Origin of the sequence: Lacinutrix himadriensis, from assembly GCF_001418105.1 — a bacterium.
GTDB lineage: Bacteria > Bacteroidota > Bacteroidia > Flavobacteriales > Flavobacteriaceae > Oceanihabitans > Oceanihabitans himadriense.
Genome location: NZ_LIQI01000019.1, coordinates 115,343 through 173,013, shown reverse-complemented (window position 1 = coordinate 173,013; position 57,671 = coordinate 115,343). Strand labels below are relative to the sequence as shown.

The 57,671-nt window shown below is 32.4% G+C and carries 51 protein-coding genes (2 of these 51 running past the window's edge); 30 read left to right on the top strand and 21 right to left on the bottom strand.

Features of this window, described 5'->3' with window-relative positions; all coding sequences use genetic code 11:
* The 4 genes from AMD28_RS06420 to uvrA form a co-directional block, all read right to left on the bottom strand.
* On the bottom strand, positions 1 to 723 hold the beginning of the coding sequence (locus AMD28_RS06420; RefSeq protein WP_055443331.1) for a gluzincin family metallopeptidase. Its footprint begins 2,112 nt before the window's first position; only the first 723 of its 2,835 coding nucleotides appear in the window; it begins with the start codon at positions 721 to 723; its stop codon lies off the left edge, out of view.
* On the bottom strand, positions 720 to 2,018 hold the full coding sequence (locus AMD28_RS06415) for a T9SS type A sorting domain-containing protein (protein ID WP_055443330.1): 1,299 nt from the start codon (positions 2,016 to 2,018) through the stop codon (positions 720 to 722). The genes AMD28_RS06420 and AMD28_RS06415 overlap by 4 nt, the downstream gene beginning before the upstream one ends.
* Positions 2,019 to 2,068: 50 nt before the next feature.
* Entirely contained in the window at positions 2,069 to 2,758 is a 690-nt protein-coding gene (locus tag AMD28_RS06410) for an LOG family protein (protein ID WP_055443329.1), read from the bottom strand.
* 250 nt (positions 2,759 to 3,008) lie between these two features.
* Positions 3,009 to 5,840 carry an excinuclease ABC subunit UvrA gene (gene uvrA / locus AMD28_RS06405; RefSeq protein ID WP_055443328.1) on the bottom strand — a complete coding sequence of 944 codons (2,832 nt, stop codon included), beginning with the start codon at positions 5,838 to 5,840 and terminating at the stop codon, positions 3,009 to 3,011.
* Between the two features lie 222 nt (positions 5,841 to 6,062).
* Between uvrA and AMD28_RS06400 the strand changes: the two genes are divergently transcribed.
* Positions 6,063 to 6,587, top strand: a complete 525-nt coding sequence (locus AMD28_RS06400) for a hypothetical protein (protein ID WP_055443327.1) — start codon at positions 6,063 to 6,065, stop codon at positions 6,585 to 6,587.
* Positions 6,588 to 6,660: 73 nt separating this feature from the next.
* Here AMD28_RS06400 and AMD28_RS06395 read toward each other — a convergent pair whose 3' ends face one another.
* From AMD28_RS06395 to AMD28_RS06370, 6 genes are all read right to left on the bottom strand, one after another.
* The gene (locus AMD28_RS06395; RefSeq protein ID WP_055443326.1) at positions 6,661 to 8,256 is read right to left on the bottom strand and encodes a phytoene desaturase family protein; all 1,596 of its coding nucleotides are present in this window, start codon (positions 8,254 to 8,256) and stop codon (positions 6,661 to 6,663) included.
* 40 nt (positions 8,257 to 8,296) lie between these two features.
* Positions 8,297 to 9,025 carry a hypothetical protein gene (locus tag AMD28_RS06390; RefSeq protein WP_055443325.1) on the bottom strand — a complete coding sequence of 243 codons (729 nt, stop codon included), beginning with the start codon at positions 9,023 to 9,025 and terminating at the stop codon, positions 8,297 to 8,299.
* Positions 9,026 to 9,073: 48 nt separating this feature from the next.
* Positions 9,074 to 9,967: an ATP-grasp domain-containing protein gene (locus AMD28_RS06385; RefSeq protein ID WP_055443324.1), complete on the bottom strand. Its 894-nt coding sequence runs from the start codon at positions 9,965 to 9,967 to the stop codon at positions 9,074 to 9,076.
* On the bottom strand, positions 9,968 to 10,636 hold the full coding sequence (locus AMD28_RS06380) for a DNA alkylation repair protein (RefSeq protein ID WP_055443323.1): 669 nt from the start codon (positions 10,634 to 10,636) through the stop codon (positions 9,968 to 9,970).
* Positions 10,637 to 10,795: 159 nt separating this feature from the next.
* Complete coding sequence (gene ggt, locus AMD28_RS06375; protein WP_055443322.1) at positions 10,796 to 12,484, bottom strand: gamma-glutamyltransferase; 1,689 nt, start codon at positions 12,482 to 12,484, stop codon at positions 10,796 to 10,798.
* Positions 12,485 to 12,559: 75 nt separating this feature from the next.
* On the bottom strand, positions 12,560 to 13,153 hold the full coding sequence (locus tag AMD28_RS06370) for an acyl carrier protein phosphodiesterase (RefSeq protein ID WP_055443321.1): 594 nt from the start codon (positions 13,151 to 13,153) through the stop codon (positions 12,560 to 12,562).
* A 124-nt stretch (positions 13,154 to 13,277) separates the two neighbouring features.
* Between AMD28_RS06370 and glmM the strand changes: the two genes are divergently transcribed.
* Positions 13,278 to 14,663 (top strand): phosphoglucosamine mutase, encoded by a 1,386-nt coding sequence (glmM, locus tag AMD28_RS06365; protein WP_055443320.1) that lies wholly within the window; start codon positions 13,278 to 13,280, stop codon positions 14,661 to 14,663.
* A gap of 81 nt (positions 14,664 to 14,744) precedes the next feature.
* Here glmM and AMD28_RS06360 read toward each other — a convergent pair whose 3' ends face one another.
* Positions 14,745 to 15,635, bottom strand: coding sequence for a lysophospholipid acyltransferase family protein (locus tag AMD28_RS06360; RefSeq protein WP_055443319.1), 891 nt, complete (start codon positions 15,633 to 15,635; stop codon positions 14,745 to 14,747).
* A gap of 62 nt (positions 15,636 to 15,697) precedes the next feature.
* Here AMD28_RS06360 and AMD28_RS06355 point away from each other — a divergent pair, with 62 nt between their 5' ends.
* Positions 15,698 to 16,348 (top strand): rhomboid family intramembrane serine protease, encoded by a 651-nt coding sequence (locus tag AMD28_RS06355; protein WP_055443318.1) that lies wholly within the window; start codon positions 15,698 to 15,700, stop codon positions 16,346 to 16,348.
* Positions 16,349 to 16,425: 77 nt separating this feature from the next.
* Here the strand turns inward: AMD28_RS06355 and AMD28_RS06350 are convergent, their stop codons facing one another.
* Positions 16,426 to 17,550, bottom strand: a complete 1,125-nt coding sequence (locus AMD28_RS06350) for a TlpA disulfide reductase family protein (protein WP_055443317.1) — start codon at positions 17,548 to 17,550, stop codon at positions 16,426 to 16,428.
* Between the two features lie 96 nt (positions 17,551 to 17,646).
* On the opposite strand from AMD28_RS06350, the gene mnmE reads away from it, so the two are divergent.
* Positions 17,647 to 19,035 carry a tRNA uridine-5-carboxymethylaminomethyl(34) synthesis GTPase MnmE gene (mnmE, locus tag AMD28_RS06345; protein WP_055443316.1) on the top strand — a complete coding sequence of 463 codons (1,389 nt, stop codon included), beginning with the start codon at positions 17,647 to 17,649 and terminating at the stop codon, positions 19,033 to 19,035.
* A gap of 4 nt (positions 19,036 to 19,039) precedes the next feature.
* Here the strand turns inward: mnmE and AMD28_RS06340 are convergent, their stop codons facing one another.
* Positions 19,040 to 19,849, bottom strand: coding sequence for a hypothetical protein (locus tag AMD28_RS06340; RefSeq protein WP_055443315.1), 810 nt, complete (start codon positions 19,847 to 19,849; stop codon positions 19,040 to 19,042).
* A gap of 276 nt (positions 19,850 to 20,125) precedes the next feature.
* A complete protein-coding gene (locus AMD28_RS06335) occupies positions 20,126 to 25,549 on the bottom strand; it encodes an HYR domain-containing protein (RefSeq protein WP_055443314.1) in 5,424 nt (1,807 codons plus the stop codon).
* Positions 25,550 to 25,580: 31 nt separating this feature from the next.
* Between AMD28_RS06335 and AMD28_RS18610 the strand changes: the two genes are divergently transcribed.
* Positions 25,581 to 25,745 carry a hypothetical protein gene (locus AMD28_RS18610; protein WP_161804623.1) on the top strand — a complete coding sequence of 55 codons (165 nt, stop codon included), beginning with the start codon at positions 25,581 to 25,583 and terminating at the stop codon, positions 25,743 to 25,745.
* A gap of 468 nt (positions 25,746 to 26,213) precedes the next feature.
* Here the strand turns inward: AMD28_RS18610 and AMD28_RS06330 are convergent, their stop codons facing one another.
* On the bottom strand, positions 26,214 to 27,023 hold the full coding sequence (locus tag AMD28_RS06330) for an HYR domain-containing protein (RefSeq protein WP_055443313.1): 810 nt from the start codon (positions 27,021 to 27,023) through the stop codon (positions 26,214 to 26,216).
* Between the two features lie 572 nt (positions 27,024 to 27,595).
* Between AMD28_RS06330 and AMD28_RS06325 the strand changes: the two genes are divergently transcribed.
* A complete protein-coding gene (locus tag AMD28_RS06325; RefSeq protein WP_055443312.1) occupies positions 27,596 to 29,569 on the top strand; it encodes a T9SS type A sorting domain-containing protein in 1,974 nt (657 codons plus the stop codon).
* Positions 29,570 to 29,571: 2 nt separating this feature from the next.
* The gene (locus tag AMD28_RS06320) at positions 29,572 to 31,029 is read left to right on the top strand and encodes a hypothetical protein (protein ID WP_055443311.1); all 1,458 of its coding nucleotides are present in this window, start codon (positions 29,572 to 29,574) and stop codon (positions 31,027 to 31,029) included.
* Between the two features lie 125 nt (positions 31,030 to 31,154).
* Here the strand turns inward: AMD28_RS06320 and AMD28_RS06315 are convergent, their stop codons facing one another.
* Positions 31,155 to 31,811, bottom strand: a complete 657-nt coding sequence (locus tag AMD28_RS06315) for an HAD family hydrolase (protein WP_055443310.1) — start codon at positions 31,809 to 31,811, stop codon at positions 31,155 to 31,157.
* Positions 31,812 to 31,955: 144 nt separating this feature from the next.
* Between AMD28_RS06315 and AMD28_RS06310 the strand changes: the two genes are divergently transcribed.
* Positions 31,956 to 32,666 (top strand): M90 family metallopeptidase, encoded by a 711-nt coding sequence (locus AMD28_RS06310; protein ID WP_338035229.1) that lies wholly within the window; start codon positions 31,956 to 31,958, stop codon positions 32,664 to 32,666.
* A gap of 8 nt (positions 32,667 to 32,674) precedes the next feature.
* Here the strand turns inward: AMD28_RS06310 and AMD28_RS06305 are convergent, their stop codons facing one another.
* From AMD28_RS06305 to AMD28_RS06295, 3 genes are all read right to left on the bottom strand, one after another.
* Positions 32,675 to 34,492, bottom strand: a complete 1,818-nt coding sequence (locus AMD28_RS06305) for a YfiR/HmsC family protein (protein WP_055443308.1) — start codon at positions 34,490 to 34,492, stop codon at positions 32,675 to 32,677.
* The gene (locus tag AMD28_RS06300) at positions 34,489 to 37,218 is read right to left on the bottom strand and encodes a TonB-dependent receptor (RefSeq protein ID WP_055443307.1); all 2,730 of its coding nucleotides are present in this window, start codon (positions 37,216 to 37,218) and stop codon (positions 34,489 to 34,491) included. The genes AMD28_RS06305 and AMD28_RS06300 overlap by 4 nt, the downstream gene beginning before the upstream one ends.
* A gap of 83 nt (positions 37,219 to 37,301) precedes the next feature.
* Positions 37,302 to 37,736, bottom strand: coding sequence for a response regulator (locus AMD28_RS06295; protein WP_055443306.1), 435 nt, complete (start codon positions 37,734 to 37,736; stop codon positions 37,302 to 37,304).
* A 192-nt stretch (positions 37,737 to 37,928) separates the two neighbouring features.
* On the opposite strand from AMD28_RS06295, the gene AMD28_RS06290 reads away from it, so the two are divergent.
* The 10 genes from AMD28_RS06290 to AMD28_RS18705 all read left to right on the top strand — a co-directional run bounded on the left by AMD28_RS06290 (position 37,929) and on the right by AMD28_RS18705 (position 44,478).
* Positions 37,929 to 38,561, top strand: a complete 633-nt coding sequence (locus AMD28_RS06290) for a Crp/Fnr family transcriptional regulator (RefSeq protein WP_055443305.1) — start codon at positions 37,929 to 37,931, stop codon at positions 38,559 to 38,561.
* A gap of 46 nt (positions 38,562 to 38,607) precedes the next feature.
* Positions 38,608 to 39,402: a sulfite exporter TauE/SafE family protein gene (locus AMD28_RS06285; protein ID WP_055443304.1), complete on the top strand. Its 795-nt coding sequence runs from the start codon at positions 38,608 to 38,610 to the stop codon at positions 39,400 to 39,402.
* Positions 39,403 to 39,513: 111 nt separating this feature from the next.
* Positions 39,514 to 40,929: an MBL fold metallo-hydrolase gene (locus tag AMD28_RS06280; protein ID WP_055443576.1), complete on the top strand. Its 1,416-nt coding sequence runs from the start codon at positions 39,514 to 39,516 to the stop codon at positions 40,927 to 40,929.
* Between the two features lie 124 nt (positions 40,930 to 41,053).
* The gene (locus AMD28_RS06275) at positions 41,054 to 41,413 is read left to right on the top strand and encodes a rhodanese-like domain-containing protein (protein ID WP_055443303.1); all 360 of its coding nucleotides are present in this window, start codon (positions 41,054 to 41,056) and stop codon (positions 41,411 to 41,413) included.
* Positions 41,414 to 41,534: 121 nt separating this feature from the next.
* Positions 41,535 to 41,804, top strand: a complete 270-nt coding sequence (locus tag AMD28_RS06270) for a heavy-metal-associated domain-containing protein (protein ID WP_055443575.1) — start codon at positions 41,535 to 41,537, stop codon at positions 41,802 to 41,804.
* An 11-nt stretch (positions 41,805 to 41,815) separates the two neighbouring features.
* Positions 41,816 to 42,841: a c-type heme family protein gene (locus tag AMD28_RS06265; protein ID WP_055443302.1), complete on the top strand. Its 1,026-nt coding sequence runs from the start codon at positions 41,816 to 41,818 to the stop codon at positions 42,839 to 42,841.
* 12 nt (positions 42,842 to 42,853) lie between these two features.
* Positions 42,854 to 43,150: a thioredoxin gene (gene trxA, locus AMD28_RS06260; protein WP_055443301.1), complete on the top strand. Its 297-nt coding sequence runs from the start codon at positions 42,854 to 42,856 to the stop codon at positions 43,148 to 43,150.
* Positions 43,150 to 43,752: a methyltransferase domain-containing protein gene (locus AMD28_RS06255; RefSeq protein ID WP_055443300.1), complete on the top strand. Its 603-nt coding sequence runs from the start codon at positions 43,150 to 43,152 to the stop codon at positions 43,750 to 43,752. Before trxA ends, AMD28_RS06255 begins: the two co-directional genes overlap by 1 nt.
* 140 nt (positions 43,753 to 43,892) lie before the next feature.
* On the top strand, positions 43,893 to 44,099 hold the full coding sequence (locus tag AMD28_RS18360) for a YgaP family membrane protein (RefSeq protein WP_083478251.1): 207 nt from the start codon (positions 43,893 to 43,895) through the stop codon (positions 44,097 to 44,099).
* 229 nt (positions 44,100 to 44,328) lie between these two features.
* Positions 44,329 to 44,478, top strand: coding sequence for a hypothetical protein (locus AMD28_RS18705; protein WP_162838500.1), 150 nt, complete (start codon positions 44,329 to 44,331; stop codon positions 44,476 to 44,478).
* A 78-nt stretch (positions 44,479 to 44,556) separates the two neighbouring features.
* Here AMD28_RS18705 and AMD28_RS06250 read toward each other — a convergent pair whose 3' ends face one another.
* Positions 44,557 to 46,659, bottom strand: coding sequence for a TonB-dependent receptor domain-containing protein (locus tag AMD28_RS06250; protein WP_055443299.1), 2,103 nt, complete (start codon positions 46,657 to 46,659; stop codon positions 44,557 to 44,559).
* 64 nt (positions 46,660 to 46,723) lie between these two features.
* Positions 46,724 to 47,101 (bottom strand): hypothetical protein, encoded by a 378-nt coding sequence (locus tag AMD28_RS06245; protein WP_055443298.1) that lies wholly within the window; start codon positions 47,099 to 47,101, stop codon positions 46,724 to 46,726.
* A 201-nt stretch (positions 47,102 to 47,302) separates the two neighbouring features.
* Between AMD28_RS06245 and AMD28_RS06240 the strand changes: the two genes are divergently transcribed.
* The 12 genes from AMD28_RS06240 to AMD28_RS06185 form a co-directional block, all read left to right on the top strand.
* On the top strand, positions 47,303 to 48,031 hold the full coding sequence (locus AMD28_RS06240) for a peroxiredoxin (RefSeq protein WP_055443297.1): 729 nt from the start codon (positions 47,303 to 47,305) through the stop codon (positions 48,029 to 48,031).
* Positions 48,032 to 48,142: 111 nt separating this feature from the next.
* Positions 48,143 to 49,474 carry a cytochrome ubiquinol oxidase subunit I gene (locus tag AMD28_RS06235; protein ID WP_055443296.1) on the top strand — a complete coding sequence of 444 codons (1,332 nt, stop codon included), beginning with the start codon at positions 48,143 to 48,145 and terminating at the stop codon, positions 49,472 to 49,474.
* A gap of 2 nt (positions 49,475 to 49,476) precedes the next feature.
* The gene (cydB, locus tag AMD28_RS06230; protein ID WP_055443295.1) at positions 49,477 to 50,550 is read left to right on the top strand and encodes a cytochrome d ubiquinol oxidase subunit II; all 1,074 of its coding nucleotides are present in this window, start codon (positions 49,477 to 49,479) and stop codon (positions 50,548 to 50,550) included.
* Between the two features lie 15 nt (positions 50,551 to 50,565).
* Positions 50,566 to 50,862: a hypothetical protein gene (locus tag AMD28_RS06225; RefSeq protein ID WP_055443294.1), complete on the top strand. Its 297-nt coding sequence runs from the start codon at positions 50,566 to 50,568 to the stop codon at positions 50,860 to 50,862.
* Between the two features lie 91 nt (positions 50,863 to 50,953).
* Entirely contained in the window at positions 50,954 to 51,568 is a 615-nt protein-coding gene (locus tag AMD28_RS06220) for a TetR/AcrR family transcriptional regulator (RefSeq protein ID WP_055443574.1), read from the top strand.
* 90 nt (positions 51,569 to 51,658) lie between these two features.
* Positions 51,659 to 52,909 (top strand): TolC family protein, encoded by a 1,251-nt coding sequence (locus tag AMD28_RS06215; protein WP_055443293.1) that lies wholly within the window; start codon positions 51,659 to 51,661, stop codon positions 52,907 to 52,909.
* 10 nt (positions 52,910 to 52,919) lie between these two features.
* On the top strand, positions 52,920 to 53,822 hold the full coding sequence (locus tag AMD28_RS06210; protein ID WP_055443573.1) for an HlyD family secretion protein: 903 nt from the start codon (positions 52,920 to 52,922) through the stop codon (positions 53,820 to 53,822).
* 37 nt (positions 53,823 to 53,859) lie between these two features.
* Entirely contained in the window at positions 53,860 to 54,318 is a 459-nt protein-coding gene (locus AMD28_RS06205; RefSeq protein ID WP_055443292.1) for an OsmC family protein, read from the top strand.
* 6 nt (positions 54,319 to 54,324) lie between these two features.
* Positions 54,325 to 55,227 (top strand): ABC transporter ATP-binding protein, encoded by a 903-nt coding sequence (locus AMD28_RS06200; protein ID WP_055443291.1) that lies wholly within the window; start codon positions 54,325 to 54,327, stop codon positions 55,225 to 55,227.
* A gap of 41 nt (positions 55,228 to 55,268) precedes the next feature.
* Positions 55,269 to 55,997 carry an ABC transporter ATP-binding protein gene (locus tag AMD28_RS06195; protein WP_055443290.1) on the top strand — a complete coding sequence of 243 codons (729 nt, stop codon included), beginning with the start codon at positions 55,269 to 55,271 and terminating at the stop codon, positions 55,995 to 55,997.
* Positions 55,994 to 57,100, top strand: a complete 1,107-nt coding sequence (locus AMD28_RS06190) for an ABC transporter permease (protein WP_055443289.1) — start codon at positions 55,994 to 55,996, stop codon at positions 57,098 to 57,100. Before AMD28_RS06195 ends, AMD28_RS06190 begins: the two co-directional genes overlap by 4 nt.
* A 193-nt stretch (positions 57,101 to 57,293) precedes the next feature.
* A protein-coding gene (locus AMD28_RS06185; RefSeq protein ID WP_055443288.1) for an ABC transporter permease crosses the window boundary here: on the top strand, positions 57,294 to 57,671 show its start. The gene runs 744 nt beyond the window's last position; 378 of the gene's 1,122 nt are visible here — the first part of the coding sequence; it begins with the start codon at positions 57,294 to 57,296; the stop codon falls past the right edge of the window.

Sequence of the window (57,671 nt, the reverse complement as noted above, 5' to 3'; positions counted from 1 at the left end):
CGGTTCTTGTAGTAAAAATATCTTGGTGTTAACTCTATTCTTTCCTTGTAAGGTGGTTACAATAGTGTTGTTCTCTTTTGTGCTTTTTATTTCATTAAGCTCTGATGTTAAAATATAACGCTCTGGATAAGTGATTTCAAAAGTATGGTCTGCCTTAGGAATATACGCATCTTCTAAATCTTTATTACTAAAGTAATGCCATGTGCCATCATAAACAGCAGGCGTAATGTACCAATATTTTAATGTGATGTTTTGGTCTTTGTAAATACCATGACGTGTAAATTTTGCATTCGGTATTTGTACTAAATAGTTTAAATGAAGGGTATATGTTTCGTTTGGAGCTAATGCTTTATTCAGTTTAACTTTAATAATATCTAGTTGGCCTTTTAATCTTTCGTGAGTAACCTCTTGGTTGTCCTGTAGCAAAGAAGTAATTACGGTATAACCTCTATCTTCATTTTTGGCAAAGTGAAAATCGTTTTTATATTCTTCCGCAAAGCGTTGTGCTAAAGGAGTTGTTTTAGTGGAATAACTATTGCTCCAATCGTTTAGATAAATATATTCTAGAGTGTTGTTTGTTGTGTTTTGATATTGAATAGTTTGTGCTATTTGTATCTTTTTATTTTCCACATCAAAAGTAGCTTTAAGGTCAATGGTATTCTGACTAAAACTATAAAAATTCACTAGGGTGAATAGGGCTATAAGTAGGTAACGATTTCTCAATGTACTTTCACAAACTTTAAAGGTTTTACATTAAAATTAGGTGTTGTAATGTAATATAAACCATTAGATAAATAGGAAACGTCTATATGATGTGTTTCTGTATTATTTAAAGGAATACTTTTTACTAATTGACCTAAAGTGTTAAAAATGTTTAGTTTTTTGTTGGTGAATAATTGGTTGTTGGTTTGTAAATCTAACGTATTAGAAATAATATTAGTGCCAATTATTTCATAATAATTAAAAGTAGTGTATTCTGGAACACTTAAAAATTGCTGATTAGCTTGTATTTGTAAGGTAACCGGAAGATGATCGCTAAAATTATATAGCGCTTCTCTAATGGCAAAAGAAAAATCTGCAGTATTTGGGTCATTATCTGCTGCACAATTATTAGATGTAATGTCTTGATTATAGCAATTAACGTTGGCGTTATTACCAATAACTTGATAGGAGTCTTCTACAAAAAACAGATCTTCATTTGTGCCAGAAGCGTTATCCATACTTTCTGAGGTTAATATAAAATCAAACCTATCATCAAATCCGCCAGTTGCTCCTCCCATTCCTGTAGTCGTTCTGGTAGACTGAGTAAAAACATCTATGTAATCTGTATTGTTATGCCAAGCACCAATTTTATTAGCAGGATCTATAAAAGTGATGTGGTTTTCTGGTGTAATTAATTTTTGAAAAGCAGGTTCTGCGCTTGTGTATAAATTGAAATCTCCTGCAAGCAGTAAGTGTGTGTTTATAGGTAACGTATTTAAATAGAGGTCTAAATCGTTCACCATTTGTAAACGTAATTCTCGATTGTCAACACCATTTGAAGCTTTTAAATGTCCTACAATTACATCTAAATATAAAGGAGTGGTTTCTTGGTTTGTTGTGTTTAATTTTAATTTATAGTGATTGAAATCTCTATAAAGTGTAGGGATAATTATTTGACTTTCTAAGCTGAATTTCTCGCTATTAAAGAAGATAAGATTTTGTAAATCGTTTTGATTTCCAATAGCATCATCTGAAGTGTTTAACTTAAAACTTGCCATGGCATAGTTTGGGTTAATATCATCTTGCATCATATTAATAATGCTGTTTGCGCCAGCTTCATTATTTAACTCACAAACCATAAAAATATCTGGTTGGTAATCGGTTAAAATAATGCTTAAATGATCTATTCTATTTGCAGGAACTGTTTGCGAAGGAAAATTCAATAAATTATAAAACATAGTATTAAAAGTGTCTTGTGCTAAAACACTTTTAATACTAATTAAACTTATAAAAAGGAATAATACTTTTTTGTTCATGCTTCTTTTCCACGAAAGTGGAAATCATTTATTATTTAAGAGATGTTCTCTTAGAAGTTAGGACTAAAGCCATATTCTTTATAGAAAGCATCTAAAATATCTATTACTTCATCTTCTGTATCTACAAGGTGAATTAAATCTAAATCTTTTTCACTTATATTATTAAACTGATCTAATAAGGTCGTTTTTACCCATTCAAATAAACCTTCCCAGAACTCCGTTCCAACAAGAATTATAGGGAATTTTTCAATTTTATGCGTTTGAATTAAAGTAATCGCTTCAAATAATTCGTCTAAAGTTCCAAAACCTCCAGGCATTACAACAAAACCTTGTGAGTATTTTACAAACATTACTTTACGAACAAAGAAATAATCGAAATCTAAACTTTTATCGTGGTCGATATATGGATTGTCATGTTGTTCGAAAGGTAATTCAATATTTAAACCAACAGAGGTACCACCACCAAGATGTGCACCTTTGTTACCAGCTTCCATAATACCTGGTCCACCACCAGTAATTACACCATAACCATGATTTACAATTTTATGCGCAACTTTTTCTGTTAACTTGTAATATTTATCTTCTGGTTTTGTTCTTGCAGATCCAAAAATAGAAACGCAAGGTCCAATTTTACTTAATTTTTCATAACCATTAACAAACTCTCCCATTATTTTAAAAATGGCCCAAGAATCGTTTGTCTTTTTTTCATTCCAACCTTTTGGATGTTGTTCTTCTCTCATATTTTTTATTCCATTTGCGACGAATACACGAATGTTTATTTAAGAATGTCATTTCATAGCGCTTTGCGCTGTAGCTTCCAATAAAAATGTTTTATTTTGGCTAATATTTTGAAATGACAATTTTATTCTAGTGTAATCGTATTATTAATATTTTTATTTTTTTCTTCAGTCTTCAGTCTTCAGTCATTTTTTTGCAACTTGCTAATTTACTTCTTTTTTTAGCACATCTACAAAAGTAGGTACTGTTATTTTAATTCAATTCTTTCTTTAAAAACTTAGCTGTATAACTCGTTTTATGTTTTGCTACTTTTTCTGGCGTGCCTTCAACAATTATTTCACCACCATTTTTTCCGCCTTCATAACCAATATCTATGACGTGGTCTACGGTTTTAATAACATCTAAATTGTGCTCAATAATTAAAACGGTGTTTCCTTTGTCTGCCAATTTATTTAGTACAATCATTAATACTCTAATGTCTTCAAAATGTAACCCTGTTGTTGGTTCATCCAGAATATAAAAAGTATTTCCGGTATCGCGTTTGCTAAGTTCTGTAGCTAATTTAATACGTTGTGCTTCTCCTCCAGAAAGCGTCGTGCTTTGTTGTCCTAAAGTAATATAACCCAAACCAACATCTTTAATGGTTTTTAGTTTTCTATTAATTTTCGGAATATGCTCAAAGAAATCAACAGCTTCGTTAATGGTCATGTTTAAAACATCACTAATGCTTTTTCCTTTGTAACGAATCTCTAATGTTTCGCGATTGAATCGTTTACCTTGACAAGTCTCACATTCGACATAAACATCTGGAAGGAAATTCATTTCAATAACACGTAAACCTCCACCTTGACAGGTTTCACAACGTCCGCCTTTTACATTAAAACTAAATCTTCCCGGTTTATAACCACGAATCATAGCCTCTGGTATTTTGGCGAATAAACTACGCACTTCGCTAAAAGTACCGGTGTATGTTGCAGGATTACTTCTTGGCGTTCTACCAATTGGCGATTGGTTAATATCGATCACTTTATCAATATGTTCTAAACCTTTTATGCTTTTGTATGGCATTGGTTTTTTAACGCCATTAAAGTAGTATGCATTTAGAATAGGATAGAGGGTTTCGTTTATTAAAGTCGATTTCCCACTACCAGAAACTCCGGTGACACCAATCATTTTTCCTAAAGGGAATTTTACCGAAACATTTTTCAAGTTATTTCCTGTACAGCCTTTAAGCTCTAAAAATTTCCCGTTACCTTCTCTTCGCGTTTTTGGGACTTCAATTTGCTTGGTTCCATTAAGGTAATCTGCAGTAAGTGTGTGGTGTTTTAAAACTTCTTCAGGTGTACCTTGGCTAATAATTTCGCCTCCGTGTTTTCCTGCATGCGGACCAATATCAATCACGTGATCTGCACGTAAAATCATGTCTTTATCGTGTTCTACAACAATTACAGAATTACCAACATCTCTTAAAGAAACTAAGGAATTGATTAGTTTTTCATTATCGCGTTGGTGTAAACCAATACTAGGTTCATCTAAAATATATAATACACCAACCAGTTGCGATCCAATTTGTGTCGCCAATCGAATACGTTGTGCTTCACCACCAGAAAGCGTTTTAGAACTACGGTTTACAGAAAGGTAATCTAAACCAACATCTAACAAAAATTGTAGTCTGTTTGTTATCTCTTTAATAATTTCTTCTGCAATTTTAAATTGCTTTTTAGAAAGGCTTTTTGGTAATTCTTTAAACCATTCCGCTAAATCGACAATATCTTTGTTTGCTAATTCTGCTATATTTTGATCGTTAATTTTAAAGTAAAGGGATTCTTGACGCAGTCGTGCTCCATGGCAATCGCTACAATCTACTTTATCCATGTATTCTTTTGCCCAACGTTTTAACGAAGTCGAATCTGCATTTACATACTGACTTTCAATAAAATTGGCAACACCTTCAAAATCTATTTTATAATCTCTTTTTATGCCAAGCGTTTTACTATCTACCGTGAATTTTTCGTTTCCACCATATAAAATCATTTGTTTTGCTTCTTCAGGAATACTTTTAAATGCATCGCTAATTTTAAAATTATAACGCTGTGCAATAAGTTCTAACTGCTTAAAAATCCAAGAATTCTTTTCTGGTCCGTGCGGCGCAAGAGCACCATTTTTTATAGAAATAGCATCGTCTGGAACGATCTTACTTTCGTTTACTTGATATAAAGTTCCGATACCATTGCATTTCGGACAAGCACCTTTTGGGGAATTGAATGAAAAGTTATTAGGCTCCGGGTTTGGGTAAGAAATCCCAGAACTAGGACACATTAAACTTCTACTAAAGAAACGTGTTTCATTCGTATCTTGATCTAAAACCATTAATACATCGTTACCATGATACATGGCAGTGTTTATGGTTTCGGTTAAGCGTTTGTCATTATCTACAGAAGCATCAATCTTCAATCTATCGATTACAATTTCAATATCATGATTCTTGTACCTGTCCAATTTCATTCCTTTTACAAGGTCTTTGATTTCGCCATCGGCTCTAACTTTTACAAAACCTTGCTTTGCAATTTGCTCAAACAATTCTCTGTAATGTCCTTTACGCGAACGCACCACAGGAGCAAGAATATTAATCCGCTTACCAGAAAAACTCTCTATAATTAAAGCTTTAATTTGGTCATCGTTATAGCTCACCATTTTTTCGCCAGTATTATAACTGTACGCATCACTAGCTCTTGCAAAAAGCAAACGCATGAAATCGTAAATTTCGGTAATGGTACCAACGGTAGAACGTGGCGATTTACTTGTAGTTTTTTGTTCGATAGCAATTACAGGGGAAAGTCCGTCGATCTTATCCACATCCGGACGCTCTAAACCGCCAAGAAATTGTCTTGCGTAGGCAGAGAACGTTTCAATATATCTTCGTTGTCCTTCGGCATAAATAGTGTCGAAAGCCAATGAGGATTTTCCACTACCAGACAAACCGGTAATAACTACTAGTTTTTCTCTGGGAATGGTAACGTCAATGTTCTTTAAATTGTGAACACGAGCACCTTGAACTTCTATATTTTCTTCGAATTTAGACATAAATTAAGCGACCTGACTGTTTGGTAAACAAAGTGGCAAAGATACAGTTTTTAGTTGTCTTTTTAGAAGGTATTTCGTTAGGATTTTATTAATTGTTTAGCAACCAACAATCTATAAAAAGGGGTTGTTGTTTTGTGTTTTTTAGAATATATTTGAAATAAGAATGAAGTATCACTTTAATACGATTTTCGCTTTCGCGGAATCATAAATCAAGTTTTTTATATGCAATTATTAGGAATAGGATCCAGAATAAACCACAGTGAATTTGGAAAAGGAGTAGTAACCAATATAACCTCTAAACAGTATTGGGTTACTTTTATGGAAAACGGATTGGAAACCATAGATTTAGATGCTGCTTTTGAAGTTATTGAAGCGGCAGAAAATGAAGTGGATACCATCAGTTTATTTGATGTGGAAAGTAGTTTGGTTCAGATTTTAAAAAAGTGGAGCGATGTATCGGAAATTGTACCCATTGGCGATAAGTGGAAAGGTGGAAAACTTATTCTGCAACCAGAAGACACTAATCTTAAACCGAAAGAAATTAAAGTGGAAGACTTTTTTCATAAAATAACGATGGTTAGAGACCGACTTCGTGTTATGGAACAAAAGGTAAATTCTAGTAATCTAGAAGCGCAAGAAAAAACAGACTTACAACAATATATTACACGTATCTACGGAAGCTTAACCACTTTTAATGTGCTTTTTAAATCTAAAGAGCAACAGTTTGTTGGACAGAAGAGTAAGTAGTCGCAGCCGCAGTTGAAGTTGCAGTTTGCAGTTGGGATTGGTGTTATTTAAATAACATAGATTACTTTAGAAATCAGCTTTTATAAGCCTGTACTTTTTTTAAGATATTTTTTTTGGTTAAAGCTGTGGCTGTTAAAACACCAGAAAATAATGCCGATCCTATTCCTGCAGTCATAATATCTTGACCGGTTAGATAGAAGTTTTTAATTGGTGTTCTAGGTTTCAGAAATTTTTGTCTAAAGCGTTTCGGACTATGATCCAATCCGTAAATTTCCCCTTCTTCATAATTCACAAAATGTTGCGTTGTTAAAGGTGTAGATAATTCATAACAATCTACTTTTTCTCTAAGATGTGGTAGTTTTTTAAATAGTGCTTCTAGTAATCGTTGGGCTATTTTTTCTTTTAACTGTTCGTAATCTTCGCCTCTTTTTTTCCAATTGGTACCTTTCCATTCGTTAAAAGTATCACTAGGCATAAGTGTTATAATATCGATGGCACTTTTTCCTGGATATCTATTTGGCCAATCTGGATCTTTAGCAGAAGGAAATGAAATATAAACCACAGGAAAAGGTTGGTCTGGGTCTTCTAAATAACGGGCAATACTTGCGTCATGATCTAAGTCTTCTGGATAGATCCAATAATTTGTTTTTGGTAATTTAAGTTCCTCGGGAGATCCTTCTAAACCAATATATAAACACGTAGAAGCAACCGATCGCTTCACTTTTTGTAATTGTTCTTTTAAATGGTGTTTAGCAACGGTGTCTTCCGGAAGTAATTTGTTATACGTGGTCATAATACCAGCACCACTGATAATGTTTTTAGCATAAAAAGATTTTCCATCTTTCATTTTTACGCCTTTGGCAGTATTATTTTCAATAATAACTTCGTCTACTTCTGCACTTATTAAAAGTGTTCCTCCAGCTTTGGCTATTACAGGAACTATCGTTTTTACAATCTGAGAAGATCCTCCAACAGGAAAGCTACCACCAGCAAAATAATGTTTTGCAACTGCAGTATGCATGACAAAACTACTTTCTTTTGGTGCTAAACCATAATCGCCATATTGTCCGGTTAAAACTTTAATTAGTTCTTCGTTATCGGTAAGATTTCTTAAAACGTCATAAGTAGTTTGATCGGAATATTTATTGTAAGGTTTTCGCATAAATCCGCCAATTAACTTACTTAATAATGGCGGAAGGGATTTGTCTAAATAGAATTTCTTACTGGTTTTACTCGCTTTAAAAATAGTATTGATGTATTCGGTGATTGCTTTTTCTTCTTCCGGAAAATAAGAAATCATTTTATTTTTGAAGTTAGTAACTCCTTTTACAAAATCATATTCTTTATCGCCAATGATGATTTTATCATACACATCTCCCATATCTGCCCATTGCAAATTATCATCAGAAATATAACTAAATAGTTTTCTTAAAATGCTTTTTGGGTGTTGCATATCACCTATATAATGAATACCAACGTCCCATTCATAACCTCTACGTTTAAAAGTATGTGTAAATCCGCCAGGTTCATAATGACGTTCAAGAAGTAATACTTTTTGTCCTTGTTTCGCTAATAAAGCACCCGTTGCAAGACTACCAATTCCAGAGCCAATAATAATAGCATCATAGTTTTCTTGAAGTTCTGGTTTCTTTTTATAGGATTGAATCATAGTACTTTTATTAGTAAAGTGTGATTTTAAATATACGTTTTTATTTAGTTTTTATACCTTCCATCTCCAATCCTAAAACTAGCAATTTATGAAAGGTTGGAAGCATTGCTCCAGTTTCGGTAGTTGTCCAATCGCTCCAAGAAGCTTCTAGTCCGTCAATGGGCAGAATGGAAGTCCACATTTTAAAACTTTTAGGTTTCCCAGAATCGTCTAATAACCATAAATACGAATCTCCAGGAGTGGAACCACCAGAAGTATAGGTAATTAAAAGTGCATGTTGACCATTATCTAGAGTCACTAAACTTCGTGTGGTTCCAGCATCAAAAACTTTGTAAGGAGCTACGAGCCAAAAGGTGTCATTGTTAAAATAGTCGGTTGCTTTTTGTATTAATTCTTCCGCTAGAATAGCTTCAGTTTTTAAATCTCCTTGATACGCCTCGTTCTTAGAATTATCTTTAAAATCTAAATAGACTTTGTAGTTTTTCCAATAGACTTCACAGGTGTTTTCTGTTTTATTCCACTTAAAATGATGGCGTTTTTTAAAAGTAAACTCTATATAATCTGTAGCTTCATATTTTTTATAATCTAGTGCATCTAACATTTTATATGCGAATGCATCTGCTTGTTTTCCGGTAATCCCTAATGGTAATTCTTCATTATATTTAAAATATAAAAAACCAAAAAGGAGGAAGGTTGGTAAGGTTAGGAATATGATGGCTCCTGAAATTATTTTTAATACTTTTTTTACGCTTGTTTTTTTCTTTCTCATGAAAGTGTGTTTAATTTTTATAAGATTGCTTTATGTTTCACAATGCCTTTACATTATGTTTTTTATCGCTTTTGCCAAAACTTTTGCAGCTTCTGGATATTCTCTAAACCAAAGTTCAGGTTCTATAAGTTCTAATTCTGAAAGTGCAATGTTACCATTATTATCTTCAAAAATATCGACTCTAGCATACATTGGAATTTCTGCACATGCTTTGGTGCAATTTTCAGCAAATGCTATTTCTGCCTTAGTAGGTTCGTGGATTTGAATGGTTCCGCCAAAATCATCTTGCACTCTAAATTCTCCTGGTTTGGCTGTTTTTAAAATAGCGTGTGTAAATTTTCCGTTAAAAACCATCATCGATATTTCCCCTTTTTTAACAATGTTATATTGAAAGGGTTGTAGCATCATGGCTTCGGTTTTAATTAGTTCAGCAAAGATGCTTTCATGTGCAGCAAGATTGCTTTTATTTAATTTATAGGTATGTCTTGCAGCTCCTGAAATACAAGGTTTTAAAACGGTTTCTTGTAAATTGAATTTGCTATGTAATTCTTGTAAAGTTTCGGTAGCACCTTGTTCAATAAAATGCGTTTCTGCGATGTGGACGCCATTTTTCTGTAAATCTAAAAGATAATGCTTGTCAATATTCCAACGGATAATGGCTTCCGAATTTAATAAAGTAGTCTGTTTGGATACTTTTTCTAACCAAATAGAAAAGGCTTCAAAACGATGAAAATAATCCCAAGTTGCTCTAAAAACGGCATATTTTGTAGTGGTCCAATCAAAAGTAGGATCATCCCAAGAAACACGTTTCACCTTTAAACCTTGCACTTCTAATGCCTTTTGAACGATTACATCTTCGTTTAAAACATTTTGAACATAGGCATCCAATTTCTCGGGGTTTATATATTCTTTTTGGGTTAGTATTACGATATCTATATGCATCTAAATAATATTTCTAATCGCTTCTCTATGACTTAAAGGAGCTAATGTATGTTTTTTTACAAATTTTAAAACGGCTTCGGGATTGCTTTTTCCATATTCACGTAAAGTCCAACCAATGGCTTTTTGAATAAAAAACTCCTTAGATTCTTTATGTTCTAAGCATAATTGAAACAGTAATGCTTCATCTGTTTTTTCTTTATATCCCAGTTGAAATAATAATGCGCTTCTATTTAACCACATATTTTCATGTTTTGAAAAGGAATATATTACTTCTGGTATTTGCTCTGGAAATTGTTTTAAATAATTACCTAAAATCCATTTTGAAATATAGTCTACCGTGTCCCACCAACTATTGGTTATTATTAGTTTTTCTATGTAATTAATATCTTCTTTTTGGTAGTTGTTTTTAAAATGTTTTTCAAAAAGTTCCATGCCGCAATGGTGTAGTTCTCGTTGTGATTCTGCATACAATTCGAAGGTAATAGAAATAATATTTGCTTTTACTTCCGGACTATGTTCTTTCACCGAAGCTTTTAAAATCTCACGACGCGGTTTCGATTTAACACCATAAAACTCGAATTTATTTTTTAAATACGCTTTCATTTGCAGTGCGTATTCTGCATTGGAATTCGTTTGGAAACCTTCGTTTAAATGTGTAATAAAATCCATGATTATTTATTAAAAATAATAATAAATATAAGAGTATAGGCAGAAATAAAAAGGAATTCTGTTATTTTGAGTTTGGCGGAAGGTCTTGTTATTTAATAATATAGATTTCTCCACTTTGGTCGAAATGACAATAGTTTTACTTTTCAGACAGCCTTATTATTAAAACCCTACTGCTGTATCATCGCCACGCGGGTCTGCACCACCTTCTAATTTTCCGTTATCTAAAACCAAAATAGCATCTACTTTTCCAATAACAGGAGCGTCTTCTTCATTGATATGATATCCTTTTTGTTTTAAATTGTTTATTGTTTCTGAAGGAAAAGAATTGGGTTCCATCATAATTTTATCTGGTAACCATTGGTGATGAAAACGAGGCACATTTACTGCTTCTTGCATATTCATTTTATATTCATGCACATTTAAAATGGTTTGCATTACCGAAGTAATAATGGTAGAACCGCCAGGAGTTCCAACCACCATATGAAGTTTTCCATTTTTCTCTACTATGGTTGGTGTCATAGAACTTAGCATGCGTTTTTCTGGCAGAATACTATTTGCTTCAGCGCCAACTAAATCGTACACATTTGGTACTCCTGGTTTGCTAGAGAAATCGTCCATTTCATTATTTAAAAAGAAACCCAATTCGCTACAAAATAGTTTAGAACCAAAACCACTATTTAGGGTTGTTGTTACAGAAATCGCATTCCCAAATGGATCAACAATAGAGTAGTGGGTGGTTTCATCGCTTTCTATAATTTGTACTTTTCCGTGGGATACATCTTCGGATTTCGTTGCTTTTTCAAAAGAGAAATCTTGCATTCTGTTTTCTAAATACGTTTTACTTATTAATTGTTCTTGCGGTACATTAACAAAATCTGGATCGCCTAGATAAAAACTTCTATCTGCGTAGGCACGACGTTCTGCTTCTGTGATTACCTGAATGGCTTTTTCTGAGTTGTGCCCCAATTTTTCTAGTTCATATGGTTCTATCATTTTCATGATTTGCGCTAAACAAATTCCGCCACTAGAAGGAGGCGACATGGAAATAATATTTAAATCATCATACGAAAACGTAACTGGTTTACGCCATTTTGGTTCGTAGTTTGCTAGGTCTTCTTCGGTTACAATTCCGCCATTATTTTGAATGTGTTTTGCTAGTATTTTTGCGGTTTCCCCTTTGTAAAATTCATCCGGACCATTGTGCATGATTCTGGTAAGTGTTTCGGCAAGGTTATTATATTTAATAGTGTCGTTTTCTTTCCAAGCTTTCGTAAATAGAAAATCTTCGGTATTGGTTGTTTTAAAATCTTCTTGTTTTTCAGCAATTCGTAATTCTTGATTTTTGGTAACAATTACTCCTCTTTTAGCAAGTGCAATTACAGGTTTTAAAATGGTCTCAATAGGTAGTTTTCCAAAGCGTTTATGTGCAGCAAACGTTCCAGCAACGGTTCCAGGAATACCAACAGCAAGTGCGCCACGAGTACTTAAATTAGGAATGACATTACCAAGCGAATCTAAATACATGTTTTTTGTCGCTGCAGCAGGTGCTTTTTCTCTGTAGTCTAAGGCGCCAATTTCACCATTCTCTAAACGATACACCATAAAACCACCACCACCAAGATTTCCGGCGTATGGATATGCAACGGCTAAAGCTAAGTCTGTAGCAAGCATGGCGTCAAAAGCATTTCCGCCTTGTTGCATGATTTTGCTTCCTATTTTAGAAGCTTCTTCACGAGCAGAAACCACCATTGCTTTTTCGGTGATTAATCCGGTAGCTTGTTTTTTAGTTTCCGTTTTACAGGAGAATAAAACAATACTAATCAGTAAGATTAAAACGTAGTTTTTCATAATTGTTATATTTGGTCTTCGACTGCGCTCAGACTGACATTTTTATTCGATTGTCACACGGAGGCAGTCGAAGTGCTATTTATTTTGAATTTCTATTAATTTCTCCTTAGAAAACTGAATTAATTCTTCAAAAAAGCGTGTAAATTCATCTTCAAATTCATCATAAAATTCTTGTAGTTCGTTTACTGCTAAATTCATTTTAGAACGGTTTTCTGTTCGTTTATTCATTCCGACTAAAACTTTAGAAATCCCTTCAATGGTTGCATAGCTTAGCAACCAATTATCTGCAATCATATACGGCATCATTTTTTGAATACGACTAGGAAGCATTTCAAAATTATCTTGTAAAGAATCGTAAAAAGTATCTACATATGTATCTAGTGGAATATCGGAATAGTTGCTCCAGTTTTTGGCAAGAAAATGATCGTACAAAATATCTACAATAACACCAGAATAATGTCCGTAATTTTTATGCAATCGTTTGGTGCTTTCTCTTACTGTTTTATGCGCATCCGTGAATGTATCTATTTGTCGGTGTAATAATATTCCGGTTTGTATTTCTTTTGGAAACTTCTGATATTTCTTACCACGAATACCATCCGCAATAAAATTACCAATCGTTACCGCTTCGTTATTTCCAGAAAGATAAATGTGTGCTAGAAAATTCATAGTATTTCCCACGAAAACGGGAATCTTTTAGTTAGACTTTGTTCTGACAGTGAATTTACAAATTCATACTATATAAATACAACTTTGAAATACTATATTTGTATTTAAATATAAAATATAATTTATGACCTTAATAAAATCAATTTCCGGAATTAGAGGAACTATTGGCGGGCAAGTAGGAGAAAATCTTACACCTATTGATGCTGTAAAGTTTGCAGCAGCGTATGGTACTTGGCTAAAACAACAACGCGATAAAGAAAATTATAAAGTGGTGGTTGGTAGAGATGCTAGAATTTCAGGAGAGATGATTCAGAATTTGGTTATGAATACCTTAGTAGGTCTTGGAATTCACGTGGTGGATGTAGGTTTATCTACAACGCCAACGGTGGAAATTGCTGTACCAATGGAACATGCAGATGGTGGAATTATTTTAACAGCAAGTCATAACCCGAAGCAATGGAATGCATTAAAGCTTTTAAATGCGAAAGGGGAATTTTTAAATGGAGAAGAAGGCGAGAAAATTTTAAAAATTGCGGAAGCAGATACCATGCAATTTGCAGAAGTAGATCATTTAGGGAAAATTACAAAGAACCAAGCATATATCGATTTGCATATTGATGCTGTTTTAGCTTTAGACTTGGTGAATGTAAAAGCGATAAAAGATGCTAAATTAAAAGTAGTTGTAGATGGTGTGAATTCTACAGGAGGAATTGCAATTCCGGAGTTATTAGAACGCTTAGGAGTACATCCTGTAAAGTTATACTGTGAGCCAAACGGACATTTTCCGCACAATCCAGAACCGCTTAAAGAGCATTTAACAGACCTATCGGAAATGGTAGTTAAAGAACGTGCAGATTTTGGACTTGTAGTAGATCCAGATGTGGATAGATTAGCATTTATGGATGAAAATGGAGAAATGTTTGGCGAAGAATATACGCTAGTTGCTTGTGCAGATTATGTGCTAAGTAAAACACCCGGAAATACCGTAAGTAATATGAGTTCTTCTAGAGCGCTACGTGATGTTACCGAAAAACATGGCGGAACTTATGAAGCAAGTGCAGTAGGAGAAGTGAATGTTGTAGCATTGATGAAGAAAAATAACGCTGTAATTGGCGGTGAAGGTAATGGAGGGATTATTTATCCTGCAAGCCATTATGGTAGAGATTCTCTAGTTGGTGTTGCTTTGTTTTTAAGTCTTGTAGCGGAAAAGGATATGCAAGTAAGTGCATTACGTAAAACGTATACTAGCTATTTTATGAGTAAAAAGAAAATACAACTGACACCTCAAATTGATGTCGATGCTATTTTAAATACGATGGAAGCTCGTTATGCAAACGAAAACATCACTACTGTAGATGGTGTAAAAATTGACTTTGCTGAAAACTGGGTGCACTTACGAAAAAGTAATACCGAACCAATTATTAGAATTTATACCGAAGCAAAATCGCAAGAAATAGCAGATGCTTTAGCAGATCGGTTTATTGGTGAAATTGAAGCGGTTTCTAAATAACCAGATTTTACATTATAAAATAAAACAGCGTACAAATCTTAGATTTGTACGCTGTTTTATTTTAGGAGTTACACGAAAAAATTACTGAAATTTAGCAGGAACTTTATCTTTATGTTTCCAGCGTTTGTGTGTCCATAAATAATATTCTGGAGCACTGTAAATTTGTTCTTCTACCAATTTTAAAAACATATCTGTAATTTGATAGTTTTCAAAATCATTGGCATTAACAGCTAAAGTTTTAAATGTAGTTTCATAGTAGCCTCGTTTTATTTTCTTTACACCAAAGAAAACTACAGAAGAGTCTAAGCGTTTTGCAAGCATTTCTGCTCCTGTGTGGACAGGAACTTTAATTCCCATAAAATCATTCCAATGGTAGGCTTTATTTACTTTTGGGGATTGGTCAGATACAAAACCACTAATAGATAATTCTCCTTTTTTTATTGACTCCATTAAAACGGGAATGGTTTCTTTTGTAGTGATAAGTTGCGTATTGTATTTGGCTCTTTTTCGTTTAATTAAACGATCAAAATATTTATTAGCCAAACGTTTGTATACGCCATATCCTTTATGTTTCACAAATTTCTGAGTAATAAAAATCCACTCAAAATTGGCGTAATGTGCACACATTAATACAATGTTTCTATTTTCTTTTTCTAGTTTATGTATTTCTTCAATGTTTGTAAGCTTAAAACGTTTAATCATTTCTGCTTCAGAAACAGTTAAAGATTTTACAGATTCTAAGATCATATCACATAAATGATGATAGAATTTTTTAGTCAGTGTAGTGATTTCTTTTTCCGATTTATCAGGAAATACAAGGGTTAAGTTATACTTCACTGTTTTCTTTCGGTACCCAATGATGTAGTATACTAAAACAAATAAAATATCGGAAACAACGTATAGAATTCTAAACGGAAGAATAGAAATAATCCACAAAAGTGGATAAATTAAAATGTAAGCAAGGAATTGCATGAAATAATTTTAGATTTGCAAGAACAAATATATGTTATATTTGATTTAAACGTTTCAAATTTATGGGCAATTTAAGTATTGTAACAATAGTAATTATAGTGGCAAATGTATTAATATCTTACAAAGGGTTTAGTGATTTTAGCTTTTTTGAAAAATATAAGTTTCAAGTTGGTGGTATAAAACGCGGTGAAAAATTTAGAATGTTTAGCTCCGGATTTTTACATGTAGACACCCAACATTTATTGTTTAATATGCTTACGTTATACTTTTTTGCAGATATTGTTGTGCAAGATTTAGGGACCTTAAGTTTTGTACTTGTGTATATTGGTAGCTTGATGCTTGGTAGTTTATTGTCTTTGTATTTTCATAAAGACGAATACCACTACAGTGCTGTTGGTGCAAGTGGAGCAGTAACAGGTATATTGTATTCGGCAATTTTATTGCGTCCAGAAATGAGCTTGTATATGTTTTTTATACCAATACCAATTCCTGCGTATGTTTTTGGAATAGGGTATCTTTTGTATTCTATTTACGGAATGAAAAGTAAAACAGACAATATTGGTCATGATGCCCATTTTGGAGGAGCGATTGGAGGATATGTAATAACACTACTTTTAGCGAATTGGCTTTTTGAAACCAATTTATTAATGATAGGTTTATTAGCCATACCAATTGTATTGTTGTTTGTGCTAAAACGAATGGGTAAGATTTAAAAATAAGAATAAAAAAAATGCTGAATATAGATTCAGCATTTTTTTTATTCTTAAAATATGAGGATAATAACTATTGCTTAGTTTAGCAATTCTGCTATTTTTTCTTCTAGTGCTGGACCTCTAAGGTTTTTAGCGATAATCTTTCCATCTGCATCAATAATAAATGTAGCAGGAATAGAATTAATATTAAACTGCTTTGCAATAGGATCATTAAAATATTGCAAGTTAGAAACGTGATGCCAAGTTAGTTTATCTTTTTCAATCGCATCCTTCCAAGCTTGCTTCGCATCTTTTTGTTGTGGTGTACCATCTAAAGATACGCCAATAATTTCTAAACCTTTACTGTGGTATTTTTCATAAACGTTTACAACGTTCGGATTTTCTTTTCTACAAGGTCCGCACCAAGCAGCCCAAAAATCGATAATTGTAACTTTTCCTTTAATATCATTTAAAGCAATTGTTTCTCCTTCAGGATTTGGTCCAGAAAAGTTTGGAACAGCACTACCAATTACAGTATTTGCATTTGCTGTAATATACTCTGCAATTACTTTTCCTGCTCGCGTATTTTTTACCTCATCACTAAAATTAGTGTATATCTCTTTGATTTTTTTAAACTCTAATTTGTTAGCCGACAAAGCACGTTCTAAAATAAGACCAGATAAAACGGCGTCATTATTTTTGGTAATAAAGTTTAAATCGTTTTCATCATTTTCTTCCATCATCGTTCCGTATTCTTTACGTAAACTAGAAATTCTAGATGTATCTTGTTTTTGTTGCGCTATTTTAAATTCTTCTGTTAGCTTATTACTCTTAGTACGTATTTTTTTAATAAATTCTTGGTAGTCATTAAAATAGTTGTTTTCTTTTCCTCCTTTAATCTTTGAAGCAAAAATACTATCTGTATAGACTGTTAAATTTATGGTTTCGTTTTCAACAATAAAAGGAAGATTTCCTTTAAGACCTTCAATAGTTAAAAAGTACATATCCGGATTTTCTATTTTTCCTTTTAATGTAAATGCTTTTTCACTTATTCTGGTAGAATCTATAACAATGGTTTGTCTTCCTTCTGCTCTAAGTAATTGCACTAAACTATTATTCTTACTATTGTCTAAATTTCCATTAATTACAAATCCATCTGTTTTTTCTTTGTTACAAGAAATAAGAAAGATAGAAATACATAAAATAGATATAATACGTTGCATAAATTGTTTTTTTGTGCAAATATAACAGTTATTACTTATTTATTTTCAAAATGTAAATATGTTAGTTTTATTTTAACAATTGCTTACTTTTGCGGTATGATATTAAACGACACTATAATTGCATTAGCAACACCTTCAGGAGCTGGAGCTATAGCTGTAATAAGACTTTCTGGTCCAGAAGCTATTACTATTTGTTCTGCTTTTTTTAAATCTATTCATAATAAAGATTTAAGCAAACAAAAGACGCATACTATTCATTTAGGGCATATTATAGAAAAAACGAAAACGCTAGATGAAGTTTTGGTATCTGTTTTTAAAAACCCAAAATCGTATACAGGTGAAAATGTAGTCGAAATTTCTTGTCACGGATCTATATTTATTCAGCAAGAAATTATACAATTGTTTTTACGTAATGGTTGCAGAATGGCAAATGCTGGAGAGTTTACTTTACGTGCTTTTTTAAATGCAAAATTAGATTTAAGTCAGGCAGAAGCAGTTGCAGATTTAATTGCGAGTGATAATGAAGCTTCACATCAAATTGCCATGCAACAAATGCGTGGTGGTTTTTCTTCGGAAATTGCTAAACTACGTGAAGAGCTTTTAAACTTTGCATCTTTAATAGAATTAGAATTAGATTTTGCTGAGGAAGATGTAGAATTCGCAGATAGAGCACAATTTAAATCTTTAGTAGAAAGAATTGTGTTTGTACTAAAACGATTAATAGATAGTTTTGCCGTTGGTAATGTCATTAAAAACGGAATTCCTGTTGCTATTGTTGGAGAACCAAATGTTGGTAAATCTACATTGCTTAATGCCCTTTTAAATGAAGAAAGAGCTATTGTAAGTGAAATTGCAGGAACTACAAGAGATACTATTGAAGACGAAATTGTTATTGGCGGCATTGGTTTCCGATTTATAGATACTGCAGGGATTAGAGAAACAAAAGACGTTGTTGAAAGTATTGGTATCAAGAAAACTTTTGAAAAAATAGAGCAAGCACAAGTGGTTGTCTATTTATTTGATGCCGAAAAATTTAAAACCAATAGCGAAAAGTTTATTGTTGAAATTGAAAAAATAAAAAACAAATATCCTTTAAAACCATTATTAGTGATTGCTAATAAATTAGATATTCTTTCTGATAGTGAAGTGGAAGCTTTAAAAGCTTCTATTGAAAATCTACATTTACTATCTGCAAAAACAGGAATTGGAGTAGAAGAACTAAAGGATAAACTTTTAGGTTTTGTAAATACAGGAGCTTTGCGTAATAACGAAACTATTGTTACCAATTCTAGACATTATGATGCATTACTTAAGGCTTTTGAAGAAGTAACTAAAGTAAAATATGGTTTAGAATCTGATTTATCAGGCGATTTACTAGCAATAGATATTAGACAAGCTCTTTACCATTTTGGTGAAATTACAGGCGAAATTACAAGTGATGATTTACTAGGTAATATATTTGCTAATTTCTGTATTGGGAAGTAACTGTTTACTTAAACACCAGTTTTTTAACAGTGACACCATAATCGTTATACACTCGAACAATACCAAAATTTTGCTTGATGAAAGGTGTAGATAATCTGTATTCTTTTGCTTGTATCTTTTCTTGATTAAAAATGCGTTTTCCTAATAGATCGTATATTTCTAATTTTGAAATATTCTGATTAGACGTTATATAAATTTCTTTGGATTGTCTTAAAAAAGAAACAGAAGTTTTTTGTGTGTCGTTCTCATTTATAGAAAGTTGCGCATTACTAGTGCTATTGTAAATAGAACCTTCAGTATTGTTTTTGAAAGCAATGAAATAACGGTCTAAATGTATTCCTTGATTAACGTTTTCCTGAAAATCCATTTCATTTAGTAAGGTGTAAGTATTGTATAGCGCATCAAATAAAAAGACATCAATATCGGAGTCAAAATTTTCTAAAGTATCTAAAGCTATAGATATATCACCAGCATTAGAAATAAACATACCTAATGGATATTGTTTGTTGTCCTCAAAAGCACCAACAGCTTGTATTACGTATTGTTCGTCTTCAATCATCCAGTTAAGGCTATCTGGATAAGTGCCTGCTTCTATTGCATCATATCCATAATCAACACCATCTGTAGCAGCATTGTTAGGTGTAAATCCTAAAAGTAAATGTTTTACATAACCGGTAGGCATTGTAAAATCTATTCTAACACGCTGTATTTCATTATAAGCTAAAGCTTCTTTTGTGTTTTTTGTAAAAGCGTTTATGTTGGTAAATGTAGCAGCGCACAACACCATAGCGCATAAGTAGGTTAGTTTATTCATTTTAATAGGTTTTCAATGAATTGATATGATTTGGGACTGCGAAGATATGTGGTTTTAATATTAAAATCTATTAAAAGCATAAATAATCGACGAAATACACGTTTGTAAAGTGCTGATTTGGAGTGTAATGTTGGATGTAATTTTTTTAAATTTCTTCTGTTTAATTAAATGAAAGCGCTTAATCGATTGGTATAGTTGACATCTGTGAAAATGTATAACGCAAAAAAGCGACCCAAAAAGGATCGCTATTTTAAAATATAATTAAGAATGTCATATTTACTGTTTCACCACCACTTTTTTGTTAATGAGCGTATTATCTGACGTAATTACTTTAATAATGTAAGTTCCTTCAGATATTTTTTTAACAGGAAGTCTACATTCACGAGATAATGGCGCATTAGTTCCGTTCCAAGATTTAACAGTTTGGCCTAATAAGTTAACCAAATATACTTGTTTGATTTCTGTTCCATTTGGCACATTAATATAGATTTCACTGGAAGCCGTTAAGTAGTTAATCACAACGTTAGAGAATTGCTCTTCTTCGATATTCAGTTCGGTTTCATCTTGAAAACTGATAAAGTACCTATCACTATGGCTTCCTGGATCTAGTTCTACTTGATAATTAGCAGTATTGATTTGTGTATAGGTTCCTAATAATGCATCATATATATAAACAGCAATCTCTTCGTTAAAATTTTCAAGTTCGGTTAGTGCAATTTGTATGTTTCCAGAAATGCCTAAATCAATAGTAACAGGATACATATTCTCTGTGTTGAATGCTCCAACAGCTTGAATAACATATTTTTCACCTTCAATAATAAAGGACATATCACTTGGGTAATAATCTGTATTTAAGGCATCATAGCCATAGTCAACACCATCACTAGCTTCATTGTTAGGAGTGAAGCCTAACAGTAACGGCCTTACCGCTCCTTCTGGTGAAGTAAAATTTAAACGAATACGCTTTATTAAACCACTAGTGTCGTTATTATTGTCTTCATCCGTTTTTAAGAAAACAGACATACCTAAAGTTTCTTTAACAAAAGCACGTTGGCTGTTATTAAAAGTGATGTTTCCACCATCTGCATCACCAGTAACATAAAAACCTTGTCCAACGGTAATGTGTTTTCTAGGTAATAAACCAACCGATCCAATACCTCCTAAACCAATAGGAGGTGTGGTTGCAGCGACTGCACCAGTTAATGAGTATGTAGCGTATCCACCTTCATAATCTGCAGTAATATGAGATGCATTTGTTTTAGAATGTTCCCAGAAATATAGCGGACCTGTAATGCTTCCTACATTTTCCAAAATAAATAGATCTGCATCTATTGCTGAAGGGTATGGATTACCAACTAAGGCTTCATTTCCACCAGTTACAGGAGTTATAATAGTACCATTATTTGGTTGCCCTACAAAGGTGTAATTTTGAAAGTCCGTAATAGGATCTCCAACACCACTACCTTTCATGGTAAATCCAAGACCGACAGGAACATTGTAAGTTTGGTTTATTCTATTCCATGCGGCATAATTTCCTGCGGTATGATTTTCATATAAATATAACCAACGGTTACTTAATGTTATAGGGTTTGAGGTAGCAGTAGCATCATCTGCACCAGTCCAATTTACTGGATTTGCACCATCATGAAGTGCGCTAATTTGGTAGGTGCTTCCGTTTGTACTTACAGGAGATCCCCAGTAATTATAATTGTATAAGTTGGTTGTTCCTTGTTGATCACGATGAAGGGTTCCTGTTCCTGAATAATCCACTTCACTTCCCATTGGTTGTAATAATTGGGATTCATCCTCTAGGTTTAACACGCCATCAATATTTAAATAGTTGTTAACGGTTAATACTTGATCATTATTAATCGTGAACGTATTGGTATCCACTAATAAACCAAGAACTGTAGTGGCTCTATTACCAGAAAATACATTATGCTGGGTTCTAACAATGTTCCAGTTTACAGGAGTTCCATTAACTCCGTTTGAGTTAGGGATTTGCTGTACGTTTCCATTAAGCCAAGTTCCTGCAGTAGTCCAATTACCGTTATTATTGCTAATATATGGTAACGGAGCAGTTTCGGCTTGAAGCGTATTCATATTAATTAGATTACCAGTAACGCCTAAAGTGGAATTAGTATCCAGTGTTCCATTTGAAATATCAGAACTCTGATTCATTTTATAATACGCCATTAAATCTGTATTCCAATTTAAAGGTCCAGTTATGTCTTTTGGAATAACAGCTCCTCTAATTAAGCCTCCATTAGGTTCGATTTCTTGGTTCATCATTTCTCTAATTTGAGTTGCACTTAATGCCGTATTCCAAATTTTAAGTTCATCTAACCAACCGTTATAATAGTTTGTTGGAGCTTGATTTGTTCTACTCATTGCGCCAGCTAAGAAATCAAAATTATTAACTGCAGGTAATACGCCTGGTGTGAAGTTAATAAGAACACCATCTATATACAGTCTGTAAAATCCGGAATTATAGGTTACTGCAATGTGGTACCATCTATTTGTGGTTATACCATTACCTACAATAGCTCCTGTTGCATTCCATCTAAAAGAAATACTATTATTAATCAATCTTAAGTCATATCCAGAATTTAGATTAGTAGCGTTTCGTTTCGAAATAATGGTTTGAATATTACCATTAATAGCATTTGGTTTTACCCAAACCTCTAGGCTGAAACTTCCGGATAGCGTGTAAGAATTATTAAAATTAATATGATCATTTGTACCATCAAAATCAATTAGGATACCACAATTGTCAGGCATAGTAAATGATATAGTATCGCTTAATGTACCACATATATTACTATTGGTAGCTAGCCATTCTAGCGTATAAGTTCCATTGCTTTCTCCTGTAAAAATAGCATTGGGATCATTTATGTCAGAAAAATTATAACCAACAGGACCTGAAGTTACAGACCATTCTCCAGTTATTCCTGTTGCAAATGCGGAAGCAGTTAAGGCTATAGAGGTGGAACCACAATTTGCTGGGTCGATAGTTACGGAACCAGCATTTGCTGTTACAGATTCTTGAATCGTAATATTTGTAGTAGTTGTTATAGAACCGCAACCAGTTGTAATAGGTGTGGTGTAAGTAATTGTATAATTTCCAGGAGTACTAGAACTTGGTGTGAAGCTACCGTTAGTTGTATTTAATGTAAGACCGGCAGGAGAACTACTATAGGTTCCGCCCGAATAGTTATTCGTTCCAGATAAACTTGCAGGTATACTAGTGCTATTTTGGCAATATGAAGAGGAACCATAACTTAATGTGGCTGTTGCTGGTTGATTGACAGTTATTGTAATGCTTTCTGCTCCCCAAGGATAAAAAGTTTGACATTGGTTTCCTAAACCTAAAGTTGGATCTAATCTTACACGTCTTATATGATATACTGTTGATTGTGTTAGAGCTGGAGTTGTATAAGTATATGTTCCATCTGCTCCAATTATAGCAGTTGTAAACAGAAATCCAGGTATATTGTTATTCGTTATAGTGCGTGCTCTAAATCCAACTTGTTGTCCAGGTACTCCTTCAAAGACTATATTAGTGGATTCTCCTGAACAAATTGTAGTATCTGGAGAAGTGATTTCAGCTTCGGTTTCTTCTAAGATGTGAATTTGCATCTCATCGAATACAGGTGCTCCACATTCCGTAATTGTTTCTTCACCATAAGTTTCTAATGTTATGGTTATAACGTCTCCTGGTTGAGCATTGTTAATATTATAAGTGTCAGTTTCTGAATTGTCAGGTATTATGCAACCGAACCAAGTATTCCAAAGACATTCATTCTCTGAAAAAGAACCACCTGCACCATTGTCATTCCATCCCCAGAATAAAAGAGGTACCCAATCGGCATCTCCATTCATTGTTATTGAGCCATTTCCGTTACTATCTAAATCACTTGCACATAAATAAATGTCTGTACCAGCGTTAATACTTGCGCTATTACCGTTTATTGCAATTTCAAAGGTCGCTGAGGAGCTTCCACATGGGTTATCTAAAGTTAGGTTTACCGTGTAAGTATTTTGTGTTAACACGGTATTGTCAATGTAAACGCCTATTTCATTTCCATTATTGTTTGTTATTTGCAATTCGCTAGGCACACTCCAATTATAAGATTCAACATTCGAATCAGCAGGAATAGTAAGTGTTACCGTTGTTGTTGGACATACTAAACCAGAAGGGCCAGTAATAATAGGTGTGCTTGGTGGAGAATCATAAACATTTATAAGAATGTTGTTACTTTCTAATTTTGGAGTACATGGACCTATGGCAGCTTGAATATTATATGTTCCAAAAGTCAACCCGCTTGGTGTGTAAACGTTAGAGGTTGTGGATTGTACTAATAGACCATCCACATACCAATAATAAATTGGTGTTGCTGTACCAAAATTAGTTGCAGTAGCTGTAAAAGTTTCAAAACTAGTACTACAAACCGAAGTGTCAGGTGTTGAGATGGTTATGTCTGCATTTGAAGGTAAATTAATAATTGTAACTGTTGCATTACAAGAATATGTATTACTAGCATTATCTGTAGCTGTTAGAATTACTGTATTAATGCCTATATCACTACAATCAAAACTAGTTTGTGATGCACTTAATGTGAAGGATGCACATGAGTTGCTATTATTTATATCTTCAGGCAAAATAGTGGCATGCCCAGTGTTGTCGAGTTGTACTGTTATATTTTGGCAAACTAAAATTGGCTCAACAGTAACAATTTGTGTGCAAGTGTCCGTTAATCCTGCGCCATCAGTAGCCGTCCAGGTTACAATAGTTTCTCCAATTGGAAATAAAACAGGAGCATTATTAGTATATCCTGCACCACAATTATCCATTACTGTTGGCATACCTAAATTAACACCAGATGCTGTACAAGATCCAGAATCTACATTTACTGTAATGTCTCCCGGACAAGTAATTATTGGAGCTGTTACATCTTGAACAGTTACGGTTTGTGTACAAGTTGCAGTTAATCCTGCTGTGTCTGTAACTGTCCAAGTTACCGTATGTATACCAACGGGTAGTGGTAAAGTTAGATCATTTGTTACTGTTGCAACACTGCAATTATCAGTTGTAGTTGGCGTTCCTAAAGTAACGGTTGCTGCTTCACAATTAGCATCTGCATTTACTGTAATATTTGTTGGACAAGTAATCGTTGGTGTTTCTACATCTGTTACAATTATGGTAAAAGAACAAATTGTATTATTTCCATGACCGTCTGTTGCCGTATATTCTATAGTTGTTGTTCCTATTGGGAACAAGCTGCCAGATGTTAAACCAGTTGCATCTGTTTGAGTTACAGACGCCGTTCCACAGGTATCTGTAGCTGTTGGGATGTTGTAATTAACAATAGCTCCACATGCCCCAGTATCATTATTTCTAGAAAGGTTAGAAGGACAAGAATCAAAAGTTGGAGGAATAGTATCCTCAATAATCACATTCTGATTTGCAGTAATCACGTTTCCGTTTCCATCATCAAAAGTCCAAGTTACAATGGTTGTTCCTTGTGTTGTAATAGGAAAAGTCGTTGAGGTTGTTCCGGTAATTGTTCCGCTACAAACATCTGTAGTTGTTGGAGGCGTTAAAGTGGTTACTTCACATTGATCCATTATATCTGAAAGCGAAGGAATCACAGGATCTGTAGTATCCTCAATAATCACATTCTGATTTGCAGTAATCACGTTTCCGTTTCCATCATCAAAAGTCCAAGTTATGATGGTTGTTCCTTGCGTTGTAATAGGAAGAGTCGTTGCAGTTGTTCCAGTAATTGTTCCGCTACAAGCGTCAGTAGTCGTTGGAGGCGTTAAAGAAGTTACTTCACATTGTTCCGTTATATCAGTAAGAATAGGAATAACAGGATCTGTAGTATCTCAATAATCACATTCTGATTGCAGTAATCACGTTTCCGTTGCCATCATCAAAAGTCCAAGTTAATGGTTGTTCCTTGGTTGTAATAGGAAAAATCGTTGCAGTAGTTCCGTAATTGTTCCCTACAAGCTCAGTAGTCGTTGGAGGGTTAAAGTGTTACTTCACATTGATCGGTTATATCTGAAAGTGTAGGAATACAGGATCTGTAGTGTCGTTAATAATCACATTCTGATTTGCGTAATCACGTTTCCGTTGCCATCATCAAAAGTCCAAGTTAATGGTTGTTCCTTGTGTTGTAATAGGAAAGTGTTGGTGTTCCAGTAATTGTTCCGCTACAATCGTAGTCGTTGGAGGCGTTAATGTTACTTCACATTGATCGGTTAATCGAAGTAGGAATCACAGGATCTGTAGTATCCTCAATAATCACATTCTGATTTGCAGTAATCACGTTTCCGTTTCCATCATCAAAAGTCCAAGTTATGATGGTTGTTCCTTGGTTGTAATAGGAAATCGTTGCAGTGTTCCAGTAATTGTTCCACTACAAGCATCAGTAGTCGTTGGAGGTGTTATAGTTGTTAGTTCACATTGTTCCGTTATATCTGAAAGTGTAGGAATAATGGGATCTGTAGTATCGTTATAATTATAGGTTTGTGGTACAGAAATAGAATTTCCATTACCATCATCAAAGGTCCAATTTATTATAGAGCTTCCACCTTCAGAAAACGCTAAAGTATCTGTAGTTGTACCAATAATGGTTCCTGCACAAGTATCTGTTGTGGTAGGAGTAATAAGTGTTCCTGTGCAACCTACTGTTAAAGGTGTAAGCGTTGGTGTAATTGGCGCCTCATTATCTAAAACGGTTACATCAAAAGTACAAGTATTTCCAGTTGAGGTATTAGTAGCATCATGTTCTTCATAAGTCACAAGGGTTGTTCCAACAGGGAAAGTATCGCCATCACCTAAAGGAGTTATTAAAACCATAGAACCTCCAACAATATTGGTCATTGGAAGAATAGAAGTTACTACCGCGCCACAAGTTCCTGGATCTACATTTACCGTATTGGAAGAACTAGGGCAGAAAGTAATATTCCTAAAAATAGAATGACTTTGATCAGTATGTTCAAAATCAGATACAAAAGAAATATACGTGCTTAGAGACAGACCGTATGTGTTAGTTGTCGTTATGCTAAGCGAGTGATTTGGGGTCTTAGCATTTTTCGAAAATCCATTAAAACTACTTATAAAAATAGTTAAAATAAGCGTGTGAAAAACGAGTTTTTTATTCATAATAGCGATTATTTGTATATATAGGTCAAGCCATTGGTTTAACACCATGACGAAATCTTGTTCATTAAATAATTTGCTATTAATCTTAATGAGAGAAGCAAAAATATACGGAGTTCGGCTTCCAAAAGAATTTAATCGTTAAACGACTTAATTACTCTTTGAAGCTGTTTTAGTGGTGTTTATGTTGATAATTAGTTAATTAAAAGACAATTTCGATTGTATTCTTAACGAATTAAAAAGCTCTGGTTTTATGCTATTGTTCTTAGTCCATTGAAAGTGATTAATGGTTGTAAAATCAGGGTGTGAAAATATGATATTCAGACTGTTATATCGTGATTTTAAAATGACGCTATTCCGTGAGTCTGTATTTCAACCGAAAAAATGCACGATATACCGATGTTTTTTTTGGAGGTTAAAAAACGTTAAAAAATTATAAATAACTGATTATTAGTGTTTTGTATTTTGTTTTCTGTTTTAAGTAAAAGTTGGCACTCCTTTTGGCATTAGCTTTAAGGAAGAAATTAGCAGAATAATAAATAACCCAAATCTACCACTAACTTTAAACCTTAATTATGAAAAGAAAATACTTTATATGTAATAGCCTTATACTCTTTAATTTTTTGTGCTGTTATTCACAAATTGTAAATGAAGGCATCTTAAATATTTCAGCAGCAACAGATGTGTATTTTGAAAATGAATATACGAATTCAAGTACTGGTATTCATAAGAGTAGCGGAAACCTATATTTAAACAATAACTTTATTAATGATGGGACTACGGAATCTTTATTAGGGACTACGTATTTTAAAAGTTCTGAAAATGCATTATTAAGTATCTCAGGAACTTCCAATGCTATTCATTTTAATAATTTAGAAATTGATATTACAGCAGTAAATAAAAAAGGAATAACTGTAGCGGATGGATTTGCGTTAAATGTTTCTAATTCCATTAACCTATTAAGTGGTGATGTTAGGTTAATTGATGAGGCGCAGCTAATTCAAACACATGCAGGTGTAGACGCTAATACTATTAGTACGGGTAAAATCTTAATAGATCAACAAGGTTATGCATCTGCTTACAAATTTAATTATTGGGCATCACCAGTAAATAATAGTGGTACATTTTCTTTTTCTGGAGGTTTGTTTGATGGTACAGATTCTAGTCTTAATTTATTTGATCCACAACAAGCATTGTTTAATACTGGTTCACCTCATAACGGTACACCTTCTGTTCTTGATGGATTAAATAATGTTACTACTGCATTATCCATTAATAGAAGATGGTTGTATACCTATTTACAAGGGACAGGTTCCTATTATGATTGGGTTGGTTTAAATGAAAACAGCTCTATAAACCCAGGAGAAGGTTACACCATGAAAGGAACTAATACTCTTTTATCTAATCAAAATTATGTGTTTTATGGTGCTCCAAACAACGGAGACTATTTTACGCCAATAAATGCTGGAGAAGAATCATTATTGGGTAATCCTTATCCTTCTGCTTTAAATGCAAATAAATTTATCCTAGATAATTTAACTATTCTAGATACACTATATTTTTGGGTAGATGGAGGTTCAACTTCGCATTTAACTACAGATTATTTAGGAGGTTATGCTATTAGAAATTTATCGGGTGGTATTCCTGCGTCAGTCAATTCTCCTTCCGTTGCAGGTGTTGGTAGTATATGGAGTGTTACTCCTAAACAATACGTGTCTGTTGGTCAAGGGTTTTTTGTTACTGCTTACGGAAACGGACCTATCGTTTTTAATAATTCGCAAAGAGAATTTAAAACGGAATCTTCAGGGAATACTATTTTTCTTAAAGCATCTGATACTTCAGATAATGATACCGAATTGGATAGTAATAATCAATACCTAAGAATAGGTTATGAAGATCCTGAAGGTTTTCATAGACAACTCCTTTTAGCTTTTTTACCAGATACAGATGCAGATATAAATTATAATCTTGGCTATGATGCTTTAATAATGGAACATAGAGAGGATGATTTGTTTTATGTGATTGATGATGAGTTAGATAAAAAATATGCAATTCAAGGTTTAGGCAGTTTTGAGGAAACATTAGAGTTTCCATTAGGTATCTTAATTTCAGAAAATGGTTCGCATCAAATAATGATAGATGCGGTTGAAAATTTTGAAAACACGGTTTATTTAAAAGATAATGTTTTAAATACTACGCATGATTTAAGTGCATCTAATTTTAATATCAATCTACCAATAGGAGAGCATTTAGATAGATACTCTATTGTTTTTTCACCTGAAGAAACATTATCTACCAACAATCAAACAATTTCTAATATAGATGTTTTTTATGATGGAAATGAAAATGTTGTTGTGAATAACCAGAATAGAACTCAAATAAAAAGCATAAAAATATTTAATGTTTTAGGGCAGGAAGTTTTAACACTGACTTCAAACCTAAATGCAAATGATAAAATACAAATTCCTTTTAATCAAAGTCACGGAATTTATTTTGTAAAAGTAGAAGCTATTAATAGCGAATTAACCAAGAAGATCTCAAACTATTAATTATGAAAAATTTAAACCAACGATTACTAACATTAGCATTAATAGCTTTTGTTAGTTTTAATTACAGCGCCTTTTCTCAAGTAGGAATAGGTGTATTATCACCAGATCCTTCCTCTATGTTAGATGTAACTTCTACCGATAAGGGAATTTTAACACCAAGAATGACTTCTGTACAAAGAATAGCGATATCCAGTCCTGCACAAGGTTTATTGGTATTTGATATTACAGAAAATGCATTTTATTTTTATAAAACGAGTTCTTGGACGAAGTTAGATTCAAAATCAAGAAACAATCATAAAATAATATCTTCTGAAGCAGATTTAAGTGAAGAACTTACCGCCGGAGGAGGAAGTAAATATTTATTATCTTCAAATACTTTGTATGAAATAAATGGAACAATTAGTCTTGCACAATCTATAGATTTAAACAACGCTTATATTATTGGCTTAGATACCAATGAAGATGTTTTAGAGAAAACTGGAGGAACCATGTTTGTTGGTGCTACAGGAGGTAGTATAAGAGGTGTAACGCTTTATGTTCCAGGAGGAACTGTTTTTAATTTGACAGGAACGAGTACAGAGAATTTTGTGTTTAGAGATTCGATCGTTTCAGGTGCTACATCTGTAGGTACTATTAGTGGATACGGATTAGCCTTTTTAAGTATTATTCAGTTTGCAAATAATACATCTGGAATAACCTATAATAACATTACAGATTTATTACTGAGTAATATGGGATGGTTTTCAAACAATTCTGGAACCTATGAAACATTTACAGGAACCTTCAATAACCTTCAAAAACAAGGTGGTTTTTCTGAAATGGATGGATCTGCAATTGGTATAGATGTTAGTACTAGTCCTGTAGTTGAAAACGGAGTATTAACAAGTGTAAGTTTTAGTGGCTCTAGTACAGAATATATTAAAAAGTATGGTTCTGGTTCTTTTACAGGTTATAATTTTACAAATTCTTGGACCGTAAATTGTCCTGGTATACCAGCAGAGTCAGATCAATTAGCGACAGGTCATATATACTATAATGATGATATTACAACAGGTTTTGTTCAAAATGTTTTCGGTAGTGGAGCATTTAATCTGGTAGGAAATAGTGATTCTAATACTACTACAGCAGTAAATCTACTAAGAGTATCTTCTCCAGTATATAATAGATTAACTTATTTAGGAAAGAAAACCAGAACATTCCAAATTAGTGCATCGATATCTGTAAGAGGAAACGTTAGTGTTGGTGATTATTACGCCTTTTTTATCAGAAAAAACGGAAGCGAAACATTAACAGAAACAAATACTTTAATGCGAGTAAATCTTTTAACAGACATTACAAGTAATTCCATTTCAGGAACAGTAGAGTTAGAACCAAATGAGTTTATTGAAATTTGGGGACAAAGATTATTAGGCTCTGGTACCTCTATCACAGTTTTTTCTTTAAATCTTAATATGAAATAAGCCTTTAATCTTAAAACAATTTTAATTAGGTTTTGCCTAAATATTAATAGCAACAAAAACATCTCTAGTTTATTTTTAAACTAGAGATGTTTTTTATTAAAAAAGTTTGTAATTTTTTAAAGCAATTAAAATAAGTCTTTTACTTTATCAAAAGCGATCTCATTAAAATTGGAAACCACTTTGTTTGCTAACGAATAATCTTGGTTTTTAGAATTTAAGCTATCATAACCAATACAGTAAATACCAGCATCATGAGCTGCTTTAATTCCGTTAGTAGAATCTTCAATGACTAAGCATTCACTTCTTTTAAAACCAGAAGCTGTAGCTGCTTTGGTAAATATTTCTGGATGAGGTTTGGAAGCTTTTAAATCTGCACCACTTAATTTTGCAATAAAATATGGATCTAAATCAAATTTAGTGAATACATTATTTATAGTAAGCATAGAAGCAGAAGATGCTAGAACTAAAGTTAATCCGTTTTTATGATAATCTTTAATAATGTCGTGAACACCATCTATTAATTTTAAGCTTGGATCATTAAAAAAAAGGTCTTTAAAATGATGTCTTTTTCTTTCAACAAGTTCGTTAGCATTTACATTTAAATTAAAATGAGTACATAATTTTTTACAAACATTTTTTGTAGACTGTCCGGTAAGACTTTCGTATAAAGCAGTATTTACATTCATGTTGTAATCATCAAACATTTTGTGATATGCTTTGTGGTGTAATGGTTCTGTATCTACAATTACACCATCCATATCAAATAAAATAGCTTTTAGCATGGTTGTTTTTTTTACGAAGATAAGTGATAGTATATTTTTTTATTCTCTAAAAAATAGAATATTTTGCAAATACAATTTTATAATATGATTTACACGCTTGTTTTTATAGTCTTTGTGATTTTTGTTTGTTATGCTTTTTATATCATGAAACGCAAACACGTAGAAGAAATGCCAAAACATTGGCATGATATTTTAGTAAAAAAAGTGTTGTTTTATAAAAATTTAACGCCAGAAAATCAAGCGGTTTTTAGAAAACGAATCATGCTTTTTTTAAGTGAAATACATATAGAAGGGGTACATACTGAAATAGAAGAATTAGATAAAATATTAATAGCTTCTAGTGGGGTTATTCCGGTATTTGGATTTTCTAATTGGAGCTATAATAACTTAACGGGCATTATTGTTTATCCAGATAGTTTTAATGCCGATTTACAGTTTTCAAATCAAGATGAAAATAAACAAATTCTTGGAATGGTAGGAACTGGGCGTTTTGAGAAACAAATGATTCTCTCTAAAAAAGCAATCCGATTGGCCTTTAATAACAAAACCGATAAATACAATACACCAGTGCATGAGTTTGTACATTTATTAGATAAAACAGATGGACAAACCGATGGTATTCCTGCGTTTTTTCTTGGTAAAGAATACATTGCACCTTGGCTAGAATTAATGCACAAAGAAATGGAAGCTATTAATAACGATGCATCGGATATTAGAAAATATGGAGGAACAAGTGAAATAGAATTTTTTGCTGTAGCTTCCGAATATTTTTTTGAAAGACCAAAGCTTTTTAAACAGAAGCATCCAGAGTTGTATGCTATGCTTTCCGTTTGTTTTCAACAGCCCAAAAAGTAGCGTTTCGTTTATGCAGGAATTGTAAAATAAAAAGTGGTTCCTATACCTTCTTTAGAAGTTAGCCAAATTTTTCCGCCATGCGATTCTACAATTTTTTTACAATGTGCTAAGCCAATTCCAGTACCTTCAAATTTCTCTCTATTATGTAATCTTTGAAAGATAGCAAAGATTCTATCTTGATAGTTTTCTGGAATACCAATACCATTATCGGTTACCGCAAATTGCCAATATTCTTTAGACTCTTCGTCTTCGGTTTTAACGCATGAAATCATTATGTTAGGCGTAGTATTTGCGTCTATAAATTTAATACCATTACTTATTAAATTTTGAAATAATAATCGAATTTCTATTTCAGAACCCGTTATAACTGGTAAGTTTTTAGAGCTTACTTTAGCCTTAGATTTAGAGATCATACTTCCTAAATCTATTTTTATAGCTTCAATTAAATGGGTTGTATTTATAGGGTTGTATTCTTTAATTTTTCCTAGACGGGAATATTCTAAAAGGGAATCAATTAGGGATTTCATTCTTAGACTAGATTCATTAATGAAGTTTAGACTCATTTTGCCGTCTTCATCTAATTTGTCTTCATATTCATCTAATAATAAAACAATCAATCCAGAAATAGTATTTAAAGGCTCTTTTAAGTCATGACTAGTTATGTAGGCAAACTGTTCAAGCTCTTTATTTTGGGAAGCTAATTCTTTTGTTTGGTTATAAATAACCGTGTTTTTTTGTTTTAAAGTACGAAGCAGTCTTTTGTTAGAAGTATACATTCTATAAATGCTATAACACGCAATTAGCGTCAATAGTACTAATGCTGCCAAGAGATAATTAAATAGTTTTAGTTTACTTATTTGATTATCATTCTGTTCTAAAATAGTTTGCTTTTTTTCTATATCTTGATATAAGGTTGTTAGAAAATCGTTTTGAACTTTAATTTTATCGTCACTTTCTTTTATTGTTTGGCTTTGCGATTTTAAAGTGTCTATTTGCGAATTTATAATTTGTTCTAACTGCTTTTCTATAGCAATTCTATCTTCTATCTTTTTGTTTTGTATTTTATTGTATTTGTTTAGTTGCGTTATCCAATTTTTCTGGTCATTCAACTTTGTAGAAATAGTATCTATTACATTGTTTTTATCTAGAATAGTTTTTGTTTTATCTAGGATTTCCTTTTCACTATTTTTTATGATTTCCTCTTGTAATGCCGATGAGTCTTTTGTTTGATTTAAATTTTTACTTGCATCTTTATATAGGAGTTTCCATTTATCGGAAGAATTTATAGCGTTATTATCTAAGCTTTCTGCTATTTCAAATCCTTCATTTTCTAGGCTTTGTTTGTTGATTTCATATTCAAAATAATTGGCAACATTCACCATATTAATCATAGAAGTATTGTAATTGTAATCTTCTGTAATTAATAAAATATTTTTGGAAGCTATTTGAGCTAGAATGGATTCAATATGATAGTTGTACTTATTATTAACATAAAGTACTTGAATATCTTCAATATCTTTTACAGCGCTAAAATTAATAATATTTACTGGTTTATTAAAAATTCTACGTTTTTGAGATAGTGATTTTAAATCTATAATGGTTCTATCTGAACCAAGAACGCCAATTTTAAATTGGTCAAGATTATCTAGGTTAGACCAGCTAACTTGTTGTGTGAAGTTGAAAATAAAGATACTACGTTGTAAGCGTTTGATTTCTTCATTATTGGTTTCTTGTGCTTGTACAGAAACATTAAAAAGAAAACTAAGTAATAAAAACGTAAGAACAGCTTTTATATCTAAGCTGTATTTATTAGTAACTTTTATCATAATTTTAATAAAAGTCTAATGTAATAATTAGAACCTTTAACACCAAATTGTTGGACCCTTCTGCTGTAAATAAAATTTCCATTTTCGGTATTGGCAGAATGAGCGTGTTTATCTGGATATACATTAAAGATATTTGTTCCACCAAGAGTTATGTTGCATATCTTTTCAAAAGTATATGATAAAGCTAAATCGGTAACCAACTTAGAAGAAAATGTTTGATCTCTACTTTCTAGGTTTCCAGAAAATTCATTTACTACCCAGTTTTCTTGTATTCCGTCATCTGGATGTACATATTCTACTTTTCCGAAAAAAGTATTTCCTAATTGTATCTTGTATTTATCAAAATGATAAGATATTATAGAGTTTACTTTATAATTTGGTTGCGCAGATTCTACTCTTGCAATATCCTCTCTATTAAATAAAGTGCTTTCTTGACCTTCTAAAAAATCGGAAACTTTATTGAGTTGTATGACTTCGGTTTGCTTTAAATTCCCTGCTAATGAAGCGTTGAATTCGCCATTACCAATTTTATTTTTATAATGTACAGCTACGTCCAAACCAATTGTTTTAGTATCTATGGCATTGGTGAAAAATTGCGCAGCACCAACATTAAAAGGAGCTAGTGTTTCTTCATAACCTTCATCGAAACGTCCGGAAAGTACAATTCTATCCTTAATTTTTATACTGTAATAATCTGCAGTAAAAGATAAGTTTTCAGCTAGTTTACCCGAGAAACCAGCGTTGAAATGGTTGGAAAGTTCTGGTTTTAAATCTTTTATATGAAAGGCTTCCTTAGCAACAGCACTTTCATTATTAAAAGTTCCTACTTGCACAATATCTCCATTAATAAATTGTGTACTTATATTTTGAAAATATACTTGGTGTAGGGAAGGAGCTCTAAACCCTGTAGATAAACCTAATCTAAAGTTTAAATCTTCCGTTATTTTATATCTTCCGGAAAGTTTCCAAATAAATTGAGCACCAAAATCGTTGTAAGCTTCATACCTAGCAGTAGCTTTTAGAAGTGTTTCTTTAGATGTATTTACTTCTACATCTATATATCCTGAACTGTTGGTTCTAAATCGGCTTAATTCATTTTCGGGTTGAATACCAGGAAAAACTTGAGCACCAGCAATACTTTGCTGTTCTATACCATCACTATCTATATAGGTATTGTTTCCATCTAGATACGAATCTTCTTCACCAGCAATAATGTTATAATTTTCTACACGTAATTCTGCACCAAAAGCAATATTTACACCATATAACCAATCATACGCTCTGGAAACATCTAGATTGGATGTGTTTTGTTTATACGAAAAACCTCCAGAATAAAAAGTACGAGGAGAAGTAATCCCTAAGGATGCATTATTAGAATTATTTACGGTATAATCTAAAGTGTTAATTCCAATAGTATGACTAAAATCTAGATTCCAATTATTTTTCTCTCCTTTAAAACCTAAAGAAATAGCATCATCCTGTATATCTGTTAATATTTCTGGAGAAAAACCATTTGGAAATAATTCTGGTACTACACGATCTATCTCATTTGGAAACCTATAAAAACCTTTAGATTTTCCTTCCCTATAATTTCGTCCTCCATGAAAATAAAATAAAGAATTGTTAGAAATAGGAAATTCACCATTAAAGGATAGTGCCAAATTTTGCGTAGAAGCATTACCAATTTCCATTACGCGTTTTCCGGAATATTCATTATGACTATAGAAATTATTTTCGGCTATTAAAATAGCGTCTTCTTCAGGATCTTCAGAATATACTACGCCATTATAATCACCAGCTCTATTATAAGCTTCTCTATTTCTATATTCTCCAGTAATGTTAATAAAGCCTTTTTTACCTACTACAAATCCAAAATTTGCAGAAAAATAGGTGGTAAGACCATCTCCTTTTGTTGTTAGTTCTGCACGTCCTTGTACATCTATAGATTGGGTCTGTTTTTTTAGTATTATATTAATAACTCCAGCAATAGCATCTGAGCCATATTGCGAGGTAGCACCATCTCTTAAAATCTCAATTCTTTCTATAGAGGCAACGGGAATGGCATTAAAGTCTGTTCCCACAGTTCCTTTTCCAACAGTTCCATTTACATTTAATAGCGAACTATTATGTCTACGTTTACCATTTACTAATACTAATATTTGATCTGGACCTAATCCTCTTAAAGTTGCAGGGTCTATATGGTCTGTACCATCTGATATGGTTTGGTTTGTAGAGTGAAAAGAAGGTACTAAATAGTGTAATATATGACTTAACTCTATTTGCGGGGAGTTGGTAATGTCTTGCGGTGAAATAATATCTACTGGAGCCGTTGTTTTTAAAAGCGAACTTGGTTTTGCTCTAGAACCTAAAGAAACAGGTTGGTCAATGGAAAATCCAGTTTCTAAAGTGAAATCTAAAATAGCTTCTTCTCCAGCGGTAACACTTACCGGTTTAGTCGCCGTTTTATACATTATGAAGGCTACATTGATAACAAAATCACCAGCTTCTATATTTAAAGTGTAATCTCCATTTACATCACTGGTTGTAGAAATGTTAGATCCTTGAATACTAATTTTAGCACCAGGAAGACTTCCAAACTGATCAGAAATTTTCCCTGTTATTTTAGCTTTATTCTGTGAGAATAAAGAAAAATTAAAAAGTAATACAAATAAGAAAAATAAAGAATTTTTATTTAAAGATGTAACCGAATTATCTAGCTTTAACATGCCATACTAAATTAAGAAAAAAAATACTTATAAGTAAAAATTACAAGAGTAAAGAAAACGTGCTTGTAAGAATAATAACAGCTTTATGTTTTTTTGCTTGCGGCTAATACGTAATGGTTTTGTTTTACATGATCTAAGATATCGGAAGATAATGGCTTGTTTATAAAATCGGAAATTACATTAATTGTTTTAGAACGCTCATAGTCATCCGGATTATTAGAAGTTGTCAATAAAATAACTTTAATAGAGTTTGTGAAGTCTGTATCAATTTTATTAAATTCTTCTAAAAACTCCCAACCATTCATTGCTGGCATATTAATATCTAAAAATATTAAATCGGGCTTTGCTATTAATCCATTTTTAGCATCTTTTAGGTATTCTAATGCGTTTTTTCCACTGTTAACAGAGGTTACTTGTCCGAAATCAGTATGTCTATTTACAATTTTTTCATTGTAAAAATTGATAACCTTATCGTCATCAATTAGGAGGGTGCAATTAATGGAGTAATTATTCGTCATATTGCAATTTTAAAAAAATAAATGATTTGTTTCATCTGTAGGAATTTTATTTTATTTCTAATCGATGAAAAGCAAATAAAAGCGACATAAACGCATGTTTTTTAGTCGGATAGTAATTTTACACCTCAATAATTTTACAATATTCATTTACAATGAAGTTATTTATATAACTTTGTTTACGAAATAAAGATTATGCTAGACGAATTACAACAACATTATGGTTATTTATTCGAGGAGGAACTACTTCAAGAAATTAATAATGTAGGTACTTATAAAGATATTCCGGAAGGTTTTAAACTTATAGAAATTGGCGATTATATAAAATCCATGCCACTTTTAATAAGTGGAGCTATTAAAATTATGAGAGAAGACCTCGATGGAGATGAACTTCTTTTATACTTTATTGAGCAAGGTGATACTTGCGCAATGACATTATCTTGTTGTTTAGGTAGTTCCAAAAGCGAGATTAGAGCTGTGGCAGAAACAGATACGAAACTAATAATGGTTCCTATTGAAAAAATGGAAGAATGGTTAGGTAAATATAAATCATGGCAAAAATTTGTGCTACAAAGCTACCACAATAGAATGTCAGAATTATTAGAAGCTATTGATTCTATTGCCTTTTTAAAACTAGATGAACGTTTGTTCAAATATTTAAAAGATAAGGCAATGGTTAACCATAATGAAGTTATTCAGGTAACACACCAAGAAATAGCTAGAGATTTACATACTTCGAGAGTTGTAATTTCTAGATTACTTAAAGCCCTTGAGAATTTGGGCAAAATTGAACTACATAGAAATAGCATTAAAATTTTAGATTTGTAACTCATGTTACACGCTGTTTCTTCAGATCAATTACCTTTGCATTCATATGGATATACAACAAATAGTAACATACTTCGCTGCTTTTTTAATAGGAGCCATATTGGGTTTAATAGGAGGAGGAGGATCCATTCTTACTGTACCATTATTGGTTTATTTTTTAGCATTTAACCCGGTAGTAGCTACTGCATATTCCTTATTTGTTGTTGGTTCTTCTTCCTTGGTTGGCGTGATTCAAAAGCATCAAAAAGGATTAGTTGATTTTAAAACAGGATTGGCTTTTTCTTTTCCATCCTTTATCGCGGTATATGTTTCCAGAAGATTTCTTGTTCCAGCAATACCAGAAACACTTTTTACTGTTGGAGCATTCTCTTTAACCAAAGGAATGGCAATCATGATCTTTTTTGCAATTATCATGTTGTTAGCAGCATCTTCTATGATTAAATCGAAACCTAAAAGTCAAGAAAATAATGTTTCACAAGCGTATTATAAAACTTTTATTCAAGGTGTTATTATAGGAATTATTACAGGTCTTATTGGAGCAGGTGGCGGATTTTTATATGTGCCAGCATTAGTACTTTGGGCTGGTTTAGATATGAAAAAAGCTGTGGGAACCTCTTTGATTATTATAGCAATCAACTCGTTAATCGGTTTTTTAGGAGATGTACAAGTTTTAGATATAGATTGGTTCTTTTTATTAACCTTTTCTTTTTTAACCATTATCGGAATTTTGGTAGGTGGCTATTTTTCTAAATTTATATCTAGTAAAAAATTGAAAAAGAGCTTCGGATGGTTTGTGTTGGCAATGTCGATTTATATTGTTTTAAAGGAGTTGGTTTTTTAATTAAGTAACTTTTGTTGCAAGAAAAATTTAAAAACATTAGTAAATTTGAAGAATTAAAGTGCAATTGCTTAAATGGTAAAGACATTTTATAAAATATTAAATGGGGAAAAAATGAAAATAGAACAAATTTATACCGGTTGCTTAGCACATGCAGCGTATTATATAGAAAGTAATGGAGAGGCAGCAATTATAGATCCATTAAGAGAAGTACAGCCATATATTAAAAGAGCAAAGCTAGACGATGCTAAAATAAAATACATATTTGAAACACACTTTCATGCCGATTTTGTGTCTGGTCACTTAGATTTAAAAGAAAAAACAGGAGCGCAAATTGTATTTGGTCCTACAGCAAAACCTTCTTACGATGCTATAATTGCAGAAGATGGTCAGATATTTGAAGTTGGAGATTATAAAATAAAAGCAATCCATACGCCAGGACACACTATGGAAAGTACCACCTATCTTTTAATAGATGAAAACGGTAAAGAACATGGTATTGTTACTGGTGATACTTTATTTATTGGGGATGTTGGTCGTCCAGATTTAGCTCAAAAAATAGCATCCGATTTAACACAAGAGAAATTAGCAGGTTATTTATTCGACTCACTTCGCAATAAAATTATGCCATTAAGCGATGATTTAATTGTGTATCCAAATCATGGCGCAGGATCTGCTTGTGGTAAAAATATGAGTAAAGAAACTACAGATACTCTAGGGCATCAAAAGCAAGTAAATTATGCCTTGCGCGCAGACATGACTAAAGAGGAATTTATTGCGGAGTTATTAGATGGTTTATCAGAACCTCCAGCGTATTTCCCACAAAATGTAATGATGAATATTCAAGGCTATGAAAGCTTCGATAAAGTAATGTCTAAAGCACATAAACCTTTAACGCCTAAAGCCTTTGAAGCAGCTGCTAATGAAACGGAAGCGATTGTTTTAGATGTGCGTCATCAAACAGATTTTGTAAAAGGCCACATTCCTCGTTCTATTTTTATAGGTATCGATGGTGGATTTGCACCTTGGGTTGGTGCTTTAATAGCAGATGTAAGTCAGCCAATTTTATTAATTGCACCAAAAGGTAGAGAAGAAGAAGTAATTACGCGTTTATCTCGTGTTGGTTTTGATAATGTGATTGGTTATTTAGATGGTAGTTTTGAAGCTTGGAAAAAAGCTGGGATGGAATATGATTCTATAACTTCTATATCTGCTGAAGAATTTGCAAAACGCTATAAAGCGAATCAAGATGTTGTTTTTGATGTAAGAAAAGATGGAGAGTTCCTTGCAGAACATGTAGAAGGAGCAAAACACACCGCTTTAGATAACATAAACAGTCATTTAAGCGAGTTTCCAGAAAACAAACCTTTCTTTGTGCATTGTGCAGGTGGTTACCGATCTGTAATTGCAGCTTCTATTTTAAAAAGTAGAGGTATTCATAATTTAATTGAAGTAGCAGGTGGATATGGTGCTATTAAAAATACCGAAATACCTACAACAAACTATGTTTGTCCGAGTACATTGAAATAAAAATTTAGTTTTTTAGTTAGTGAAAAGCGCGTATTACAGCAATGTAATACGCGCTTTTCTATGTAACAAAGGTTACTTATAATTTATGTTTTATTGATTATATTTATGGTAAATAAAGCCATTCATGAAATACATAATAATCATAACATTTTTAACAACCTTATTAGGTTCAAATAGTTTAGATCGCAATGTTGTTAAAATACTTTCTTCGGAAGAATTTAAAACACAAATCGAAAATAAAAGCGTCCAATTAATCGATGTTAGAACCCCTAAAGAATTTCAATCCGGACATATTACTGGAGCTGAAAATATAGATTTTTATTCCGATAAATTTGCTTTCGAATTCAATAAACTAGATAAGGATAAAGCTGTTTATGTGTATTGTAGAAGCGGAAGTAGAAGTAATAAAGCATCTAAAAAGTTAGTAGAATTGGGGTTTATTGAAATCTATGATTTAAAAGGAGGTTTTTTAAACTACAAATAGAATTAAAAAGAACCAAGCCTTTAAGGCGAACACATTTTTACCAAAATTTAATAGAATTAAAAAAATGAACCGAGCCTTTATGGCGAACACATTTTACCAAAATAAAAAACAAAAAATAAAAATGAAAACTTCCATACTAGTACAAAACTTAAAATGTGGTGGTTGTGCAAACACTATTACTACAAAACTTTCAGAGATTAAAAATATTTTAGATATAAATATAGATGTTGAAGAAAGTAAAGTTTCCTTTAAATATACAAATGAAGCAGACGCTTTTGCGGTAAAAGACAAGCTTAAAATGTTAGGTTATCCTTCCGTAGATGAAGATAATAATATAATATCCAAAGCAAAATCTTTTGTGAGTTGTGCAACCGGTAAACTTTCCACATAAAATAAAATATTATGAAAAATGTAATAGTATGTATGGTCTTTTTAACGTTGATATTTAGCTGTAACCATTCCAAAAAGGAATACACCGCTTTAGAACAAAAAATGGAGGCCAATACCCATCCAGGAAAAAAGCTAATGGAAACCAATTGCTATACATGTCATAGTCCATCGGCAAGTCAAGAAGATCGTATTGGACCTCCTATGATTGCCATTAAAAAGCATTATATAAATAAAGGCACTACCAAACAACAGTTTATAGCAGCTTTACAAACTTGGATTAAAAACCCAAATGCTGAAGATGCTAAAATGTTTGGAGCAGTAAAACGTTTTGGAGTAATGCCAAAGCAAGCTTTTCCAGAAGAAACAATAGCTAAAATTGCAGACTATATGTTCGATTTTGATATTGAACAACCAGAATGGTTTGAAGCCCATTTTAATGAAGGAAAAGGCATGGGCAAAGGGCAAGGTAATGGAAAAGGAATGGGTAACGGAAAAGGAATGGGCAATGGAAAAGGCATGCAAAAGCAACAAGCCAACGCTACTTTGGATACATTAACCTATGCAGAACGTGGTTTGAAATATGCGCTATCTACCAAAGCGGTTTTAGGGAAAAACCTAATGGGAACTATTCAAAAAAAAGGAACATTAGAAGCATTAGCTTTTTGCAATGAAAAAGCATACCCGTTAACAGATAGCATGTCTGTAGTACATCATGCAATTATAAAACGGGTTTCCGATAAACCTAGAAATCAAAATAATCTAGCAAATAAAAAAGAATTATTGTATATTAATTCTTTCAAAAACGATATAAAAAATAGTAAAGAACCAGAACCAATTGTAGATCAGTTAGACAATAAAGTACACGTGTATTATCCAATAACAACAAATGCAATGTGTTTACAATGTCATGGGAAACCAGATCAAGATATAAATAAACCAACATTAAGTAAACTTGCTAGTTTGTATCCTCAAGATAAAGCTACAGGATATGCGGTTAATGAGGTTAGAGGTATTTGGAGTATAACTTTCGACAAATAAAATAAGTCCGTTATGAGTAAATTTTCAGAATTAATAAATCAAGAAACTCCTGTATTAGTAGATTTTTATGCAGAGTGGTGTGGACCATGTAAAATGATGAGTCCTATTTTAAAAGATGTTAAAGACAATTTAAAAGAGAGAGTATCCATTATTAAAATTGATGTGGATAAAAATCAAGCTCTTGCCGCAAAATACCAAGTTAGAGGCGTACCAACTATGCTATTGTTTAAAAACGGAAAACAGGTTTGGAGACAGTCGGGAATGCTTCAAAAAGATGAATTAATAAATGTAATTACAACACCTTATTAATGGATTTATCCGAAGGTTTTTGGGATAATAGATATAAAACCAGTGATATAGGTTGGGATTTGGGCGAAGTTTCTCCGCCATTAAAAAACTATATCAATCAGTTGTCCGATAAAGAACTGAAAATTCTAATTCCAGGAGGCGGGAATAGTTATGAAGCGGAATATCTTCATAATAAAGGTTTTAAAAATGTGTATGTGGTAGACTTGTCACAAACGGCACTTAACAATATACAAGCTAGATTGCCTTTGTTTCCTTCTTCACACCTTATTCAAAAGAATTTTTTTGATGTCGATATGACTTTTGATTTGATTATGGAGCAAACTTTTTTTTGTGCTATAGATCCTAATTTAAGAGCAGCTTATGCAGCAAAAGCATTTGAAATGTTACATGATAATGGTAAAGTGGTAGGCCTGCTTTTTAATGTGCCTTTAAATAAAACCCATCCACCTTTTGGAGGTTGTAAAATGGAATACATAGAGTATTTTAAGCATTATTTTGATACTAAAATAATGGAAGCTTCTTATAATTCTATTACATCAAGACAAGACAAAGAATTGTTTTTTATCATTCAGAAAAAGAATATAATAACCACAATTTATTAAAAGAATTATTTCATGTAAAATGGGATATATCTTATACCTATTAGATAAGAAATTCGAAAAAAAAACCAAAGTAATTTTTTACTTTTAACGTAAAGAAACTAAAGAATAATAAGGATTCTAAAACCTAAAATAATAATATTATGAAAGTAAATATGAGTGGATTAGATAAAGGAATTAGAATAGTAATGGCAATAACGATAGCCATATTATATTGGCAAAATATTATACACGGCACTTTAGCGTATGTACTTTTAGCATTAGCTATAATTTTTGTGTTAACTAGCCTTGTAAGCTTCTGTCCTTTATATACTCTATTCGGAATTAATACATGCAAAGTAAAAAAGTAAGTACTTTTTTTTTAACAATACCTCTAAAAAAGGAAGTGTAACAATTGTTGTTTAATGTTTTATTTGAATACTTTAATTTTGCAAAATATAAGTTGTTTAGACAACTATATGATTGATTAATAGCAAGGCATCTTATTTTATAAGCTCCTTTTATTTACTGATAAAAGTCATATTTATAAAGACATAGAATTATTATTTTTATACTTTAAAAACACTAACACCTATTTTTATGATATCTCAAAGCATTGCATTAGCGAACTGGAATAACGGCGTAATTATGATAGCTATTTTTGGATTAGTTTGTCTAGCTCTTGTTGGTTTTTTAGTAAAATCTATGTCTAACAACGATAGAGATAAAGAAGAACCTAAAGAAAGATAATTTTATTTAAAACATTTAATTATAAAAAAAAGTAGTGCATGTAAATGCACTACTTTTTTTGTTTATACAAAATCTGTATTAAAATTTATACTGTAAAAATGCAGATAAATTACGACCTGGTTCTGTAATAGGAGTTCTTCCAAAATTCGCTTGGTTGGTAAATGAGAAGTTTAAATGGCTATTGTAAGCTTCATCTAAAGCATTAAGTACAGCAACACCTAATGTAATATTCTTCATAGGTTTTACTCCAAAACGAACGTCTAAAGTTTGATAACCGTCGGTCTCTGTTTCCCCAAAACTTCTAGAAATATTTTCTTGTTTTGAAACGATATTATATTGAACGCTTCCCCAGAATTTTTCTTTTTGAAATCCTAAACTTAACTTCGTAGTAAGCGGAGGAGTTAAAGGTAAAGATTCTTTTAAATCTTTGTTTTTTGCATATACATAAGCAAACTCTGTTTTAAAATAATAGTCATTTAAAAAATCGACTTGCGCCATAGCTTCAAAACCAGTTTTATATGCTTCGTCTATGTTTTGAAATACTTTCACACTAGTAGGATCTGTTGTAGGATTAAATTTTCTAGTAATAGTTGGATCTATTACACCAACAATATAGTTTTCAAAGAAAGAATAATAGAAAGACGTTTCGTATTTAAAGCTATTAAAACCATTTTTTAAAGGTTGTCTTCCTTTAAAACCAATTTCAAATTGATTATTAACTTCTGCTTTTAAATTTGGGTTTCCAATATATTCATAAGGATCTTGTCCAACAGTAAAGTGATTAATAAAGCGCTCTATCATATTTGCAGAACGAATTCCGCGACCATACGCAGCCTCTAAAGTGAAATTATCAGAGACTCTGTTTTTAATAGAAACCGTTCCGCTAACATTATGTTCTGTACGTTTCTCTAAGTCATACATTGCAGCAAAATCAGCTTCCGGATCCTGAATATCTGATGTTACATGATCATAACGAATACCAGCTGTAAATATGTTTTTAGAGTTGATGTTGTATTTAACTTCTGTAAATACTCCTAAATCTGTGATATAAGAATCTTGCCAAACCTTATCATTAAATGTCATAGGAGTTGGTAATGGGTTGCCATTCATTATTTTAATCAATCGAGTTCTTCCTCCATCTCTAGCAATATGCATGGCATCCAAACCAGAAAATACATTTAGTTTTTCTAAAGGTTTCCAGTTCAATTCTAATTTTCCACCAATGGTTGTTGCATCTACAGCAGAAGCTGCTTCCATCATCATAAAAGACGGTCTATTGTCATTGGTCATTAAATGGTCTACATAACTATAATAGGCTTTTGCAGTTAATGATTGTACTACTTCACCAATATTATCCAGTTTATAATCTAAAGAGAGAATACTACTATTATCATATTCGGTATCCATTGGCAATGCAGCATGTTGTACATCACGACCAAAAGATTGTCTCCAATGTGCCTGTAAACGTTGGTCGTCAGAGAAGTTATAACCTAATTTTATTCCGTAATCGGTACTTCTAAAAGACGAAGGGATTTCGGTACCATCACCATCTTCATAATCACCAAAATCTCTATAACCAGCATTAGCAACGATATCATATTTTTCTTGAATATATTGCAGTTGTGCTAGGTTTACTAAAGAGTTTCCGTTGCTTTCATAACCAGCAGATACTTTTCCATGTACCCCATAATCTTCATAATCTGGCTTTTGGGTTACCAAATTTACAATACCTCCAAAAGTTGCTCCGTAACGCACTGTATATGGTCCTTTGATGATTTCAATTTTCGCGATTTCTTCAGGAATAATATGTGTGGTTATAGGATCCATTCTATTCGGGCAAGCATGCATTGCTTTTGTTCCTCCATCATATTGAATGTTTAATTGTTCATATTGCGAAGCTCTAAACGAAGGATCAATAGCATAGTTCCCTCTTTTTATTACCGAAAATCCGTTGATGTTATTAAACAAATCGGCAACGTTTTTAGGCTGTACAATTTTTTCGTCATATTTATTTGCAACAACGGTTAATACGGGATCCTTTTTTAGATTACCAGTTACAATAACTTCATCTAGTTTTGTTTCTTTTTGTTCTGTAGTGTCTTTTTTGATTTCGTTTTGTTCTTGCCCAAAAGACATAGCTGTAATTAGGGTACATAGTAGTACCCCATATAATGTTTTCATATGTAATGTGTTTAATTTTATTTCTTTGCTTATGGTAGATGAAACTACCTCTAATTGAATAAAATTATACTTTGGGAGGATGAAAACAAACGTTGGTATTCTTAAAGGAATATAGATTCGTGTAGTCGGTTATATTCTTTTTTTTGATATATTCTTTTTGCTGAAAAACAAGAGGTTCCAGTGCCATTGAAAATAAGATGAGTTCTTTAAAATCAATAATACTCTCTGGTGTTTTTTGATCCTGATCTTGTGATTGAACAACCTTATTTAAATGACATTTTCCATTACAATTTAATTCTGGTTTGTCTTTGTTTATGCAAAAATTTTCTATAAAACCAACAGTATCCATATTATAGTACGCATAGGTTAACGACACTCTTGTACTATTAAATAGTAGCAATGTGGTTAAACTAATGGCGAATATATATGTGCTTATTTTCATTGGTACAAAAATAAGTGATAGTGTTTCCTTTAAAGATGATTTTTATCAGGTTTCGAATTAATTAGGACTTTTTTATCCATTATTAATTATCCTTATAATTATATAAGGATTTGGTATCCTCTAAGTGACAAATGTTACAAACTATCAACGAGTTGTGGTTTAATTTTACAGTAGAAAAATAAATTAAATCGATATATAATTATGAATACTTTAGAAACAACACAACAGCAACAAGAGGTTTTTACTATGCCAAGAATAGGAGATAAAGCACCAGAATTTACGGCGGTAACCACACAAGGAGAGATTAATTTTCCTTCAGATTATAAAGGACAATGGTCTATATTATTTAGTCATCCAGCAGATTTCACACCTGTTTGTACTTCAGAGTTTATGACATTTGCGCATTTAGAAGAAAAATTCAAAAAAGCAAATTGTAGTCTTATAGGTTTATCTATTGATGGCTTGTATAGTCATATTGCTTGGCTAAGAACTATTAAAGATAAAATTGAATTTAACGGCATGAAAAACATCGAAGTTAAATTTCCTTTAATTGAAGATATCTCTATGAATGTTGCCAAAAAATATGGAATGATTCAACCAGGAGAAAGCAAAACACAAGCGGTTAGAGCAGTCTTTTTTGTGGATCCAGAAAGTACGGTTCGTGCATTAATTTATTACCCATTAAGTTTAGGACGTAATTTTGATGAACTTTATAGAGCGTTAATAGCAATGCAAACCTCAGACAAATTTAATGTGGCTACTCCAGCAGATTGGAATCCTGGAGATGATGTAATTGTTTCTCCAGCCGGATCTTGTGGTGTTGCTGAAGAGCGCATGACTTCAACAGAAGATTTAGATTGTAAAGACTGGTTTTTCTGTACGAAGAAATTGGATAAAGACGTAGTATTAGATGCTATTCTTAAAAAGTAATTAATTAAAATTTAATAATTTAAAAAAGCCTCTAAAAAGAGGCTTTTTTGTGATAAAAGTGACATAGATTTAAAGCTTTGTGTCGTATTTTTATAGTCTAAAAATTAAAGTATGGAAGACATGATCTTTTACGATAGGTTGCAGTTTGCATTTACTATCACATTCCACTATATATTTCCGCAATTAACTATGGGATTATCTTTATTGATCGTCTTTCTTAAAGGAAAATATTTACTTTCAAAAATTGAAAAATATAATAATGCAGCAAAATTTTTGATGAAAATTTTTGCTATTAATTTTACCATGGGCGTGGTGACCGGAATTCCTATGGAATTTCAATTTGGTACCAATTGGGCTAAATTTTCAGAATTAACAGGAGGAATTATCGGACAAACTTTAGCAATGGAAGGCATGTTTTCTTTCTTTTTAGAATCTTCCTTTTTAGCACTATTTATTTTTGGCGAAAAATTGATGGGTCAAAAACTACATTTCTTAACTGGTTTCTTAGTCTTTTTAGGTTCTTGGGCAAGTGGTTGGTTTATTCTAGCAACCAATGCTTGGATGCAGCATCCTGTAGGATATGAAATTTTAGAGAATGGTAAATTTGTTTTAGAAAACTTCGGAGCACTTTTTACGAACCCTTGGTTGCTACCTGCATTTTTACATAATCAAATGGCTTCCGTGGTCACTTCTTCTTTTGTGGTGGCAAGTATAGGTGCTTTTTATATTTTAAGAAATAAACAAGTCGAATACGGAAAGCTATTCTTAAAAACAGGAGTGATTTTCGGATTAATATCTAGTGTATTAGTTGCTTTTCCAACAGGAGATTGGAATGCTAAAAATGTAGCAAAATATCAACCAGCATCTTTTGCTGCTATGGAAGGGATTTTTGAAACCGAAGAAGCTGGTGCCGAAATTGTACTCGTTGGACAGCCAAATATGGTAGAAAAAAAGTTAGATAATAAAATTGCAGTGCCTAATATATTAAGCTTTTTAACGCATCAGGATTGGGATAAACAAATCCCAGGAATGGATCAATTTAAAGAAGAGGAATTGCCAAGTAATATTCCGGCACTTTACTATTCATACCATATAATGGTTGGTTTGGGTACTATATTTATTGGGGTTATGGTATTGGCTCTTTTTCTTTTATGGCGAAAAAAATTATACAACTTTAAACCTTTACTTTGGTTTATTATGTTTTTAGTGCCGTTTCCTTATATCGCTAATATTACTGGTTGGTATACCGCAGAATTAGGAAGACAACCTTACCTCGTTTACGGATTATTAAAAACAAGCGATGGTATTTCTCCAACCGTTTCTTCAGGGAATACTTTATTTACATTACTTGGTTTTGTTGCTTTATATATGCTACTAGGTTTACTGTTTTTAGTACTAGTTGGTAAAACGATTAATCAAGGTCCAAAACCGCAAACACATTAATTATGGAAATATTTTGGTATATAATAATAGGAATTGTTTTAACGATGTTTTTTGTTTTAGATGGCTATGATTTTGGCACTGGAATCATTCATTTATTCTTCGCTAAAAAGGAAAAAGATAAAGAAGTAATCGCAAAGTCCGCAGGTCTATTCTGGGATTCTAATGAGGTTTGGCTAGTCGCTGCTGGTGGTATGCTTTTTATGGCTTTCCCTACTTTTTATGCATCGGTTTTTAGCGGATTCTATTTACCATTAATCATCGTCTTATGGTTAATTATTTTTAGAGCGATTGGTTTAGAATTTAGAGGACAGTTTAAATATCAAATGTGGAAGGATATTTGGGATACCTCTTTTGGCGTTTCTAGTTTATTACTAGCCTTGTTTTTTGGTATTGCTTTAGGTAATATTGTAAGAGGTGTGAATTTAGGAGGTGTTGAAAACGGAATCTCTGCGCATGAAGGACATTACTTTTTCTTACCATTATGGAACAGTAGTTTTAGTCCGCTAACCGAAAACCCAGGAGTGATAGATTGGTTTACTATTGTTATTGGGTTAATATCGGTGGTTACTTTAGCAATTCATGGTGCGAATTGGGTAGTTTTAAAAACAAACTCAAGTATCAATAAAAAACTTAAAGGCGTTGTTTTTAAATTAAATATAACCTTATCTGTACTTACTGTTTTTTCTTTATTTGTATGGCAAATAGTAAATCCGAATTCCTTAGATAATTTTATAGATAAACCCTATTTAATGGTCTTTCCGATGCTTTATTTTACAGGGTTAATCGGATTGTTTTTTATCAAAAAAATAAAAAAGGATAGCCATGCTTTTATGTTATCTACCTTATTGATAGTTGGAGGAATTACATCCTCATTAGCATCTCTATTTCCCGTAATATTACCTTCTGTGAATGATATTCATGAAGATTTAACCATTTATAATACTGCCGCTTCAGAATATGGTTTATCGATAGCATTAACTTGGGGGATTGTGGGCTTTATTCTTCTTTTTGTCTACATGATTATCCAAAAAAGGCTCATGGGAGGAAAGATAGATAAAATGGATTATGGCCATTAGTATAAAAATACTATTATGACAGAAACATTAATTTCTTTATTAAGTATTCTAATAGGAATCATTGCCGCTAATGTAACTGGCGCTATCTATAAAAAGTACTCCTTTGGTGTGATAGGAAATACCATTGCAGGTGTTTTTGGAAGCATATTTCTTATTAAATCCTTCGGAAGGCTAGGTTTTGATCCCTTATCAATAATGGATAACGGTACATTTCATATTGGCTTATTCCTTGTTAATTGTCTGGTTTCCATTTTAGGAGGCGTTTTAGGAGTAATAGTCATGAAGTTAATCTCTAATAAGTTGAATAGATAACGATTAGTACAGGATACATGATATAAATCATTTTATACCATTAGAATTCATTATACATTTGTTAACCACTTGGTTAAACCATGTAGTTGTAATGAGAAAATTAAAAGACGAAAATACAGAAGAGCAGATTTTAGATGCAGCAAAACATATCTTTCAATCTAAAGGAATGGATGGTGCGCGTATGCAAGAAATTGCCGATAAAGCAGGAATTAACAAAGCAATGCTTCATTATTATTACAGAAGTAAGCAGTTATTGTTTGAAGCGGTTTTTAAAAATGCATTTAGCTTATTAGCACCACAATTAAATGCTATTTTAAATGATGATTCTTCTATTGAAGAGAAGGTAAAAAACTTTACATCAGATTACATAACATTCATTGTGAAACATCCGTATTTACCAAATTTTATCATTCAAGAATTAAATAGAAACCCGGAGTTTCTTCTAAAAATGAAAGATACCAATGGTTTTCCAAATATTGAAAAATTTAAGAAGCAAGTAGATAGAGAAGTGGAACAAGGCATTATTAAACCCATTTCTGCAGAACAACTATTTCTGAATATTATGGCGCTAAACATTTTTCCTTTTGTAGCTAAACCTTTAATCCGGGCATTTACAAATACAGACAATGAAGCTTACAATCAATTAATAGAAGCGCGTAAAACAGAAGTTGCCGATTTTATTATTAATGCTATAAAGAATTCATAAAAGGAAACGAGCATGTTAAAAGTATTATCTCCCAAGGGAATGATTAATCAGCAAACAGCATGTGTCCAATAAAAAAAATAAATATAAAACATGAAACAGTTATTAATCATTCTATTACTCTCCATTGGGTGGTCAAGTGTTGCGCAAGAAAGTATCACTTTAGAGGAATGTTACCATTTAGTAACCGCAAATTATCCATTGGCTAAGCAATCGAAATTGCTAGATGCGCAAAATAAATTAGATGCAGCGGTTATTTCTACGTCAAAATTACCGCAAATCTATTTAGATGCGCAAGCAACATATCAATCAGATGTCCTTCAATTTCCTCTTGCAATGTCTGGTATAGAACCATTAAACAAAGATCAATACCGTGCAACGGTTTCTGTAAATCAACTAATTTATAACGGAGGTGCAACAGATGCTTCTTTAGATTTAAAATCTGCGCAACTCCATACGAAGCAAAAACAGGTTGAAGTCAGTTTATACCAATTAAAACAACAAATCAATCAACTCTATTTTTCTGTTTTATTAGCACAAGAATCTCAGTTATTACTAAAGGCTAAACAAGAGCAAGTAGAAGCCAAACTTAAAGAAGTACAGTCCGGAATAAAGTATGGTGTGATGCTACCAACTTCCGATAGAATTTTGGAGGCCGAATTATTGAAAATAGGACAACAGTTTCAAGAATTGGAAAGCAATAAAATGTCCCTAATTGAAACCCTTTCTAGCTTCATAAGTAAGCCTCTAACTACTGAAACATTATTTCAAAGTCCACTTTTAGAGACCGAATTTCAAGCGGACTTAAACAGACCCGAATTGGAATTATTTCAACTTAAAAAAGAAGAAATCCAAAATTCGGAAAGTTTGTTATCGAAGCAAAACGCACCTAAATTACTTGGGTTTGCAACTGGTGGTTATGGTAATCCAGGGTTGAATATGCTAGACAATTCCTTTCAAACATTTTATACGGTTGGTGTGAAATTAAATTGGAATGTTTTCGATTGGAATGCCAATAAAAAACAACGGGAATCCTTACTAATTAATAAGGATATTGTGGATAATGAAACCGAAGTTTTTAAACTGAATACCAACATCGAGTTACATCAACAACAAAAAGAAATCCATAAAATGGAAACTTTTATTTCTTCCGATCAAGAAATTATAAACCTCAGAAAAGAGGTGCTTCAATCGGCAGATGCACAACTTAGAAATGGCGTGATTACGTCTTCAGCTTACATTACAGAACTCACCAATTTATACGAAGATGAGAATACCTTGGTAAAACATGAAATTCAGCTACAACTAGCGAAAGCAAATTACAATGTCATTAAAGGACAATAAAAATAGTAATATGAAAAAGAACACATATATATTCGGATTAAGTTTTACAGCAATAAGCTTATTTTCCTGCGGAAACGATACCAAAAAAGCAGATGGCTATGGCAATTTTGAAGCAACAGAAATTACTATTTCTGCAGAGAATAATGGAAAATTAATGCAGTTTGATGTGAATGAAGGTGATGTGCTTTTAATAGAACAATTTATAGGTTATATCGATACCATTCCATTAACATTAAAACGGGAACAATTAAAAGTGTCTAAAGCAGTAATTGGTTCCAAATCAAAAGGTGTATTATCACAAATTAATGTACTAAATGCAAAATTGAAAACAGCAAACACCAATAAAGAACGAGCAGAAAATTTAATAAAAGATAATGCGGGAACACAAAAACAATTGGATGATGTTGCTGGAGAAATAGATGTGATTAAAAATCAAATTAGAAGCGTAGAAATTCAAAATGCACCTGTGGTTAATGAATTGAAAGCTATCGATGTTCAGGTAAAACAAATTGAAGATCAAATAGGAAAAAGTAAAATCGTAAATCCTGTAAATGGAACAGTTTTAACCAAATATGCAGAGCCTAATGAAATTACAGCTTTTGGAAAACCATTGTATAAAATTGCCGATTTAAATACCATGCAATTACGTGTCTATATTAGTGAAACACAATTGGCGAATATTACAATCGGACAAGAAGTTACGGTGAAAATCGATGATGCAGACGCTATGAAATCGTATAAAGGTACAATTAGTTGGATTGCTTCCGAAGCAGAATTTACACCAAAAATTATTCAAACTAAAGAAGAGCGCGTAGCTTTAGTTTATGCCGTAAAAGTGGATGTGAAAAATGATGGCAGCCTAAAAATTGGAATGCCTGCAGAGTTATGGGTACATGATTCTGAAGAAAATTAACAATAAAAAATCAGTAAAATAATTAAAATAGATTCTCATGGAAAAACATATCTATAACGTCAATGTAAATTGGACGCAAGACCGAAAAGGAACTTTATGTTCACCAGAATTAAAAAATAACACAACCAACGAAACCAATTGTATCGAAGTTGCAACACCTCCAGAATTCCCTGGTGGAATGCCTAATATTTGGACTCCAGAACATTTATTTACAGCAGCAATAAGTAGTTGCTTAATGACTACTTTTTTAGCAATTGCTGAATATTCTAAATTAGAGTATGTCAGTTTTACATGTGAATCGAAAGGAATACTCGAAAAAGTAGATGGCAAGTTTGTAATTAGCGAAGTCTTATTATTTCCAGAGGTTGTGATTACCGATGCATCTAAAAGAGAACGCACAGAACGTATTTTAGAAAAATCGGAAAAAGCTTGTTTGATTTCAAACTCTGTGACTTCAAAAATAACAATGGAAGCTAAAATTAGTATTCAAAATTAAAATCTAGTGAGTATATCTGTCCGTCATATTAGCAAATCGTATAAAAATGTAAAAGCCTTAGAAGACATCTCTTTTGAAGTGAAAGAAGGGGAGCTTTTTGGACTCATTGGACCTGATGGAGCAGGAAAAACAACGCTGTTTAGAATTCTAACCACGCTTTTAATTGCGAATGAAGGTACAGCAACAGTTGCTGGTTTTGATGTGGTCGCAGATTATAAAAAGATTCGAAATAGTGTTGGCTATATGCCAGGGAAATTTTCACTCTATCAAGATTTAACAGTGGAAGAAAACTTGAACTTTTTTGCAACTATCTTCGGAACGACCATAGAACAAAATTACGATTTAATAAAAGAAATTTACGTTCAGATAGAACCCTTTAAAACGCGTAGAGCAGGAAAGTTATCTGGCGGAATGAAACAAAAACTCGCTTTGTGTTGTGCGCTAATTCACAAACCGAAAGTGTTGTTTTTAGATGAGCCTACCACAGGAGTGGATCCCGTTTCTAGGAAAGAGTTTTGGGAAATGTTGAAACGTTTACAGCAAAAAGGAATTACCATTTTAGTTTCTACGCCGTATATGGATGAAGCGGCTTTGTGTGACAGAATAGCTTTAATTCAAGATGGAAAAATTTTGCAGATGGACACTCCTCAAGCTATTGTGAAGCATTATCCAAAACAGATTTACAACGTTAGGGCAAACAATACCTATCAACTTATTAATAGTTTAAAGGCCTATGAATACAACCATAGCGTCTATCCTTTTGGTGAGTTTGTACATTATACAGATCGTAGAGCAGATTTTAATCCTAAAGATTTAATGCTGTTTTTAGAATCTAAGAATCTTTCTAATGTGGAAATAAAAAAAACAGAGGCAACTATCGAAGATACCTTCATGGAACTAGCAAAATAACCTGCGAGGTTTTGAAAACCTTGTAGGTTTAAATAAAAAAAATGAACAATAACAACGTCATAGAAGCTCAAAATCTAACCAAAATGTTTGGTGATTTTACAGCAGTAAGCGCTATTTCTTTTGAAGTTAAAAAAGGAGAAATATTTGGTTTTCTAGGAGCTAATGGAGCAGGAAAAACAACAGCGATGAAAATGTTGATTGGTATTTCTAAACCTACAGCAGGAAAAGCTAGTGTTGCAGGGTTTGATGTTTATAAACAAGCCGAAGACATCAAGAAAAACATTGGTTATATGAGTCAGAAATTTGCTTTGTATGACGATTTAACGGTGAAAGAAAATATTATGTTTTTTGGCGGAATTTATGGCGTATCTAGAAAACGAATAAAGGAAAAAACAGCAATCTTGATTGAAGAATTAGGATTGGAAGAAGTCGCAAACCAATTAGTTGGTGCTTTACCTTTAGGATGGAAACAAAAACTATCTTTTTCTGTGTCTTTAATTCACGATCCAAAAATTGTGTTTTTAGATGAACCAACAGGAGGAGTAGATCCTATTACTAGACGACAGTTTTGGGAAATGATTTATAAAGCAGCCAATCAAGGAACAACCGTTTTTGTAACCACACACTATATGGATGAAGCCGAATATTGCGATCGAGTTTCTATTATGGTTAATGGGAAAATAGAAGCTTTAGATACTCCTAAAAAGCTTAAACAACAATTTAATGTTACGAATATGAACGATGTGTTTTTAAAACTTGCTAGAGGATGAAAAGATTCATAGGCTTCATAAAAAAGGAATTCTACCATATTTTTAGAGATAGACGCTCGTTGTTTATTCTCTTCGGAATGCCTATTGCTCAAATTATGCTCTTTGGTTTCGCTATTACTAATGAAATCAATAATGTGGATATTGCTATTTTAGATCATTCTAAAGATGCAACCACAGAAGAAATTATTAATAAGATTTCAGCTTCAAAATATTTTAGCATTCATCAGTTTATGGACAGAGAAGCCGATGTGGAAACTATTTTCAAAAAAGGAAAAGTAAAAGCGGTTTTAAATTTTGAAAAAGATTTCAGTAAAAAGCTAATCAGAGATCACAAAGCAACTATCCAAATTATTACAGATGCTACAGACCCAAATACAGCGAATACTATTAGTAATTATGTAAATGCAATTCTTATTCAGTATCAAAAAGATTGGAATAAAGACATCACTATTGCATATCAAATAATACCAAGAACTCGTATGGTTTATAACCCCGAATTAAAAAGTGTGTACATGTTTGTTCCTGGTGTGATGACCATTATTTTAATGTTAGTTTCTGCAATGATGACGTCCATTTCCATTACAAAAGAAAAGGAATTGGGAACCATGGAAATCCTGTTAGTATCACCAATAAAACCAATTCAGGTTATTGTAGGTAAAGTGTTTCCGTATATTTTTCTATCTGTAATTAACGCAATAGTTATTGTGGTATTAAGTATTTTTATTTTTAAGATGCCTGTGCAAGGAAGCTTATTTCTATTAGCAATGGAGAGCATTCTATTCATTATTTCAGCATTAGCATTAGGTATTTTAATCTCAACAATTTCTGCAACGCAACAAACAGCCATGATGATTTCTCTTATGGGACTCATGCTTCCAGTAATTCTGTTATCTGGATTTATTTTTCCTATTTCAAGTATGCCATTACCATTGCAAATGATTAGTAATATTATTCCTGCTAAATGGTTTATCATCATCATAAAAGGCATTATGCTAAAAGGAGTGGGATTGCAATATCTATGGAAAGAAACCTTGATTTTAGTTGGAATGACTATCTTTTTTATTGCATTAAGTGTGAAGAAATATAAAATACGATTAGAGTGAAAATAAACGATCCTGTGTAGTTTTAAATAATATGAAGAATAAAAGTGAAACGTAAAAACACCCCTAAAGTCCCCTCAAGGGGACAGCTCACTCGGTTGAATTGAAGGATTGTCCCCTTGAGGGGACTTTAGGGGTGTTTTTTTTTATGTAACTATGTTTAATTTAAAAGATTCCTGCCTGCGCAGGAAATAATATGAAAACAATTCTATACATCATACAAAAAGAGTTCAAGCAAATCTTTAGAAATAAAGGCATGCTTCCTATCATTTTTGTTTTGCCATTATTGCAACTCGTTATTTTATCGAACGCAGCTACTTTTGAAGTGAAAAATATCAAGTTTGGTTATATTGATAAGGATCATTCGTCCACATCTCGAGCATTAGTCGAGAAATTTAATGCATCTACATATTTTAATGTTTTAACCGATTTTCCTTCGGAAGCTATAGCAAGTGCTGAAATGTTAAAAGGGGAAATAGATGTGCTTTTACAAATTCCGCAATACTTTGAACGGGATTTGCAAATAGAAAAATATGCCAATTTAGGAATAACTATTAACGCAATTGATGGTGCA

Coding starts and splice junctions, on each gene's coding strand:
- AMD28_RS18705 (WP_162838500.1), top strand. CDS start 44,329: ATGATATCTCAAAGCATTGCATTAGCGAACTGGAATAACGGCGTAATT.
- AMD28_RS06235 (WP_055443296.1), top strand. CDS start 48,143: ATGGAAGACATGATCTTTTACGATAGGTTGCAGTTTGCATTTACTATC.
- AMD28_RS06280 (WP_055443576.1), top strand. CDS start 39,514: ATGAAAATAGAACAAATTTATACCGGTTGCTTAGCACATGCAGCGTAT.
- glmM (WP_055443320.1), top strand. CDS start 13,278: ATGACCTTAATAAAATCAATTTCCGGAATTAGAGGAACTATTGGCGGG.
- AMD28_RS06385 (WP_055443324.1), bottom strand. CDS start 9,967: ATGCATATAGATATCGTAATACTAACCCAAAAAGAATATATAAACCCC.
- AMD28_RS06250 (WP_055443299.1), bottom strand. CDS start 46,659: ATGAAAACATTATATGGGGTACTACTATGTACCCTAATTACAGCTATG.
- AMD28_RS18360 (WP_083478251.1), top strand. CDS start 43,893: ATGAAAGTAAATATGAGTGGATTAGATAAAGGAATTAGAATAGTAATG.
- AMD28_RS06380 (WP_055443323.1), bottom strand. CDS start 10,636: ATGGATTTTATTACACATTTAAACGAAGGTTTCCAAACGAATTCCAAT.
- mnmE (WP_055443316.1), top strand. CDS start 17,647: ATGATATTAAACGACACTATAATTGCATTAGCAACACCTTCAGGAGCT.
- AMD28_RS06390 (WP_055443325.1), bottom strand. CDS start 9,025: ATGAGAAAGAAAAAAACAAGCGTAAAAAAAGTATTAAAAATAATTTCA.
- AMD28_RS06415 (WP_055443330.1), bottom strand. CDS start 2,018: ATGAACAAAAAAGTATTATTCCTTTTTATAAGTTTAATTAGTATTAAA.
- AMD28_RS06300 (WP_055443307.1), bottom strand. CDS start 37,218: ATGTTAAAGCTAGATAATTCGGTTACATCTTTAAATAAAAATTCTTTA.
- cydB (WP_055443295.1), top strand. CDS start 49,477: ATGGAAATATTTTGGTATATAATAATAGGAATTGTTTTAACGATGTTT.
- AMD28_RS06210 (WP_055443573.1), top strand. CDS start 52,920: ATGAAAAAGAACACATATATATTCGGATTAAGTTTTACAGCAATAAGC.
- AMD28_RS06370 (WP_055443321.1), bottom strand. CDS start 13,153: ATGAATTTTCTAGCACACATTTATCTTTCTGGAAATAACGAAGCGGTA.
- ggt (WP_055443322.1), bottom strand. CDS start 12,484: ATGAAAAACTACGTTTTAATCTTACTGATTAGTATTGTTTTATTCTCC.
- AMD28_RS06410 (WP_055443329.1), bottom strand. CDS start 2,758: ATGAGAGAAGAACAACATCCAAAAGGTTGGAATGAAAAAAAGACAAAC.
- AMD28_RS06350 (WP_055443317.1), bottom strand. CDS start 17,550: ATGCAACGTATTATATCTATTTTATGTATTTCTATCTTTCTTATTTCT.
- AMD28_RS06215 (WP_055443293.1), top strand. CDS start 51,659: ATGAAACAGTTATTAATCATTCTATTACTCTCCATTGGGTGGTCAAGT.
- AMD28_RS06305 (WP_055443308.1), bottom strand. CDS start 34,492: ATGATAAAAGTTACTAATAAATACAGCTTAGATATAAAAGCTGTTCTT.
- AMD28_RS06245 (WP_055443298.1), bottom strand. CDS start 47,101: ATGAAAATAAGCACATATATATTCGCCATTAGTTTAACCACATTGCTA.
- AMD28_RS06195 (WP_055443290.1), top strand. CDS start 55,269: ATGAACAATAACAACGTCATAGAAGCTCAAAATCTAACCAAAATGTTT.
- AMD28_RS06255 (WP_055443300.1), top strand. CDS start 43,150: ATGGATTTATCCGAAGGTTTTTGGGATAATAGATATAAAACCAGTGAT.
- AMD28_RS06205 (WP_055443292.1), top strand. CDS start 53,860: ATGGAAAAACATATCTATAACGTCAATGTAAATTGGACGCAAGACCGA.
- AMD28_RS06360 (WP_055443319.1), bottom strand. CDS start 15,635: ATGCAATTCCTTGCTTACATTTTAATTTATCCACTTTTGTGGATTATT.
- trxA (WP_055443301.1), top strand. CDS start 42,854: ATGAGTAAATTTTCAGAATTAATAAATCAAGAAACTCCTGTATTAGTA.
- AMD28_RS06240 (WP_055443297.1), top strand. CDS start 47,303: ATGAATACTTTAGAAACAACACAACAGCAACAAGAGGTTTTTACTATG.
- AMD28_RS06320 (WP_055443311.1), top strand. CDS start 29,572: ATGAAAAATTTAAACCAACGATTACTAACATTAGCATTAATAGCTTTT.
- AMD28_RS06225 (WP_055443294.1), top strand. CDS start 50,566: ATGACAGAAACATTAATTTCTTTATTAAGTATTCTAATAGGAATCATT.
- AMD28_RS06290 (WP_055443305.1), top strand. CDS start 37,929: ATGCTAGACGAATTACAACAACATTATGGTTATTTATTCGAGGAGGAA.
- AMD28_RS06330 (WP_055443313.1), bottom strand. CDS start 27,023: ATGAATAAAAAACTCGTTTTTCACACGCTTATTTTAACTATTTTTATA.
- AMD28_RS06275 (WP_055443303.1), top strand. CDS start 41,054: ATGAAATACATAATAATCATAACATTTTTAACAACCTTATTAGGTTCA.
- AMD28_RS06400 (WP_055443327.1), top strand. CDS start 6,063: ATGCAATTATTAGGAATAGGATCCAGAATAAACCACAGTGAATTTGGA.
- AMD28_RS18610 (WP_161804623.1), top strand. CDS start 25,581: ATGATGGTTGTTCCTTGCGTTGTAATAGGAAGAGTCGTTGCAGTTGTT.
- uvrA (WP_055443328.1), bottom strand. CDS start 5,840: ATGTCTAAATTCGAAGAAAATATAGAAGTTCAAGGTGCTCGTGTTCAC.
- AMD28_RS06395 (WP_055443326.1), bottom strand. CDS start 8,256: ATGATTCAATCCTATAAAAAGAAACCAGAACTTCAAGAAAACTATGAT.
- AMD28_RS06190 (WP_055443289.1), top strand. CDS start 55,994: ATGAAAAGATTCATAGGCTTCATAAAAAAGGAATTCTACCATATTTTT.
- AMD28_RS06295 (WP_055443306.1), bottom strand. CDS start 37,736: ATGACGAATAATTACTCCATTAATTGCACCCTCCTAATTGATGACGAT.
- AMD28_RS06340 (WP_055443315.1), bottom strand. CDS start 19,849: ATGAATAAACTAACCTACTTATGCGCTATGGTGTTGTGCGCTGCTACA.
- AMD28_RS06265 (WP_055443302.1), top strand. CDS start 41,816: ATGAAAAATGTAATAGTATGTATGGTCTTTTTAACGTTGATATTTAGC.
- AMD28_RS06325 (WP_055443312.1), top strand. CDS start 27,596: ATGAAAAGAAAATACTTTATATGTAATAGCCTTATACTCTTTAATTTT.
- AMD28_RS06310 (WP_338035229.1), top strand. CDS start 31,956: ATGAAACGCAAACACGTAGAAGAAATGCCAAAACATTGGCATGATATT.
- AMD28_RS06220 (WP_055443574.1), top strand. CDS start 50,954: ATGAGAAAATTAAAAGACGAAAATACAGAAGAGCAGATTTTAGATGCA.
- AMD28_RS06355 (WP_055443318.1), top strand. CDS start 15,698: ATGGGCAATTTAAGTATTGTAACAATAGTAATTATAGTGGCAAATGTA.
- AMD28_RS06285 (WP_055443304.1), top strand. CDS start 38,608: ATGGATATACAACAAATAGTAACATACTTCGCTGCTTTTTTAATAGGA.
- AMD28_RS06270 (WP_055443575.1), top strand. CDS start 41,535: ATGAAAACTTCCATACTAGTACAAAACTTAAAATGTGGTGGTTGTGCA.
- AMD28_RS06315 (WP_055443310.1), bottom strand. CDS start 31,811: ATGCTAAAAGCTATTTTATTTGATATGGATGGTGTAATTGTAGATACA.